At 38.4% G+C, this 57671-nt stretch carries 59 protein-coding genes and 1 tRNA gene (1 of these 60 running past the window's edge); 28 read left to right on the forward strand and 32 right to left on the reverse strand.

The window, feature by feature from the left end:
* Positions 1-8: 8 nt before the first annotated feature.
* The 3 genes from JWQ34_RS19155 to JWQ34_RS13480 all read left to right on the forward strand — a co-directional run bounded on the left by JWQ34_RS19155 (position 9) and on the right by JWQ34_RS13480 (position 2058).
* Positions 9-179 carry a response regulator gene (locus JWQ34_RS19155; protein WP_367278622.1) on the forward strand — a complete coding sequence of 57 codons (171 nt, stop codon included), beginning with the start codon at positions 9-11 and terminating at the stop codon, positions 177-179.
* Between the two features lie 154 nt (positions 180-333).
* The gene (locus JWQ34_RS13475) at positions 334-774 is read left to right on the forward strand and encodes a GNAT family N-acetyltransferase (RefSeq protein ID WP_299357829.1); all 441 of its coding nucleotides are present in this window, start codon (positions 334-336) and stop codon (positions 772-774) included.
* A 153-nt stretch (positions 775-927) separates the two neighbouring features.
* Positions 928-2058 carry an acyltransferase gene (locus JWQ34_RS13480; RefSeq protein ID WP_299357830.1) on the forward strand — a complete coding sequence of 377 codons (1131 nt, stop codon included), beginning with the start codon at positions 928-930 and terminating at the stop codon, positions 2056-2058.
* Between the two features lie 59 nt (positions 2059-2117).
* On the opposite strand, the gene JWQ34_RS13485 is transcribed toward JWQ34_RS13480, so the two are convergent.
* The 13 genes from JWQ34_RS13485 to JWQ34_RS13545 form a co-directional block, all read right to left on the reverse strand.
* A complete protein-coding gene (locus tag JWQ34_RS13485) occupies positions 2118-3713 on the reverse strand; it encodes a glycosyl hydrolase family 28-related protein (RefSeq protein WP_299357831.1) in 1596 nt (531 codons plus the stop codon).
* A gap of 686 nt (positions 3714-4399) precedes the next feature.
* Complete coding sequence (locus tag JWQ34_RS13490) at positions 4400-7687, reverse strand: amino acid adenylation domain-containing protein (protein ID WP_299357832.1); 3288 nt, start codon at positions 7685-7687, stop codon at positions 4400-4402.
* Positions 7688-7748: 61 nt separating this feature from the next.
* The gene (locus tag JWQ34_RS13495; protein ID WP_299357833.1) at positions 7749-8174 is read right to left on the reverse strand and encodes a hypothetical protein; all 426 of its coding nucleotides are present in this window, start codon (positions 8172-8174) and stop codon (positions 7749-7751) included.
* 89 nt (positions 8175-8263) lie between these two features.
* Positions 8264-8746, reverse strand: coding sequence for a glycosyltransferase (locus JWQ34_RS13500; RefSeq protein ID WP_299357834.1), 483 nt, complete (start codon positions 8744-8746; stop codon positions 8264-8266).
* A gap of 29 nt (positions 8747-8775) precedes the next feature.
* Entirely contained in the window at positions 8776-9369 is a 594-nt protein-coding gene (locus JWQ34_RS13505) for an oligosaccharide biosynthesis protein Alg14 (RefSeq protein WP_299357835.1), read from the reverse strand.
* A 551-nt stretch (positions 9370-9920) separates the two neighbouring features.
* Entirely contained in the window at positions 9921-10073 is a 153-nt protein-coding gene (locus JWQ34_RS13510) for a hypothetical protein (RefSeq protein ID WP_299357836.1), read from the reverse strand.
* 157 nt (positions 10074-10230) lie between these two features.
* A complete protein-coding gene (locus JWQ34_RS13515) occupies positions 10231-12561 on the reverse strand; it encodes a polysaccharide biosynthesis tyrosine autokinase (protein WP_299357837.1) in 2331 nt (776 codons plus the stop codon).
* A gap of 11 nt (positions 12562-12572) precedes the next feature.
* A complete protein-coding gene (locus JWQ34_RS13520) occupies positions 12573-13361 on the reverse strand; it encodes a polysaccharide biosynthesis/export family protein (protein WP_299357838.1) in 789 nt (262 codons plus the stop codon).
* Positions 13362-13534: 173 nt separating this feature from the next.
* Positions 13535-15007 carry an oligosaccharide flippase family protein gene (locus tag JWQ34_RS13525; protein WP_299357839.1) on the reverse strand — a complete coding sequence of 491 codons (1473 nt, stop codon included), beginning with the start codon at positions 15005-15007 and terminating at the stop codon, positions 13535-13537.
* 53 nt (positions 15008-15060) lie between these two features.
* A complete protein-coding gene (locus tag JWQ34_RS13530; protein ID WP_299357840.1) occupies positions 15061-16068 on the reverse strand; it encodes a glycosyltransferase family 4 protein in 1008 nt (335 codons plus the stop codon).
* Between the two features lies 1 nt (position 16069).
* Positions 16070-16603 carry a hypothetical protein gene (locus tag JWQ34_RS13535; RefSeq protein ID WP_299357841.1) on the reverse strand — a complete coding sequence of 178 codons (534 nt, stop codon included), beginning with the start codon at positions 16601-16603 and terminating at the stop codon, positions 16070-16072.
* The gene (locus tag JWQ34_RS13540; protein ID WP_299357842.1) at positions 16596-17720 is read right to left on the reverse strand and encodes a glycosyltransferase family 4 protein; all 1125 of its coding nucleotides are present in this window, start codon (positions 17718-17720) and stop codon (positions 16596-16598) included. Before JWQ34_RS13540 ends, JWQ34_RS13535 begins: the two co-directional genes overlap by 8 nt.
* A gap of 107 nt (positions 17721-17827) precedes the next feature.
* Entirely contained in the window at positions 17828-19051 is a 1224-nt protein-coding gene (locus JWQ34_RS13545; protein ID WP_299357843.1) for an O-antigen ligase family protein, read from the reverse strand.
* 263 nt (positions 19052-19314) lie between these two features.
* Here JWQ34_RS13545 and JWQ34_RS13550 point away from each other — a divergent pair, with 263 nt between their 5' ends.
* Entirely contained in the window at positions 19315-20817 is a 1503-nt protein-coding gene (locus tag JWQ34_RS13550; protein ID WP_299357845.1) for a right-handed parallel beta-helix repeat-containing protein, read from the forward strand.
* Positions 20818-20856: 39 nt separating this feature from the next.
* On the opposite strand, the gene JWQ34_RS13555 is transcribed toward JWQ34_RS13550, so the two are convergent.
* From JWQ34_RS13555 to JWQ34_RS13565, 3 genes are all read right to left on the reverse strand, one after another.
* Positions 20857-22254, reverse strand: coding sequence for an undecaprenyl-phosphate glucose phosphotransferase (locus JWQ34_RS13555; protein WP_367278619.1), 1398 nt, complete (start codon positions 22252-22254; stop codon positions 20857-20859).
* A gap of 214 nt (positions 22255-22468) precedes the next feature.
* Positions 22469-23101 carry a hypothetical protein gene (locus JWQ34_RS13560; protein ID WP_299357847.1) on the reverse strand — a complete coding sequence of 211 codons (633 nt, stop codon included), beginning with the start codon at positions 23099-23101 and terminating at the stop codon, positions 22469-22471.
* A 30-nt stretch (positions 23102-23131) separates the two neighbouring features.
* Positions 23132-23509, reverse strand: coding sequence for a hypothetical protein (locus tag JWQ34_RS13565; protein WP_299357850.1), 378 nt, complete (start codon positions 23507-23509; stop codon positions 23132-23134).
* A 569-nt stretch (positions 23510-24078) separates the two neighbouring features.
* Here JWQ34_RS13565 and JWQ34_RS19160 point away from each other — a divergent pair.
* From JWQ34_RS19160 to JWQ34_RS13595, 7 genes are read left to right on the forward strand one after another with little or no spacing between them, the layout of a single operon-like run.
* Positions 24079-24297: an ATP-binding protein gene (locus JWQ34_RS19160; protein ID WP_367278620.1), complete on the forward strand. Its 219-nt coding sequence runs from the start codon at positions 24079-24081 to the stop codon at positions 24295-24297.
* Between the two features lie 22 nt (positions 24298-24319).
* Positions 24320-24604, forward strand: coding sequence for a hypothetical protein (locus tag JWQ34_RS13570; protein WP_299357853.1), 285 nt, complete (start codon positions 24320-24322; stop codon positions 24602-24604).
* Between the two features lie 11 nt (positions 24605-24615).
* Positions 24616-24798 (forward strand): hypothetical protein, encoded by a 183-nt coding sequence (locus tag JWQ34_RS13575; protein ID WP_299357856.1) that lies wholly within the window; start codon positions 24616-24618, stop codon positions 24796-24798.
* A 25-nt stretch (positions 24799-24823) separates the two neighbouring features.
* Complete coding sequence (locus JWQ34_RS13580; protein WP_299357858.1) at positions 24824-25006, forward strand: hypothetical protein; 183 nt, start codon at positions 24824-24826, stop codon at positions 25004-25006.
* Positions 25007-25010: 4 nt separating this feature from the next.
* Positions 25011-26420 carry an MmgE/PrpD family protein gene (locus JWQ34_RS13585; RefSeq protein WP_299357861.1) on the forward strand — a complete coding sequence of 470 codons (1410 nt, stop codon included), beginning with the start codon at positions 25011-25013 and terminating at the stop codon, positions 26418-26420.
* Complete coding sequence (locus JWQ34_RS13590) at positions 26417-26791, forward strand: DUF892 family protein (protein ID WP_299357864.1); 375 nt, start codon at positions 26417-26419, stop codon at positions 26789-26791. The genes JWQ34_RS13585 and JWQ34_RS13590 overlap by 4 nt, the downstream gene beginning before the upstream one ends.
* A gap of 17 nt (positions 26792-26808) precedes the next feature.
* A complete protein-coding gene (locus JWQ34_RS13595) occupies positions 26809-27528 on the forward strand; it encodes a DUF72 domain-containing protein (protein ID WP_299357867.1) in 720 nt (239 codons plus the stop codon).
* 210 nt (positions 27529-27738) lie between these two features.
* On the opposite strand, the gene JWQ34_RS13600 is transcribed toward JWQ34_RS13595, so the two are convergent.
* Positions 27739-27812: transfer RNA gene (locus JWQ34_RS13600), tRNA-Ala, on the reverse strand.
* Positions 27813-28821: 1009 nt separating this feature from the next.
* Between JWQ34_RS13600 and JWQ34_RS13605 the strand changes: the two genes are divergently transcribed.
* The 4 genes from JWQ34_RS13605 (at position 28822) to JWQ34_RS13620 (ending at position 30782) form a co-directional block, all read left to right on the forward strand.
* Entirely contained in the window at positions 28822-30033 is a 1212-nt protein-coding gene (locus JWQ34_RS13605; RefSeq protein WP_299357869.1) for an MFS transporter, read from the forward strand.
* A gap of 204 nt (positions 30034-30237) precedes the next feature.
* The gene (locus JWQ34_RS13610; RefSeq protein ID WP_299357872.1) at positions 30238-30420 is read left to right on the forward strand and encodes a hypothetical protein; all 183 of its coding nucleotides are present in this window, start codon (positions 30238-30240) and stop codon (positions 30418-30420) included.
* A gap of 18 nt (positions 30421-30438) precedes the next feature.
* Entirely contained in the window at positions 30439-30594 is a 156-nt protein-coding gene (locus JWQ34_RS13615; protein ID WP_299357875.1) for a hypothetical protein, read from the forward strand.
* Positions 30595-30629: 35 nt separating this feature from the next.
* Positions 30630-30782 (forward strand): hypothetical protein, encoded by a 153-nt coding sequence (locus tag JWQ34_RS13620; RefSeq protein WP_299357878.1) that lies wholly within the window; start codon positions 30630-30632, stop codon positions 30780-30782.
* Positions 30783-30853: 71 nt separating this feature from the next.
* Here JWQ34_RS13620 and lpxB read toward each other — a convergent pair whose 3' ends face one another.
* The 5 genes from lpxB to acs form a co-directional block, all read right to left on the reverse strand.
* Positions 30854-31966 carry a lipid-A-disaccharide synthase gene (gene lpxB, locus JWQ34_RS13625; protein WP_299357881.1) on the reverse strand — a complete coding sequence of 371 codons (1113 nt, stop codon included), beginning with the start codon at positions 31964-31966 and terminating at the stop codon, positions 30854-30856.
* 102 nt (positions 31967-32068) lie between these two features.
* A complete protein-coding gene (gene surE, locus JWQ34_RS13630) occupies positions 32069-32833 on the reverse strand; it encodes a 5'/3'-nucleotidase SurE (protein WP_299357883.1) in 765 nt (254 codons plus the stop codon).
* A gap of 36 nt (positions 32834-32869) precedes the next feature.
* On the reverse strand, positions 32870-33268 hold the full coding sequence (locus JWQ34_RS13635; protein ID WP_299357886.1) for an HI0074 family nucleotidyltransferase substrate-binding subunit: 399 nt from the start codon (positions 33266-33268) through the stop codon (positions 32870-32872).
* 15 nt (positions 33269-33283) lie between these two features.
* Positions 33284-33667, reverse strand: coding sequence for a hypothetical protein (locus tag JWQ34_RS13640; protein ID WP_299357888.1), 384 nt, complete (start codon positions 33665-33667; stop codon positions 33284-33286).
* A gap of 9 nt (positions 33668-33676) precedes the next feature.
* Positions 33677-35578, reverse strand: coding sequence for an acetate--CoA ligase (acs, locus tag JWQ34_RS13645; protein WP_299357890.1), 1902 nt, complete (start codon positions 35576-35578; stop codon positions 33677-33679).
* A 185-nt stretch (positions 35579-35763) separates the two neighbouring features.
* On the opposite strand from acs, the gene rpmB reads away from it, so the two are divergent.
* From rpmB to JWQ34_RS13685, 8 genes are all read left to right on the forward strand, one after another.
* Complete coding sequence (rpmB, locus tag JWQ34_RS13650; RefSeq protein WP_144247620.1) at positions 35764-35997, forward strand: 50S ribosomal protein L28; 234 nt, start codon at positions 35764-35766, stop codon at positions 35995-35997.
* A gap of 106 nt (positions 35998-36103) precedes the next feature.
* Complete coding sequence (gene rpmG / locus JWQ34_RS13655; RefSeq protein ID WP_175269406.1) at positions 36104-36286, forward strand: 50S ribosomal protein L33; 183 nt, start codon at positions 36104-36106, stop codon at positions 36284-36286.
* A 61-nt stretch (positions 36287-36347) separates the two neighbouring features.
* Complete coding sequence (locus JWQ34_RS13660; RefSeq protein ID WP_299357901.1) at positions 36348-36509, forward strand: DUF4295 domain-containing protein; 162 nt, start codon at positions 36348-36350, stop codon at positions 36507-36509.
* Between the two features lie 153 nt (positions 36510-36662).
* Positions 36663-37628 carry a signal recognition particle-docking protein FtsY gene (gene ftsY / locus JWQ34_RS13665; RefSeq protein WP_299357903.1) on the forward strand — a complete coding sequence of 322 codons (966 nt, stop codon included), beginning with the start codon at positions 36663-36665 and terminating at the stop codon, positions 37626-37628.
* Positions 37629-37647: 19 nt separating this feature from the next.
* Positions 37648-38982, forward strand: coding sequence for a 30S ribosomal protein S12 methylthiotransferase RimO (gene rimO, locus JWQ34_RS13670; RefSeq protein ID WP_299357905.1), 1335 nt, complete (start codon positions 37648-37650; stop codon positions 38980-38982).
* A 105-nt stretch (positions 38983-39087) separates the two neighbouring features.
* Positions 39088-40707, forward strand: a complete 1620-nt coding sequence (gene bshC / locus JWQ34_RS13675; RefSeq protein ID WP_299357907.1) for a bacillithiol biosynthesis cysteine-adding enzyme BshC — start codon at positions 39088-39090, stop codon at positions 40705-40707.
* A gap of 59 nt (positions 40708-40766) precedes the next feature.
* Complete coding sequence (locus JWQ34_RS13680) at positions 40767-42062, forward strand: IPT/TIG domain-containing protein (RefSeq protein ID WP_299357909.1); 1296 nt, start codon at positions 40767-40769, stop codon at positions 42060-42062.
* Between the two features lie 71 nt (positions 42063-42133).
* A complete protein-coding gene (locus JWQ34_RS13685; RefSeq protein WP_299357911.1) occupies positions 42134-43222 on the forward strand; it encodes an Ldh family oxidoreductase in 1089 nt (362 codons plus the stop codon).
* Between the two features lie 142 nt (positions 43223-43364).
* Here the strand turns inward: JWQ34_RS13685 and lepB are convergent, their stop codons facing one another.
* The 5 genes from lepB to JWQ34_RS13710 are packed head-to-tail and all read right to left on the reverse strand — an operon-like array spanning position 43365 to position 47732.
* Positions 43365-44507 (reverse strand): signal peptidase I, encoded by a 1143-nt coding sequence (gene lepB / locus JWQ34_RS13690; protein WP_299357913.1) that lies wholly within the window; start codon positions 44505-44507, stop codon positions 43365-43367.
* Positions 44508-44540: 33 nt separating this feature from the next.
* Positions 44541-45287 carry a 4-hydroxy-tetrahydrodipicolinate reductase gene (gene dapB / locus JWQ34_RS13695; protein ID WP_299357915.1) on the reverse strand — a complete coding sequence of 249 codons (747 nt, stop codon included), beginning with the start codon at positions 45285-45287 and terminating at the stop codon, positions 44541-44543.
* A 37-nt stretch (positions 45288-45324) separates the two neighbouring features.
* Positions 45325-46002 (reverse strand): DUF5683 domain-containing protein, encoded by a 678-nt coding sequence (locus tag JWQ34_RS13700; RefSeq protein WP_299357917.1) that lies wholly within the window; start codon positions 46000-46002, stop codon positions 45325-45327.
* Positions 46003-46006: 4 nt separating this feature from the next.
* Complete coding sequence (locus JWQ34_RS13705) at positions 46007-46927, reverse strand: ParB/RepB/Spo0J family partition protein (protein WP_299357919.1); 921 nt, start codon at positions 46925-46927, stop codon at positions 46007-46009.
* 1 nt (position 46928) lies between these two features.
* Positions 46929-47732: an AAA family ATPase gene (locus tag JWQ34_RS13710; protein WP_299357921.1), complete on the reverse strand. Its 804-nt coding sequence runs from the start codon at positions 47730-47732 to the stop codon at positions 46929-46931.
* 275 nt (positions 47733-48007) lie between these two features.
* Between JWQ34_RS13710 and JWQ34_RS13715 the strand changes: the two genes are divergently transcribed.
* Positions 48008-48529 (forward strand): NAD(P)H-dependent oxidoreductase, encoded by a 522-nt coding sequence (locus JWQ34_RS13715; protein WP_299357923.1) that lies wholly within the window; start codon positions 48008-48010, stop codon positions 48527-48529.
* A gap of 47 nt (positions 48530-48576) precedes the next feature.
* On the opposite strand, the gene JWQ34_RS13720 is transcribed toward JWQ34_RS13715, so the two are convergent.
* Positions 48577-49269 carry a VIT1/CCC1 transporter family protein gene (locus JWQ34_RS13720; protein ID WP_299357925.1) on the reverse strand — a complete coding sequence of 231 codons (693 nt, stop codon included), beginning with the start codon at positions 49267-49269 and terminating at the stop codon, positions 48577-48579.
* Positions 49270-49426: 157 nt separating this feature from the next.
* Between JWQ34_RS13720 and JWQ34_RS13725 the strand changes: the two genes are divergently transcribed.
* Complete coding sequence (locus JWQ34_RS13725; protein WP_299357927.1) at positions 49427-51499, forward strand: TonB-dependent receptor; 2073 nt, start codon at positions 49427-49429, stop codon at positions 51497-51499.
* A 154-nt stretch (positions 51500-51653) separates the two neighbouring features.
* Here JWQ34_RS13725 and JWQ34_RS13730 read toward each other — a convergent pair whose 3' ends face one another.
* A complete protein-coding gene (locus tag JWQ34_RS13730) occupies positions 51654-52121 on the reverse strand; it encodes an ABC transporter substrate-binding protein (protein WP_299357929.1) in 468 nt (155 codons plus the stop codon).
* 153 nt (positions 52122-52274) lie between these two features.
* Here JWQ34_RS13730 and JWQ34_RS13735 point away from each other — a divergent pair, with 153 nt between their 5' ends.
* Complete coding sequence (locus tag JWQ34_RS13735) at positions 52275-52928, forward strand: LysE family transporter (RefSeq protein ID WP_299357931.1); 654 nt, start codon at positions 52275-52277, stop codon at positions 52926-52928.
* Here the strand turns inward: JWQ34_RS13735 and JWQ34_RS13740 are convergent.
* From JWQ34_RS13740 to truB, 3 genes are all read right to left on the reverse strand, one after another.
* Positions 52925-53977, reverse strand: a complete 1053-nt coding sequence (locus tag JWQ34_RS13740) for a DUF2157 domain-containing protein (RefSeq protein ID WP_299357934.1) — start codon at positions 53975-53977, stop codon at positions 52925-52927. The two genes, JWQ34_RS13735 and JWQ34_RS13740, sit on opposite strands and share 4 nt — an antisense overlap.
* 111 nt (positions 53978-54088) lie before the next feature.
* Positions 54089-55018, reverse strand: a complete 930-nt coding sequence (locus tag JWQ34_RS13745; protein WP_299357936.1) for a bifunctional riboflavin kinase/FAD synthetase — start codon at positions 55016-55018, stop codon at positions 54089-54091.
* 57 nt (positions 55019-55075) lie between these two features.
* The gene (gene truB / locus JWQ34_RS13750) at positions 55076-55807 is read right to left on the reverse strand and encodes a tRNA pseudouridine(55) synthase TruB (RefSeq protein ID WP_299357938.1); all 732 of its coding nucleotides are present in this window, start codon (positions 55805-55807) and stop codon (positions 55076-55078) included.
* 109 nt (positions 55808-55916) lie between these two features.
* On the opposite strand from truB, the gene JWQ34_RS13755 reads away from it, so the two are divergent.
* Together JWQ34_RS13755 and JWQ34_RS13760 are read left to right on the forward strand one after the other, a co-directional pair.
* Positions 55917-56513, forward strand: a complete 597-nt coding sequence (locus JWQ34_RS13755; RefSeq protein ID WP_299357940.1) for a TetR/AcrR family transcriptional regulator — start codon at positions 55917-55919, stop codon at positions 56511-56513.
* A 120-nt stretch (positions 56514-56633) separates the two neighbouring features.
* Positions 56634-57671: the 5' portion of a DHA2 family efflux MFS transporter permease subunit gene (locus JWQ34_RS13760; RefSeq protein ID WP_299357942.1), read on the forward strand. Its footprint extends 510 nt past the window's final position; 1038 of the gene's 1548 nt are visible here — the first part of the coding sequence; the start codon lies at positions 56634-56636; its stop codon lies beyond the right edge, outside the window.

Raw genomic sequence — 57671 nt, forward strand, 5'->3', positions numbered from 1 at the left:
CCATACAGATGATCCGGAAGGAACCGAAAAATAAAAACCTGCCGATCATCGCCGTAACGGCCAAAGCCATGATCGGCGACCGGCAAAAATGTATCGCATCAGGTGCCTCCGATTATATTACCAAACCAGTTAAAACCGATCAGCTTTTATCCCTGATGCGGGTATGGCTGATCAAATAAAACACTGTAGCTCATGCCTGTAAAAATATTGTTGGTGGACGATAACGAAAATAACCTGTTATCAATGGAGGTCGCCCTGGAAAAAGCAAAGTAAGTCTATTTAATTTTGTGTATTCACTACTTTTAACTTATTTGAAAACATAAACCAATTTGGATGAATATTATACCAATAACAGAAGCACATATTGACGCTTGTGCCAAAATATTTATTAATACGTATAACCAAGCTCCCTGGAGTTATCAATGGAATTTAGAAGCTGCTATTAAATACCTGGGAGAGTATATATCAGCTGCAAAATTTGTAGGGTTTGCCGTATACCATGAAAATGAAATTGCTGGGGCTATTTTAGCCCATACAAAAACTTGGTGGACAAATGATCAGCTATATATTGATGAACTTTTTATTGCGCCTGAGATGCAAAAAAAAGGATTTGGGAAACAACTTATTTACCATGCTGAGCAGTATGCGCTTGACAATAATTTACAAACACTAGTCTTAATGACCCATAAATTTATGCCCGCCATGAGTTTTTATGAAAACCATGATTTTTTACATGCGCAACCCTTTATATTATTATTCAAAAACGTTTCATAATGAAGTATTTAAACCACATCGGTAACTATCATCTACTTGTTAGTAATTATTCTTGAGGTAATAAACTTTCATCAAACAATTGATATTTTAATTTGTAGTTTTTCTATAAAGAATTTAACACTATCGGGCGTTAAATTCTAAATTTTGAAAAACATGAATACATTTAATACTCAATCCATTTTAAAACAGAAACGGTGGGTTTGGATTGATACTGATAAAGGAATTAGTATACTTTTGGTAGGCTTTGGCCACTGTTTAAATGTACTGCAAAACCACGGGTTGCCATTAGATAATTATCCAATAATAAACTATATAAGTGTTTTTTTATATGGTTTCAGGATGCCCCTTTTTTTTATAATATCCGGAATTTTTATTTCATCAAGTTTAAAAAGAAAAGGGTTAGATGGTTATGTTTCCTATCGCAGCGATACGATATTGTACCCATTGTTCGTTTGGGGCTTTATCGAGATTTCTTTTCAACTATTAACTAACAGATTCACTCATAATGGCATCACTGCCATGAACTATCTTAACCTCTTTTTCGATGCAAGAAAAACGGGGCACTTCTGGTACCTTAATACGCTGTTTTATATTGGGGTAATTTACGCTTTTTTTAAAGCTAAACTTAAAGTTAAGCCATTACAACATTTACTTTTAGGTATTTTGCTGTATATAGTTTCGGCCTACATTCATTTAAACGATTTATGGGCAGGCTCGTTGACTGATATTTGCGAATATTATATCTTTTTTTCAATAGGAGATCTAATTTCAAACACAGCATTAGATGAGAAAAACGTAGCTCGTTTTTCATCATTTAAACTATTCTTTCCGCTACTTGCTGTATTTTTATTTTTACAATATCGCTTTGCTCAATATAATTTGCATGGAGGCAGTGAAGGTATTTTATTTGTTGAACATAAAATGCCGGCGTTTTTTTTGCTTGAGGCTTTGGTTGGCTGCACTATTTCCATTAATTTTTCCTTCTTGCTACAAAAATATAATGCTCTAAATTTTTTAAGAGTGATAGGATTCCACTCATTGTATATTTATTGTATGCAAATAATAGTTATGACCATAGCACGTGTAATTTTAGTTAATGTTTTAAAAATAACCTATGTGCCGGTACTAATTTTGGTTATATGGACAGGGGGAATTTTTATCCCTATAGTATTCTATAATTTTTGTCTTCGGCATAATTTATGGTGGTTTTTTACCTATAAAAAGCCAAAGCAGAAAAAAGCCGAGACTCCGCCAGAAACAGCGATGTTAGTTAACCCCGCTTAAAAAACATAAAAAAACCACCTATAAATAAATAAAGGTGGCTTTTCTCGTTATACAATTAATTAGGAGCCTGTATTAGCCAACAAAGAAGCAAACGCCTGTTGATAGTAATATAGCGAAACTACTCCTCCAACAAGGTTCTTACTATTATTGTATTCAATCCTTGGCGCCACACTACCGTTATTTTGACTTTGAATTGCTACGCCAAAATTAACGGTACGATTGCTGCCAGACCTTGTATCTGTAACGGTGTTATGCGATACAACTAAGGTGCCGTTGGTATTGCCATTAATTACTATACCTGAAGCTTTTTGTGTTGACAGCCCCGCATTTTGAATATTATTTGAATCAAAAAGGCCGGTACTGTTATAAATTGATATACCATCCAAAGGGCTTCCGTTAATAATATTTGAGTTTGCGGTAATATTTTGATAATGATTAAAAGCAATACCATTGCCCATTGCAGAATTGATAGTATTATTGCTAACTACTATGTTAACTAATCCTGATGTGTTAGCCGGATCTGCAACGTTTATGGCAGGTGCACTTACCATATTAACACCAGCAATATTTTCATAACTATTGGTGAATGTGTTACCGGTAATACTAACGTTAGTATGTCCCCAACAATCAATTTGTCCTTGATAAACTGTATTATTATATATTTTATGCCCCCCGCTACGGCTATCTGCTGTACCACCGGTATGCCCATTATAGAAAAAGCCCATTGTTACTGCTCTTCGATATTTTACGATAGGGCCTCCACGCTCAACAGGTCCATAACCATCTGAGAAATTAAATATATTATTGTACACAGAAATATTAGTGACAGTCTCGTTAACGCTATGTCTTTCTATATCAACGCCGCCAACCAAATAACCGGTTCCGTGTACGTTATTATTGTAAAAAGAGCCATTATCGGTACAGCAAAACATAGTTCCTTCTCGATAGATATTTAAAAATTCGCTATCGTGAACGCTTACATTTGATGTCATTCTTAAGTTTACTGACGATAAAAATGTATCGCCAAATAGTAACCCATCTCCTCTAAAGCTTTCAAACTTACAATTGCTAACCTCAATGTTTTGTCCATTATTAATACTTAACGCATGACAGTATTGATAATCAGCACTAAAAGTTTGCCCAAAGCTGGTTCCATCAAAATCAATTCCTTGAATAACTAAGTTGCTTACAGTAGGTTCATTCCACCAGGCCTGGTAAAAAATTGAAGGTGGATTGTACCTGCCCTGCGATAGTTTTATATGACATGTAGCGGGGCTGCTACCTAACAAACCAACGCCATTTTTTAATTCAATAACACCGGATGTATTACCGGCGTCTGCAACAATATAACTGCCATCTGGGAAGTAAACTGCTGTCTTGCCATTTGCTTTGGCGTAAGCAAGCGCACTCCTTATTGCCTTAGTGTCGTCAGTATAATTATCGCCTTTTGCGCCATAATCTTTAACGTTTACCATGCTTGCCGCGTTAAATGTTATACTTAAATTTGTCTTAGCAATTTGTGCAGTTGCGATTTGTGTTGTTGCTGCGCTAGTGGCAAGGTTATTGTTACTAGTTACTGGAGTTACTTGATCAGCTTTCTTGCAGGAAAGCATGAATAACATAGCAATAATGAGAACAGACAGTAGTTGCTTCATAAATTTGTTGTAAAGGGTAATCAAAAAGTGTTAATAAAAAAGGGTGCAATAAAAAATTTGTATTATATAGAGATCAGTACAGTGTATATTAAAATGAACTTTGTATTGAAAATTAAACAGTATATTTTTTAATTTATTGTTGAACGAAATATTTTTAATTAAATTTTAATTTTATTCAATTTAACTATATTTAATTGCGTGCTGGATTTTTTAGTGCTTATTATATTTATGATCAGCATAAACAAAAACCGCTATAAAAAACCATACCAATTTCATCAGCATAGCTGTGCGCTATAAAGAATACGTTTGTATAGTTATAAACCTCCTATATAAAAGTTTAAATATCAACTACTAATAATTAAGCATAATTAATTATCTTGAAGTTAATTTCAATGCTTGTTTAGTTAGTTAATGGATTAAATTATACCAATAATACGTAATTTTTATAAAAATGTTACATTGAGAGAAATATTTATTAATTATTTATTAATAATTCTTTCGATTTCGATAATATAAAAAGGTTTAATGGTAGAATGTCCTTTTTTAAAGGTCAAATTTCTTCAGTAGACTTTTTTATTAATCAATAAGAGATAATTGCATTACGTGCATTAATATGGACGTAATGCTTCGGTTGGGTTACAAAACAAAAAAGGCAGATTATAATCTGTCTTTTTTGTTTTGTATTATTAAGCTGTCCTCAATAAAAGATCCTTTGTATCATTAATGTTTCTCTGTAAAACAGAAGTAAATTCCTCAACATATGGTGGCAAAAGCATGGAAAAATGATCACCAGGAACTTCAACCAAATTAACACCTTGCTTGGCATACTGCTCCCACCCTAGAAATTTGCCGTAGTCTATATAGTGGACACTTATTTTAGCTTTAAGCAGGTAAACCTTATCGTCAAAGGGTTCGATTTTATAGTTCTTAAATGCCTGAATTCGTTTATTTTTTATTGCTTTTTCGGCATATGACACCTCTTCAATTAAAGATTGCTTATCTACAACATTGTTAGAAAAATAGGAAGATATATTTGAAAAGTTATTTTTGATTGTATTTGATGGCTGCAAGAATGATGATTTAAGAAATGTCAATATCTCGGGGTAGTGTCTTTTTATTTTTTTGGGTATAAGTTTATATTTTTGTTTATACTCTGTCATGCCTGCATCGGCATCAATTATTAACAGTTTTACTTGTTTACCTACCGCAGACATTTGTTTGCGCATTTCTACCGCCACATAAGCGCCTGATGAATATCCCGCCAAAAGGTATGGCCCAACAGGATTGTGTTGAACAATTTCTTCAATATAGTGATTAGCGATGTCCGTTAAATTTTCAAACGGGGCGTTAATGCCGTCCAGACCAATGGCCTTTAATCCATATAAGGGTTGTTCTTTATCAATATATTTGATCAGGTTGCTAAAATTAAGGACATTTCCACTATCTCCTTGTATAATATATAAAGGGTCATTGTTTCCTTTAGCTTTAATTGGAACAAGGTATCTGTAGTTGTATTTATTTGAATCATTATCCACATATTTAGCCAAAGCCTTTATGTCTGAATATTGGTATAAGACATCCAGTGGAAAAGTTTTACCGGTTATTTTTTTGTATTGCGATAACATTTGAACTGCCATTAGCGAATGCCCACCTAGTTCAAAAAAACTGTCATTTATACCTGAGACTTTTAAATTAAGATAGTCGCTCCAGATATTGTATAAAATTTGTTCTGTTATTGTACCTGGTTGTTCAAGAGACTTCTGTTTTGCTAATAATGCGTCATCCAAGCTTGATAAAGAATTTCTGTCAATTTTACCATTTGAAGTTAACGGCAATTCTTTTAAATCTATCCATATAGCAGGGATCATATAATCTGGCAATGATTTTTTTAAAAATGAGATAATTTTGTCATGCTCAAATACATTTCCTTTTGATACCAGGTAACATACCAGGCGCTTGTTGCCGTACTGGTCATTTTTTGCCAATACGACGGCATTGGCAATTTGAGGATTACTTTTTAGCGCATTTTCAATCTCACCAAGTTCTATCCTAAATCCATTAATTTTCACCTGGTTATCCTTGCGCCCAATAAACTCCATATTATAATCCGGCATCATGCGGCCCAGATCACCTGTTTTGTACATTATACCGCCAGCTTTTTTATTAAAAGGATCAGGTATAAATGAAGCATTGGTTTTTTGAATGTCATTAGCATAGCCACGTGCAACGCCTACACCCCCGATGTAAAGGTTGCCGGCAACGTTAAGCGGCATAGGCTGCAAGTATTCATTAAGGATATAAAAGAAATTATTATCAATTGGCTTTCCATAAGGGATACTAGTGCCTATTTTTGAATTTTCATCAACAACATAATAATTTGACCATACGGTTCCTTCCGTTGCTCCACCCAAGCTGACAACTTTGGTTTCAGGGAAAAATTTTTTAATTCCAGCCGGTAAATCAACCGGGATCCAATCTCCGCTTAAAAACACTGTTTTAAGACTGGTACAACTATAGTCTATTCGTTCTTTTTCAAGATTTTTAACTAAGTAATCCATGGTAGTAGGTACCGAGTCCCAAAAAGTTATCTGATGTAAGCACAACATATCTTGCAGTGTCTTAACATTTTTAATTTCTCGCTTATCGGCTATTACAAGCGTACCACCCGCAGCTAACATCCCAAAAATATCATATACAGAAAGGTCAAAACACATTGAAGTAACAAACAATAATTTATCATCATGATTTACATCAAATGTTTTATTAACCCACAAAACTAAATTAACTGCGGAGTGATGTTCAATCATAACCCCTTTAGGCTGACCGGTGGAGCCAGATGTATAAATTATATAGGCCAGTTGTTTGCTGCTGATACTTACCAATGGGTTTGACTCGTCCAAGTCACTGTTTATCGTCAAGTCTATCCGAACATAACTGTTCGGATCAATCATATCTTTCACCGGATAATCAGCATCGGCAACAATAATTTTTGCTGAGGAATGGCTATAAATATATTGTTGCCTATCAACAGGATAATCATGGTCAATTGGTACATAAGCACCACCGGCTTTTAAAATCCCAAGCATGCCAACAATCATATCAAAGTTACGGGTTACCAATAAGCCAACATTATCCTGAGGCTGCACTCCAATTTTGATTAGATATCGTGCTAACTTGTTTGCTTTTTTATTTAAATCGTCATAGGTTACATAGTTTATTCCTTTTAAAAGTGCAATTGCCTGGGGATTACGTTCCACCTGTTCCTCAAACAAACTATGTAACGTTTTGTCTTTCGGATAAGCAGTAATAGTGTTATTAAAATCATGAATAATAGAATTAAATTCCGTTGATGTTAGAATATTATAAGATCCAACATGGGCAATAGGATTTGCTATTATCGATTGCAATAAAATAACAAAATGATGTTTAAATGCTGTCAAGTATTTATCATCTGCTACAACAGGATTATATAATATGGCCGCTTCAACAAATGAATCGGTTTGTTTTAAAATTAACCCGATATGAAATAAATTAGGCTGGCTCGAAAGTCTGTTTATGATACTATTTATTTCGGGAGAGTTTTCTAAGGATTGTACTACAAATATCGATTTTAAATAATCGATATTAACTTTATCTCCTGAAAATATTCCGTCCGAGGGGGCGGCTTGCTTTAAACTGTCAGAGACTGTAGCCTCTGACAGCGTGTGTTGTTGAACTTTCAAAAAATCTAAAAAAACACTATTACTTGTCAGTTGAACATTAAAATCTTTTATAGTAATGTTGTCACTGCTATCATGCTTACTATCGTCATCATGCATTAATATATGATCAAAAAAAACACTTTCCTGGCCAGTATATCTTTGCAGAAGAACATTAAATGCTGCAATAAAGAAGTCGGCAACTGTACAATCCTCTCTTTTGCAGAAAAATTTAATTTCATTTGTTAAATCGTCATTTATAGAAATATTAAGCATGTTATTAGTAGTAGTTTATTTTACAATATAAAAGATCAGAATATAAGCGCTAGACTTCTAATTAATCTTTTACCAGGTAATTGAATGTTACTGTAGTGCCTGCTGCATTTACCAACGTTGTCACTGGACCAACTTGTGTCGATTTATATGATGGATAAAGGTTAATTGGTCCCGATGCTCCTTTTGCTACAACCTTTATAGAATCCCCAATCATAGGGGTAAATGGATATTCGAACGTAGTCCCCGCGCCTTGATTACCCTGTTGAATGGAATTATGGGAAGGATGTGCGGCATTGGTTGTAGTTACACTGACATTAAAAGACGAATTTTGGTCAGTAACTATTACGCGAAATATGCTCTTTTTAAGATCGTAATTTGCCGGCGTTAATTCAGAGTCGGCAGTAACAGGGGTTGAGATTGACGATTTTTTGCATCCAAAAGCAAAAATGGCTAAGGCCAGCGTCGAAGAAATAAAAATCTTTTTCATAGTTAGTAGTGTTAAATGATATATAATATATAGGGTTGAGTTAGATGCTTTTTTAAAATGATTATTCTGTACTGTAAAGAGTTTGAAAACTAATATTTAATAAAATCATTAAGCGATGTTATAATTTTTTCTGATGCTACATAGCCAATGCTATTTCGAGGCACCACTTGGTTAGGCCACATTTGTCTAAATTTGTATACCAATTCATATTCGTCATAAGCTACATCAACGTAACCAAGCAAGTCCATTTGTTTGGCAGTACCCAGTTGGTGTTCGTTTCTGTGTTCTTTATATTTTGCCAGTCTGGGCATTACTATTATTGGTTTTTTTTTAACCAATGCTGATATAATGGTGCCCATTCCAGCATGACTAATAATCAAATCACAATCATCAATATATTTGGTAAAATCTGCCGGAGAGATAAAGTCTAAAACATCAATGTTTTTGGCTTTATAATTTGAATACAGTGCCTGAACAACGAAATTGGTGTTGGGAAACTCCGCAGCAATATCATCGATAGTTTTAATTAACCTATCAAATGGAAGTTGAGTACCGGCCGTTACAAATATCATTTTGTGTAGTATTTTATTTGTTAACTGATTTATAATATATTTCCACTATATGTAACCTTCGGACTGGCCAAATGCTCCCATTGCGTATAAACCTTATCCGCCGTCCAAAGAGCTATTAATCCACTCAAAGACAGTTTATCAACGTTTGCGATACTATCAATCCAAATAGTTTTTATACCTAATATCTTCCCGATGAATATGCCTAAGAGGCCAGGTGCGGCACCCGTGGTTATGATTACTTGTGGTCTTAAAAAGAGGATAAGTCCTAATACACTAACAATGCATTTTACTAATTTATAAACGCTGCTACGGCTTGCATCAGGTACTGTATGAAATTTATAATCGCTTACGGTGTTAGCCAGGCTGGCTTTGTTTGATACGAACGTTACATTTTTACCCTTAAACAAGGGCATTATTCTTAGAAGTTCAATCCAATGACCACCCACCGATGCTATGGCCATTATATTAGCCTCGCGTTTTTCGAAATTAAATTTCACCAAAGGCATTATGGCGATACACATTATCCGGCTAAGCACGAATCCCAGGCCCGTAACAACACCATAAGTCAAAGCAAAATTTGCAGGGAATGCGTGGTTTGCACCAATCAGAAAATATACGGCCAAAAGGTGAAATGTTATGGCACGCCAGGTAGCTCTGTAAATATCCTTTACTTTGTAAATTGTGTAGCCACTATACAATCTAAAAATATATGTACTTAAAAGCCAGCTTGACCATGTAAACAATATGGCTTGATATATGCTGTGACTAGTAAAATTGAAACCATATTTAGTGGCGAAGTGATAGCTTGCGTATAAGCATACATTTAATAGTAAAAAATCACTAAGGGCAAGAACGAGGCGGGCAAGAGTTTGTTTAGTTGTAAGCATTTTGCATTCATTTAATTAACTATGACCTGCATTCAAAATCAATGCCAACAGAAACTCATATTTAATCAAAAATTAACAAATAGTCGATTATTTAAACAAATATTGATGTAATTGATAAAAAATGTCGTTATATTACATACAACCATCAGTTATCTGAAAGATATTATCGTAATGAAAAAAACAGCTGTATAAAAAATTATACGATTGAGAAAAATTATGAAGATTTTAGGACAGGCTTAGCGATAAATTTTATGTAAAATATAGGTTCAGGTATATTAAATCGCTCCTTAAAAAACTATACAAATCAAATAAATTATCGAGGCAATAATTAAATTAGCTATAACCACACTGATAACCACAACCGCTACCGAAATTTCCTTTTTCGGCGCAGGGTTCTGCTCAAAATTATCGCTCATAATAAACGATGGATTCTTTTTCATACTTCGTTGAGTAAAAAAATTTAGTGGGCTTATAGTTCGTTGTTTCAATTTTTATAAAAGCATATCAAAAATAAACTATTAATTTAAATTATCAGTAATTTAGAACCAATTATTTTACAAATGAATAAATATATTCGTTTGAAGCTAATTTTTATGATCAGGCTGTTTTAATGGTGTAATATGAATTATCATATCCATAACCATAACCGTATCTTTCATTATTAACACCATTAAAAACAATATGCATATTGGGAACTCCACCTTCCTGGTTTAATTCCTTTATAAACTTTAATTCGGTTTTTTTTGTAACGCCTTGCCTAATCACATACAAAGTAAGCTGCGCCAGGCGTGACAAAATCATTGCATCAGTAACCAAATGTACAGGTGGGCTGTCAATCAAAATAGTGTGATAGGTTTTTCGTAATTCAGTTATCAAGTTTGTTAAACGATCATCCTCCAATAATTCAGAAGGATTATCAGTACTGGATCCGGCACTTACAATATCCAATGACGGTATAACACTTGATGGTCTTATTATGTCGTTAATAGTGGCTTTGTTCAATATATAATCCGTTATACCCGGATGTGTTTTTGACAAGCCAAAAGTTCCAGAGAGCTTTGCCCGTCGCAAATCCAATTCCAGAATAACTACTTTTTTACCTGCAGAAGCCAGCACTACACCCAAGTTGCTACTAATAAAGGTTTTACCTTCTTCAGATATACTTGAGGTGAGTAGAATCACTCTCGACTTTTCTTCAAAGTTGGTAAGATAGTGCAGCTTTGATCTTAATGTTCGAAATTGTTCACTAATCAAACTGTTATTTTTCTCACTAATAACTATTGGCTTACCGCTGTCATTAATATTAATTTCATTTATAACTGGCACGCCTGTTTCTTCTTCAATATCATCTGGGTTTATAATAACGTTATGTAGCCTATCTTTAAAGAAAATAAAAACTATTGCTAAAATCAAACCCAACACAAGAGCAGCGGCATAAACCAGGTTTTTTTTAGGCCATTTTAATGGGCCGTTATAGGCATTATCCAAAACTCTGTAGTTTTTAACCGTTTTAGCGTAATTTAAAGACACCTCTTCACGTTTTTGCAACAAGTATATATATAGATTTTCTTTGATTGATTGCTGTCTTTTAATACTCAGGTATTCTCTCTCCTGCCCCGGGATACTTGTTATCGACGACTCGACATGAGTATTTACCGCCTGCACCTTATTTTGCGCACTCAATAAAGAGGATTTGATGTTGTGAACTGTTTCTTTTATTGATGTTCTGGTTGTTTGAATCTGGCGGTTAACCTGCTCAAAATCCGGGTTTGTCTCTGGCATGGTGGCTAGCATCTCCTGTCTTTTCAATTCCAAGACAGATAATTTTTCAATCAAGCTAACCAACGTAGGATCGGCAATACCTATGGCGGCCGGTGCCCTGCCTTTGTTATCAGGATTGTTAATGTATTTCTCAATTTCATTAACAATACTTAACTGCACATTAAGCTCATTTAATTTTGCATCATTTGTCTGCAAATTATCGAGGTTATATTTAGAGGCTGACTCTATATCAGTTAATTGGTTTGAACTTTTAAAGCTAGCTATATTTTTTTCCGAGTTTGTCAGTTCGCCTGTCAAAGACGCCAATCGTTGATCAATGAATTTTATTGTGCTTTGGGTCTCCTTAGTTTTTTGCTGAACTTCGGCATTGTCATAAACAAATATTAAATGGTTTAAAATGTCTTTCCCCCTTTGTATATTATTGTCGCTTATTGTCAAATCAACTGCAGATGCCAGCTTGTCTTGTAAACTTGCATCAATTGCTTTTTGATAGTTTTGTGTAACTTTTTCCGGATCAAGCAACGACACTTTTATAGTGGCGTTTTTAAAAAAGCCAATATCACTTGTTGGTTGCAGTTTCCAAATACCGATAGGAGATGTAATGTAGGTATTAAACCGGGCTTGGACTTGCTTACCATTTTGGTCATCGTAAAAAAACGAGCTGGTGTCTTTTAATGTGATGTTAAGATCTCTTTTTTCGTCAACAAAATTCGGATTTGGTTTGATCATCAAAAACCTGAACGGAACTGAGTTATATATGTCTTTGTAACCTGGTCCTTTTTTTATTTTATAAACAGTTGCCAAATTTAGGTCTGTTACTACCTGTTGAATTAGGTTTGTTGATTTAAGCTTGGCAATTTCATTTTCAGTAATTTCTGAAGTGCTAGGCAAATCAATTTTATCCAATACTGATTGTTGTTGCTGCGTGTTTTGATTGTTGTCTTGATTAATTAACAACGAGGCTTTTATTTCATAAACCGGGTTTGCAACCAGCAAGTATATAAATGCGATTATTAAAGCTATTGCTATTGATATCAAGAAAACATACCAATGGTGCTTGTAATTATTAATAACACTCTTAATATTTATTGAATGATTTTTTTCTTTCTCTATTGCAAAAGTTGTTAGCTGTGTTGAGGTATCCATCGATAAAATATTTAATATGTACGAGAAACCATGATGGCGATAATTGAAAGGCCTGATAGAATTAAGGTTGCGGCCCTAAAACCAGCATCATTAACAGATGCAAATTTTGATTTACCGGGCTGCACATAAATTTGGTCGTTGTTTTTAAGATAGAAGTACGGCGATTCCATTAGCTTTTTTGAAGTAATATCCAGATGAATATATTTACGCTCACCATTTTCATATCGTACCAATAATATGTTATTACGTATAGCTGTTATATTTAAGTCGCCAGCTAATGTTAACGCCTCTATTATGGAAGTTTGCTCGTTTTGTAAAGTATAAACATTGGGCCGCGCAACATCGCCATATATAGACACTTTGAAGTTTAGTATCCTGATGTTAACAACCGGGTCCTTATAAAACGCCTGCAAGTCAAGGCTAATCTTATCCCGTATTTGCGATGTTGTTAAACCAGCCGCCTTTAAATCGCCAATTAAAGGTAAATGTATTAATCCCTTTTCGTCTACGAGATAACCTATAACAGGATTATCGGGCGATGTGTTATAATTATTACCACTTACTCTACTTAAATTATAGTTAAATACCGCAGATGATTCAGGATTTCTGCTACCAACGTTAATGCCTAATACATCAGCTGGTTGTACAATTAATTGTGTACTGTTATTAATTTTTTCAGATAACGTTTGTGTGCCTTGAATATCTTGAAAATAAGGAATTTTCTTATAGGGCGTACATGAACCAAATAATAGAACAACTAAAAGTGAGATATTTAAAATAGCGGCTTGGGGGATATTCATTGAATGACGCATTGGTAAATTAAATTATACAGTACAAAAAATTGAAAAAATCACATAGTTTATTAAAACATATAATAACTAAATCATAAACAGTTAATAAATTAATAAGCTTGCTTTTTGTTTTATTGAAATGAAATTATTTCTTGCTATAAGAAATAAAGCTTAATCAGCTGTTAGTCAGTGAAACTTTTTTTTAGCTTATATCTTTGATAAATAGTTTTTTGAGGGTTGAAAAAAACAAAAAAAAGCACGCCTATCCATGTTAATAAAAACAACGCATATGCGTTTGCGATTTTACTTAAAGTGATATACGACACAACAAAAATTATGGTAGTTAAATAAAAGGTAACCGCCGATTTAAATGTAGTAATGCCCTTGTTTATAAGTACGATGTCTTGAGCGATATGAAAAACGACAAATGAAGTGAAGATGGAGTAATTTACAACGCTTAGTGATTTGATAAAGTTTAAACCAATAATGCAAATAGCAAAATTTACTATCAAAGCCACAGTATTAAAAACCATGTCCAGTTTCTCTAGATTTATTGTAATTAACATATTAGCCTGTAACAAAGCCGTAGGGAAAACCAAAATTGTTAAAAACATCTGTTGGGTGTAAACAGCGTTACTTAGGTATTTGGCACCGAATACAAGTGGTATAAGCCGCCCCGAAAAAGAGTAAATAAAGGTGTAGGCTGCAAGACCAAACAAAAGGTAATAAACATGTACCTTTTTGTAGAATGTAAGGAACTCAGTCTTATCGTCCTTGCCATATAATTTCACTAATAATGGAAACACTGATGTAGAAATAACCACCGGAAGTGTTTGAGCTATTGAAAACACTTTAAATGATATTTCATAATTGGCAACATCAAAGGATGTTAACATTTTAGAGATGATAATATTTGCCAACCGCCAATTTATTATTGACACACCGCCGATAATTATAAACGCCCAATTTAAAATAACTAACTTTTTAATATCGGCATAATAAACCTTAAATTTAATTAACGATCTGATATTTAAGGTGCCGGGAGTTCCTAAGGTTAAGAAAAGGTTAAGTGTTAGAAAACGTATTGCTAATATTAGCAGTGATAAAGTAATAATACTAAAAGGATATATAAATAAAACGCATGCTGTGGCAAACTTTAACACTGTTTCAATAGTAAGGATAATAAAAATTTTCTTTTGTTCAAGCATAGCAATATTCAAGCTTTTGATAGCATTGATCAAGTTATCAAATACAACGTTTGAGCCTAGTACTATTATTAGCATTCGAGTTACATGATCATCGTAAATCAAGAACGCAAGCAAGATATTAACCACATAAAAGGCAATGCCAAAATAGGCTTGCATTTTTAAAAACTTACTGGTTAACTCGTCCTTGTTTTCCGCACCAATAAACTCACGGATAAACCATTGACTCAAACCCATTGTTGAAACCGCTGTTACCAACTGGTATAACGCCCAAGCTATTATATACTTCGCAAAAATGTCGGTAGGGTATTTTCTGGCCAGAATTACAAAAAACAAGCTTAAAAAAAGAGTTTGGGAAAATTGCGATAGCACACCCCAACTACTGTTTTTAAATAAAGAGTTTTTAAATAAATTAGAAATGTAATTTATGCTTAAATGGTAGATTTTCATTGAATATGTAAAGTTTTATCCTGCTGCTCAGTCACGGCAATTCACATTACCAGTTAATTTGCAGAGATTTGTTCTATTTTATTTTTGTAGCTGTTAATCATTTTATCATAGGTAAACATTTCTTCATATCGTCCCCTGCTGTTGTTAGCCATACGCAAGTATTCTTCTTCCGGAATATCACATAAACCGTTTAACGTATTTGCCAGACTCGCCCAGTCCTCGTTTAATAAAATTCCATTCACCCCTGGTATTCCAATTTCAGCATTACCGCCTACATCGTTTACCAACAGCGGTTTGCCATGGAGCGCGCCTTCAATAAGTGTTATAGGTAATCCTTCTTGCTTTGAATAAAGCATTAAGTAATCTGCTTGAGCAATAGCCTCATTTGTGTCATCTACAAAGCCCAGAGCTTTGAAATTTTTAGTCTTTTGACATCTTTCCTTTAGCTTTTCAAGATCGGGGCCCATACCTGCAAAATGTATCTCAATTTTAGGATTGAGTTTACCGCTTAATTGTCCAACAATTTCCAATTGCCTTTTTACACCATTTACTCTTGCAGCGTACAATATTATTATACTATCTTTTTTATTATTTGATTTAGCCAGTTTATTAGCAGGCGTGGGTTTTATACCATTATATATCAATTGTATATTTTTCTCCTTTACGCCAAAATAATCAGTCAAATTTTCGGTTACTTTTCCGGAGATAGATACAACATCTTTTGGGAAAAAAGAAAAAGCCTTTAAATTATTGTATACATTATGGTGCACATAAATGAATTTTGTATTCAAAAAGAAAATTCTTTTCAATACCATTAAAATGGTCATCACATTTCTACCATGTACAATTACTATTTTATTATTCAAATCCCATGGATTCTTTAAACGCACATACTCTGACTTTGAAATTTTATATTTCGGGTGAATTTTTTCATAACGAACAAAACCAAGCACTTTGGCATTGTAATTAGCTTTTATACCTTCATGCACATCCACTAGTACTTTTTCCTGACCGCCATACAAATGCAAATCCTTAGCTGTCGAAAGTATTTCTACCGCCATTTTATGATCTTAAAACTTTATTATTACCAACAATTACACTACCTGCCGCTACGTTTTTTGTAACTACCGCATTTGCACCTATAACAACGCCTTCCTCAATTACGATGGGGCCTAATACTGCCGAGTTTATACCAATGATTACATTGTCTTTTACAAAGGGTTGTTTTAATAAAATGCCTTCATAAATACTCTCTTTGTCGTTATTGCCACCCAAAGTTGCTCCTTGATAAATTTTAAACAAGCCCTCGGATTTTACGTACCTACCAATTACTATTCCAATTCCGTGGATAATTACAAAACCACCATTTAATTGTGCGCCTGGGTCTATATCAATAGCATAAACAAACCTGTTAATGCCCCAAAATATTTTTGCAATAGGTAATAGTTTGATTTCGAAAAAAAAATGGCTGATCCTGAAAATAACGTTACAGTAATAGTGAATTTTAAGAATCGGTTTAATTTTACTACCAGCTACGCGGGCATAACCGTTATAGTCATTTTTCAATCCTATAAATAAATTCTTAAAACTATTCATGGTTATTTATAGATTTAAAGAATTTAACATATTCCTCTGCAATGTCCTTTATATTGATTTTTTGGGCTATAAAGCTTTTTAAGCTGCCAACCATCTGATTATAGTTGGATTGATTTAGCTCAATTGCTGCAGCCATCTTTAAGGCGAGGTCTTTGACATTATCATTTTCGAATAAATATCCATTTACAGTGTCCTCAACATATTCCTCAAACCATTCCAGCTTAGTTGCAATAACAGGCACATTATAGTTATAAGCAGTTAACAATACACCACTTTGAGTTACATCCCGATAAGGAAGTACTAAAAAATGGGCATTCGCAAATAACTCAGGCACTTTTTCTTTTTCAACATTGCCTATGTGTAGCGTAAATTGTTCCGGGTAACGTATCATGCCATCATATTCATCCCAGTTGTCGCTCTTGCCGGCTATAACAACATGGAAGTTTTTATGCTCTTCGCCCAGCGAGTTCGCAGCCTCTATTAAAATATCCAAACCTTTGTTGGCTCGTATAATTCCAAAAAACAAAAAAACAGTAGTGTCTTTATTTTTCGGAAGTTTAGACTGGACAACAGCGCCGAAATTTTTGAGATAAAGTGGCGTACAAAAAGACCTTTTCCCTTTAAATTTTCCTTTAAAAATACGCAACTGATTTTCAGAAAATATGTGGAAGTTTAAATACGTTTTCATCAAAAATGTATAATAAAATGTACGTACCATTTTATCTTTCATTTTATGATGTTGCACCACATCATGTATGGCAACAACAAACAATTCTTTTTTTAAATACAATGGCCTTAAAAAATGCATATAGGGCACGCCCAGATAACTATCATAAATAATATCTGCATTTAGCTTTTTAAGGATTTTTAAAAGTTTAAATGTAAACAGGATAGTTTTTGGATTTTTGAGCTTTCCAATTTGTTCCAATATCACGCATTGAATGTTATTTTGCTGGCAAAATGCCTGCATCTCGTCCTTTTTAAACCAACCGTACCCTCTAAGTACCACTACCCAAATGAGATGGAAGTCTTTGTTATTAGTTGCATTTATTTCTTTAACAATGGGCAGATCAACATCAAGCATATCTTCTCCTGTTAAAAAGATTAACTTTTTCATGCTTTAATAGTCGTTTGTAAATGTATAATTAGTACCATATAATAGATATCATATCAAATAATGATGGAATAAATCGCCCTTGTTTTATTGCTCTTCAAAACAACATTTCAAAAAACATGCCTGTGAACAATGGTTTTAGAATTAAAGGTTAAACTATATTTTTTACTGAAAAATGTAAACAATAAGAAGATGGGGAAAATAGAATGTGAAAGCGGCGCCCAATCCGTAAAACCATAAATAACCAAGGTGATAATTAACCCAATTTGGGTAAGTGAAAAAATAACATTGTTGTTTACCGCAATATTTTGTTTGGCCTGGGTTACAGAACTACCCAGAAATACTAACCATAAAATAAAACCAATCACCCCGGTTTCGGTTAGAATAATCATATGAGTGTTGTGTATTGGATTGGTGGTTAAAAACTGATTATGAACCACCTTATATAAATGAATGATGTGATTTACAAACTCGACATGCGTGTTTATACCAACACCAATTATCGGCGACAGCTTAAATATTTCCATCCCCATTACCCAGTGATCAAGCCTTGCTTCATACATCTGGTCGGCATCGGTTTTTAAGAATATTGAACTGAGCGGAGATAAAAAAACGATCCAATACACAACTAGCAACGCTGGCAAAATGCCAAATAACACACTGCGGATGGAGAATAATGGTTTTTTAGAGTTCTTGAAAATAAATAACATCAAAAACAAAACAAACACTAACGTTATATAAGATGTTCTGGAGTATGTTAATATAATGGTTATTACATTAACACCTAAAAAAACGAGACTTAGCCTTTTTTTATAGTTGCCCAAATAACATGCAAAGAAAAACCCCGAGGCGATAGTGGTAAACAACCCCAGGTTAGCCGGAGTAACAAATACGCCTATCGCACCTGCGCGCGTCCCTGTTCTTGTTGCCCATTGCACGCCCTCGGCCTGGAAGACTGTGGTTACAAACGATATGTTTAGCAATGGATACATTATTGCCAATATACATTGCAATCCGCACACAAAAATGAAGCTGGCAAACACCCCTTTTACTACCTGGGCAGGCTCAAGGTATTTGTATATCAGTTTAAAAAAAAGAATGTATGATAAAAAAACAAGTACAAAAGCAAACGTGGCCAAAATCGCGTAATTAAAGGGGTTACATATAGAAATAAGCACTAATAACAGCACCCAATATATCCATCTTTCGTTTTTGTAAAACTGGAACACACCTTTATTCCTATTCTTAATCAATAAAAATATGGACACAATTAGCGGAATGGTTAAAAATATTTTGGTTGTAAAGGAACCGGTGCCATCATGCCGTATATACATTGGTATATACAACGGTATGGCCATTTGGAAAGGGATACATGTAACAACAAAACTCAATAATAAATATTTACCATCTCTTTTTTCAAATAGATACCATACAAAATATACAAGAAATAGTACTATAAAAATTAAAGCTTTTTGGATCATATAATTATTGGAATGTCATGCTATTTGCTAAAAACTTTCTATCAGTGCGATTATTTTATTTGCCTTAAACGAAACTTCTTAACGCCAAAAATGTTTTTAACAATTAAAACAAAAAAATGGTCGTATCTATTTTGGTTTATATTTTCCAGCTAACGTCCCCAAAAACTGAGCTTCCCTCTATTTTTTTTACCACAGTTATAGTAAATGTAAAAGACCATGGTGCAAAAGGCGACTATGTACATGATGATACACAGGCTATTATAAATTCAATAAAATTTGCAAAGGCAAATGGTATAAGTACGGTTTATTTGCCAGCCGGTATTTATGCTATCAAACAGCAAGGGATAAAAGCCGGTGTAATCCCCCTGTTAAATGGAGTTAGTTTGCGCGGAGCCGGCGCGAAGAAATGCCATATCAAGCTATCCGGCAATCGTTACAATCCTAGTTCAATCTTCTATCAGGCTTGGTGGGATGAACCAATAGTAAGCAATATAGTTATACAGGGGATTGATTTTGACGGTAATCAAAGCAAGCAACAGTTTGATCCCTTGTATCAATATTGCCATGCGCTGAGCATTAACAACGGAGAAAATATCGAAATTAAGAATTGCAAATTTCAATCGTTTAGAGGCGACGGTGTGTTATTTGGCGACACGTTTCTGCCAACCCCTGATTTGAGATTAGTGAAAAACGTTAAAGTGCACGACAACATATTTTATGATATCTACCGCGAAGGTGCTATGTTTTGCTGCGTAAATCAGGCCGCATTTTATAATAATTACCTGCATGGCAATGGTTTTTTCGTAGGCGGCGTTGATATTGAAAGACACAGTGTAAACGAAACCGTATTAAATGTGTCTGTATATGGCAATACATTTGATTTTAGCGATGGATTTGGCCCAGCAGAGCGCGGAGGGCCAATAGTTAAGTATCGCAGAGCCATAACAATGGGCTTCTTTTATAAAGGCTATAAAAACAAAATTGCTGATGGTCGGTCTGGTGGCCATCATATCTATAATAACAAAATTTTTCAGGGACAGATAGATTGTTGGGGCCACACAAACATCACCATCAATAACAATACCTTCGAAAATACTTATGAAAATATTGACGGGGTAAATTGGTTAACCCCCAGCGCAATAAATGTGTCGGATCCGGCAGCAACAATTGGTTTAAAAACCGTTATCGTCAGCAATAATGTTATCAAATCTAGAATGAAGGGTAACGGAATTCTTTTTTATAATTATTCGAATATTTCCGCAACGGGCAACCTCATCAACGGCACACTGTTAGATGGTATAAATATATATTTCGCAACTGGGGACTTCAGGTACAATTTAATAAAAAACGTTGGTAGCCCATTAAAAAAAGTTGCTGGAATTGTAATAAACGGTAACAGCCCAGGTTTAATATTGTCAAACAATACTATAATAGACACTAATCCTATTGGCAAGCAAGGGATTAATTATGCCATAGCAATACAAAGCAAAAATGATGGATCACCTGCGCCTAAAATATATGACAACACCGGGGTAAATATCATTAACGATGTTGTTAAAGAATTTGGAGGCCAGTTAGGAGATGTGGATCAACATGGCAACAAAAAAACAAACCGGTAAGATAAATATCTAACCGACTTGCCATCGTTAATCTATAACCTAGTATGCATTCTTTTCTCCTTTAATCACATTTATAACGGTCATAAACAAAATCTTAATGTCTAGAGCGATGGACCAGTTTTCCATATACCAAATGTCATGTTCCACTCTTTTTTCCATTTGATAAGTTTCTTTAGTTTCACCTCTAAATCCGTTCACTTGCGCCCAGCCTGTAATACCTGGTTTTAAAAATTGCCTCACCATGTATTTATCTACAATAGCGCGATATTGTTCGGTATGGCTTAGCATGTGCGGGCGTGGCCCCATCACACTCATATTACCCATTAACACGTTAAAAAATTGTGGTAGTTCGTCAAGACTGGTTCTGCGCATAAAAGCACCGATCTTGGTAATCCTGCTATCGCCGCGACTGGCTTGTTTTTTTTCATCGGGATTATTTGCCTGCATACTTCTAAACTTGAAGCACCAAAACGGTTCATTATCGCGTCCACTTCTTAATTGCTTAAACAGCACCGGGCCCGGAGATTGCATTTTTATTATCATAGCCAGGATTGGGTATAGCCAGCTTAATATAAAAACAATTACGAACGAACTAAAAACAATATCAAAAAGGCGTTTTTTAAACCGATTGCTAATATCTTTTAAAGGTTCTTTACGTAAGCTTATTACCGAAAATTGATCCATGTGCTCTATATCAAACGGAGCTGGGGATAGACTAAAATCTGGAACAAACTTTAAACGCACACAGTATTTGTCGGCCTCGTTTAGTAAATATTGTACATCGCCCATCCTGTCTGGAGTTAAGGAGACAAAAACATCTTTTATGCCTGAGTTTGCAGCAGTTTGTAATTGGAGGGATGCAGTTTGTATCAAATTGCCCCGCTCGTCAACATATGAGCTTTCATCGCCCAAAAAACCCTGAAAATTAAAACTTTTTTGTTTTTGCAAATAAGCCGCTAATTTAATACCACCGGTGTTCATGCCCAAAACAGCTACAGATCTTCGGATATTAAAATTTCGTCTTAATATATCTTCGAAGCCCGTACCAATAAACCGACTCATTAAAAAGCCAAAAATGGTTAAACTATAAAAAGCGGTTATAAAATAGCGTGGAAACTCAACCTGATTAGTAAACGATATATATAATAAGAAAAGAAACGCATGCAGTAGTAAACCTTTATAAGTAGCTCTATAAATAGCCACCAGCTTACACACAACTTCTTCGGTATAGAGTCTAAATATACTGGTAGTTAAAAACCAAATCAAGTTCGCGGTAAGTGTATACTGACGTTGTAAATATGTATCTATGAAAGAATGTTTATGCGTTAAAAAAAAAGCACCAGCTAAACATATGTTAAAAAGAAATAAGTCGCTTAGTGCAAGTATAAAACGAAACAAGTAAAGATAACGAGTTTGCATATAGTAAGTATTAATCATATTACTATTATTAATTCAAACCTTATGCCAACTTATTATCATTTTATTAACCAATGAATAATTTATTATCTTTTTTAATAATTTATTTTAAATAAAGTATTTATTAATAATTTAAAATAAAATTAGCATTCTAAAAGTATATATCTGAGGCTTCAATTTAAATAATGTATTCGATTTACTACATTATTTTTAGACAGAGGTTATAGTAGATCTCTCAATTACTAACTTTGCCTGGTACTGATATATTGTCTACTTGCGAATAATTTAAATCATTGTTAGCCAAAGCTTTATTGGCATTTTTTAATTTGTCAGCCAACATCGCTTTGTTTAACTGATTACAAGTAAAAATTGCAACGCCCATGTCGACTTTGGCTTCATACAACAGCGATAGACTAACAGCGCTGGAATCCCAATAATAGATATCGTTATAAGAGGACGGGCGGTAAGTGAAATTTCCGTATGAAACCAAAAAGTCATATAAAATTTTGTAGGAACTGACCCGCGGAAAAAATAAGTATATATTAATTATTTTGTTTTTATAAGTCCTTATACCTATTAGATCAAGAGAAATATCATTGGATATTTTTAACATGCTTGTATCTCTACATTCAAAATTCAAACAACTATCTACATCCAGATTACTGTTCCCGTCCAAAAAAGCGATCTCTTTGCTATTAATTGATCCTAAATCTGCCCCAAGTCTAATTCCGTTAACTCCATTACTATATTTTAAATATTCTATTGTACCAGGTTGTATCACCTGGCAAATGGTGTAAAAAGGGAGAAATAGTAAAACCATTGTCTCGATAAATTTACGACCTATGGAATTAAAAAAAACAGTCTTCATGACTTTGGTGATTAATGACAAATGGCCGAATTACCTTACATAGCTTATATCATAAGTGTTGTAAGTTGTTACGCCATCGGAATTTGTTGTTGTATAGTTAATTGCGAATTGGAACGAATTTTCAGAGAGGTACTTAATAGCAGCTACAGAGACCGATGCAGATTGTTCGTTATTTGCCGGATAGGTAAGCGTTAACACATTTCCGTTTTTAGTATAATTGAAAGTCGACCTACTTCCTCCCTTCAATTGTTCGCCAGTACCATCATTATTAAATACAATATAATCTGTATGATTAAAATAGGTTGTTACAGCATTTGTTGAAGTTGTGCTTGTGTTAGAATTTTTTTCTGTAGTTGAATTGGTAAGGATGGAACTTACTTTGTACCACTTCCCCGTAATAGTTGACATACCTGGCAGCGCAGTACCATCTAACCTACATGACCCAAGAAATACAATTATCGTAAATAGTATAATATTTTTCATAAAATTAATTTTTACCAATATTTTTAATCCAAACAATATTTATACCAAGCAAAAAGAAACTTTGCTTTTTAGGAAAAATCTAATACAGCGTAGGGCTTGACTAAGCTTGACAACCGAGTTCACAAGAAAAGCGAGTCAATAATGTGTTAAATAAAGAAGTGAGTGTACTGTAAAAAGTACTAATAAAATTTTATACCTAAGGTTTGAGGTACTCTATAGCGAGCTTAATTGAGAATGTCCAAATAATTAGCTGATTAGACACTTATAATTTCCGATCAAACTGTTGCTAACATAATAAACTCCTCCGCGTTTAGTTTGAACAATTTTTATGATGCGCGGGTGCATATTGCCTACTCGTTACTGAACAATGCCTGTAAGTACTCGCCGCCGGACAAGCCGGTAACCATCAATCTGACATCCAACCGAAGGGTGAACAGCTAACGGTGAGTGTGCGGGGATGAAGGCATTGGCATACCCAAAAGCGAACAGCAAAATTGTTTAAACGGTTCTGGCGGGCCAGCTCGGCAAAGTCGCGGAATATTGCGGGTATCGGGCTGGGCTTACACGTTTCCAAAGCGATCATCACCCAGCATGGGGGCAAGATCTGGTTAAAGAGCGAAGCAGGAAAGGCTCCGTATTTTACTTTCACTGCCGGTCAGCCGGATTTAATAAATTTCGTTTTAATTAAAACAGGTCATTTTTTCGTTTGTTAAACAGGTATTAATCTAACGGCTGATGAACAACGAAAATCAACAACCATTGAGCACGCAAGGCAGTGCGAATGACCCAGAAGATCAACTGGGCGGAACTACGAACCTATCGCTGGAACAGTTGAAGGAAGAGGACGGCATCGCCAGTCCAACGGATGACAATCCGGACGGCCTGAACGATCAGGACGGCCTGAACGAGATCCGGGCATCAGACGATCTGGATGAACCGGACACCGAAGACTACCAGCCGGATGAGCAGGAAGGTGATCAGCCGGATGAACCCACCAATCCGGCCGAACTCAACTCCTGATCAATTAGCTTATGACCCTACAAGACCCGCGTACAAAATATCCGCAGCCGCCTTACCCGCGGCAACAGCAGGAAACGCCTGCAAGTTTTCAAACCATGCAGCCAAGGCCTGACCATGGCGAAGAAAGTTATCGAGGCAATGGTAAATTGAGCGGCCGTCGTGCCCTGGTCACCGGCGGTATGCCGGCAGTTTAAGTATTCATCACAAATGATATCAGCTATGCAAGAAGAAAATAAACAACCATCAAGAAACCAGGCGGGGCCAAGCTCGGCACCACCGGAAACACAACCCGGACTTCAGGAAACCATTCAAAGCGGTGACAAGATCGTGGAAGGTGCGCGGAATGACGACCAGTTACAGCGCTTAAAAGAAGCGGCACAGGATCAGCCCCCTATACCTTAACCTCATGGAAAAAGAACTCGAAAATTTTAAGCTGGCGCGTTTTGCGCTGAAAGCGACCTACGAAGACGTCGGCGCTGCCAATATCGACCAGTTAAAACGCCATTTACTGGACGCGATCGGCTCGATGATCCACGCCGGCACCAAACCAGCCATTCAAAAAATGGTGCGGCAATTACAGGTTATGGGCGAAGGCGGTAAATGTAAAGTGCCGAAGATCGAAAGTTTACCTTACGACCGTGCGGCACAGCTTTACACGGCCCTGATCCGTTACCCGGATTTCATGGATAATTTTATGGGCAAGGAAGCGACCTGTCACCCCAGCGATAATATAGGGCCGCTATTGGCAGCATCACAGTTCCGGCCGACTTCCGGCAGGGATTTCCTGACGGCGATGGCGGTAGCGTACCAGATCGAGTGCCGGCTGGTATTGGAAATTCCCGTGATGAAGGAAGGCATTGACCATACCTTATTGCTCGGCTACTCCATGACAGCGGGCATCGCACGATTACTCGGATTGAACGAGGAACAAACCGCGCATGCGTTAGGCGTCACCGGTTCTTCGATCAGCCCGATGGTGACCAGCCGGGCAGCTTATACCTACGAATGGAAAGGCTTTGCCTCTTCGATGGACGCACTGGATTGTATGAACATCGCCTTCCTGGCGCGCGAAGGCATGACAGGCCCGATAGCCATTTTTGAAGGGCCGAAAGGCTTTGACGAGGTCTTCGGTATGAAGCTGGATTATGACTGGGATAACGAAACATTTGAACTCATCGCGAAATGCGTACTCAAAAAGTTTAATGTGGAAGTGCATGCCCAGGCCACGCTGGAAGCGATCGATGAATTGAAGAAAGTGAATGACATCCAAGCAGAAGATATTGAAAGCATAGACCTCACGACTTTCCTAACCGCTTACCATATTATCGGCTCGGGCGCTTACGGCGACCGGCAGATCGTAGAAACCAAGGAACAGGCGGATCATAGTCTCTTTTATGCCGCTGCCGTTTTGTTACTGGACGGCGAGATCTACCCGGCGCAATACGAGCCGGAACGGATCACCAGCCGCGATGTGCAGGATTTGCTGCATAAAGTCAAAGTCAGTACGGGCTTCCCACTCCATGAGCCACTGGTGGTCGCGGGCATACTCGACCCTTATACCCTGGCGTATCCCGATAAAATGAAAACCAAAGTCAGGATCGAACTGAAAAACGGGGAAACGCTGACCCGCGAACAGAATGACTATCATGGCTTTTTTACCCGGCCGTTTAGCTGGAAGGACGTCATTGAGAAATTTAGCCGCTTAGGTTCGGGCGTAATTTCCGCGGAAAGCCAAGAGCAATTGATCGCCGTAGTGAGGAATTTGGAGAACGAACCCGATCTGTCAAAATTAATCGACCTGCTGGCGGCTGTATGAAAAAAGAGGATATCCATTTAGGCGACATAACGTGTATCCTGTTTGGCGAAGCGCCGCCGGTATTTTTACTGGAAGTTTTTATCCGGACGCTGATCGGTTTATGTTTTCCTGCTGTATATCCTGCGCTGGCTGGGCAAGAGGATGAGCGGGCAGCTGACCATTATGGTCTCATCTTCGCCGGTCAAAAAGCCGAGCATTACGAGATCGCCTCGTATGGCGGGATGATCAGCCTGGCCAAAACACTTGGCTATTACGAGATCGCCGAGCCCCTGGTGTTAACCATCGATGAAGAAAAAACCGCTGATGCCTTATTGACCCGGATCGCGGAGAACCACGTGAATTATGAGGCCAGTACCGAAACAGCAGATTAAACAGTAAACATCAGGCAATGGAATGGCATATCGGATGTTCCGGATTTCATTATAAGCACTGGAAAGGAACGTTCTATCCGGATGGCCTGTCGCAGAAAAAGTGGTTTAGTTTTTATGCGCAGCACTTTAATACGCTGGAGCTTAATGTCACCTTTTATCGTTTCCCGCGGCTGCCGGTGCTGCGGAACTGGTATGACCAGGCGCCGGACAGTTTCCGGTTTTCGGTCAAAGCGCCAAAAGCGATCACCCATTTTAAACAATTTCACCATACGGTAGACATGATAGGTGATTTTTACGGCACGATACGCACAGGCCTGGAACAAAAACTGGGGCCGGTATTGTTCCAACTGCCGCCACGTTTGCGTTATGAAGCCGAACGCCTGCAACGCATATTGGATCAACTTGATCCGACATTCGATAACGTGCTGGAGTTTCGCCACCCCAGCTGGTGGCAGCCCGCTGTGTATGCACAATTAGCAGCCAGGCGGATCAGTTTTTGCGGCATGAGCCACCCGGAACTGCCGGATAACGTCATTGTTAATTCGCCGGTTGTTTACTATCGTTTTCATGGTGTACCCGATCTGTACCGCTCCTCCTATAGCCGGGAGGAACTGCAGCGGGTCGTGGACAAGATACGGGAGCAGAACGGCCTGGAGCAAGCCTGGTTTTACTTTAATAATGATGCGGCGGTAGCGGCCATACCAAATGCGGAACTTATGATGCAGCTGGCGCAATGAATTTTTAAACCAAAATTATTTTTTAATTGTTACTTATCAATCTATACATTATGAAAAAATAAACTTATTATTTGTGGCTGCCGCGGCAGCCGGGCTGTTACAGGCCTGATTAGGAAGCAAAGCTATCAGCTGAACCGCTTTATGTTTTATCACGGTTTTATCAGAAAGAAAAAAGGCATCTACGAAGATCGTAAATGCCTGATTATCAGGTGGAGAATATCGGAGTCGAACCGATGACCTCTTGCATGCCATGCAAGCGCTCTAGCCAGCTGAGCTAATCCCCCTTTTTGAGTTTGTAGTGGGTTAGCCGTTTGCAGTACTTATCTATGAATATCACTGCCAACTATAGACTGATAACTGCCGACTAACTTGGGACGGCAAATCTAACAAAAAGATGGCAAGTTGAAAATTTAAGTGATGAAAAACTATTGTACAGCTATAAGTGCGCATCGGTTCGCCTAAAATTACAGCAAAATTACCACTAGTCATGTTTTTCTTATTATTGTTATAACTAGACTAATAACAGTGATCGATGTTCTTAGCAGATAATCAACCTTTAACCCGCGAGGATATTTAGCTTTCCCCACAAAAAATCTGCTTGATCCGATACTACTTTCTTTTTATTCCGTTTAGCTAAAATCCATGCTTAGAAGCTTCGCCCCTCCCAATTTTCGGACTGATCCCTGATCTCATAAAACATTGTCATTTAGGAAAAATATAAAAACAAGTAAGGCCCCTGATGGGCAGGGGCCTTTACTAAACCAATTATAAACCTAAATTATGAGAAGACTATTTTAACATGCGTAGAGTTGTTATCTCGTTTGCATGGTGTAAAGGTAACACTAACATTTTAATTATGCAAATATATTTTTGTAATTTTTTTGTAAAAATGACACAGGCGCCTATTAAATTAGCAATTTATTGAATGAAACGTTATCATTATACTAATATTATACAAATAAACTAATTTTACTTTAACTATTAGGTGTTTTCTTATTAAAATATTTTTTTTAAGCAATTTGAAGTTGAATTTTAAGTGTTTTTTGAAAAATATATCAAAAAATATCATAATTTAATAAAAATCATCTATTTCCAGTAGCTTTTTGAAATGGTTTTACTGAAAAAATTAAAAATATCTCTCAAAAATATTTTGTAACATTTTTTTGACACATATTATAATATTAATAATTCATTTTGCTAGTTGCTTGTAAAATAACAGTGTGCGAAAATATTACCTTTATTAAACATGTATGTTAAAATGCTTTTACATTTTTGTAATCATTTATAACATATATGCCCGCAGCTAATACAAAAAAAGCAACTCCACATTTAAGTACAACAACATTATGGGTAATGACTATTACTACCGGGTTGGTTGTTGCCAATTTATATTACAACCAACCTTTATTGGTCGAAATTAGCCGCACTTTTAATGTAACCAGTGCAAAGGCGGGCCAGGTATCGGTACTTACACAAGTTGGTTATGCCTTGGGTATGTTCTTTTTCATTCCGCTGGCTGATATGTTTAAACGCAAAAAATTAATGCTGATTAATTTTGCTTTTGTGGTGTTGTCATTAATATTGGCCGGCATGGCACCCAGTATTAATATATTATTAGTAGCAAGCTTCCTTATAGGCGCTTCATCCATGATACCGCAATTATTGATACCTATGACTGCGCACTTAGCTAACCCAAGCGAGCGCGGAAAGAAAATAGGCTTTGTAATGAGTGGTTTACTTATTGGCATATTACTGTCCCGGACATTTAGTGGTATTGTTGCCGCGCATTTCGGCTGGCGTAGTATGTTTTATATCGCGGCAGGCTTAATGGTAATAATGTGGGCATTGGTATATCTTTTATTACCCGAAGTTGAACCTGATTATAAAGGAAGCTATAAAAACCTAATGCTATCCATGGTCCATTTAATACGCGATGAGCCGAAGTTGCGCTTAGCCACGCTGCGTGGGGCTTTATGCTTTGCCTGTTTCAGCGCGTTTTGGAGCACACTTACTTTCTTACTAAAACAAAATTTCAATCTGGGCAGTGATGTTGCCGGTCTATTTGGGCTTGTCGGCGCTTTTGGCGCTTTGTCTGCTAGCGCAATGGGCCGATTGAGTGATAAAATGGATCCTTATCATTTATCAACCTTTACTTTGGCGTTGGTAATTATATCATTTATTGTGTTCGCTTTTTCGGGCCATAGTATGGCGGGCCTGATAATAGGCGTGATATTAATGGATATGGGTGTGCAGGCAACGCACATATCAAATCAAGCTATCATATTCGCTATTAATCCGGGCGCACGAAACCGCATTAATACTATCTATATGGTTACTTATTTTATTGGCGGTGCATTGGGAACTTTAATAGCTACCCAGCTTTGGTATGGCTATCAATGGAACGGTGTATGTATATTGGGTATAACAATATCAACACTTGCTATGGGAATACACCTGTTTAACCGCAAAAAAATACAGAATAAAGCTACAGTTGTACAGTCCTGAGTACTTCGTTAAAAATTAGTGTTCTGTTTTTCTATACACTTTTTTAAGTTAAGCATGTTTTTTTTCATCACTTCAATTAGCTTATTTTAAGTGTTTTATACGCTATTGCAAAATAAATCAGACTTATTGATGACTTTTTTTCGCCCTATTTCAAATCTTGGCATTTGTTTGGAATAGTATTTATTAACCATCAGGATATCGATTATGATTATCGACCATAAAAAATCGGAAGAGCCAAAGGAAAAGGAATGGGAAAACCCCTCTGACCCAACAAAGTCTACTGATGAGCGCGACAAGGAACAAATGCTACGTCAGTATAAAGAAGCCAAACGCCGACACGACAATTTAAGTGAAACTGACGATAAGGAAACTAAAAAAGAAAATTAAAATATTAAAACATACATTATGAAAACAATCAATCAGAAACCAGCAGTAAGCAAATTAGTGGTACGCTTTGATAACGAATTAAGAGAGATCATAATGAATGATCTGAAAATGCTAAGAGGTGCAAAATATAATTTTTTAAAAGCGATTAAAAACGAGCAATTATCTGTTGCCTAACTAATTAAAACATTCACTTTAAAAGACATCTACCTATGAAAACTTTACAACAAAAACCGGCAACCAGTGAATTACTTATCCGTTACGACAATGAGTTAAAAAAAATGTTAATGGCAGACCTTAAATCTTTTAAGGAAAGAGGTCAGTTCACCAGCAACAACCAGCCAGCTGCACAACGAGCTGCCTGATCAATATATACATCTACCTATAAAAATCTACTTACCTATGAAAACGATAAAGCCCCGCAATTTGCGAGGCTCTATTTTTTTGTAGCATATTTTACAATCAGTTTCGCAGTTTTTGCTGATGCTCCGGGCGAGCCCATTTTTTGATCAAGCTCATCATAGTTAGCCAGCATAGCTCGGCGATACTCTTCGTTATTAATGATCAAGTCTAATTTGGCACCAATAGTAACCGGTGTATAATCGCCCTGGATCAATTCGTTTACTATACCCCGGTTAACTATTAAATTAACCAACGATATAAATTTTATTTTAATCACCATACGCGCAATACCTATAGATATAGGATTGCCTTTATAAACCACTATTTGTGGTACATTAAATAAAGCAGCCTCTAAAGTAGCAGTGCCTGACGCGACTACAGCAGCATGGGCGTTGCTCAAAATATCATAAGTACTGTTAAACAAAACGGGAATCGGCCTGCCGTTTAAATACTGGCTATAATAATCAGTATTAAATGATGGCGCGCCTGCTATTACAAATTGATAATCGGGATATTGATTAGCAACGGCAATCATATCCGGCAGTAAATAATTAATTTCCTGCTTGCGGCTACCGGGTAACAGAGCGATTATCTTTTTACCGGTGAGATTGTTTTTTTGCAGGAAATCAGCATCAGGTTTAAAAGCCGCTACAGCATCTAATAACGGGTTGCCAACATAATCAACCTTCATACCCCAGTCTTTATAAAAATCAACCTCGAACGGTAGGATGCAGAATAAATGATCAACAATCTTCTTGATTTTCAGCACCCGTTTTTGGTTCCAGGCCCAAACTTTTGGGGAGATATAATAATTAACCGGCAGGTTGTTTTCTTTAGCGAAGGCCGCGATCTTTAAATTAAAGCCCGGGAAATCTATCAGTATTAAAACATCGGGATGATAGCTAGCAATATCAAGCTTGCAAAAGGCAAGGTTCTTTAATATGGTGCGCAGGTTTGCGGCTACCTCAAAAAAGCCCATAAAGGCCATGTCAGCAAAATGTTTTACTAAGGTACCGCCTTCGGCTTTCATCAGGTCGCCGCCAAAAAAGCGAAATTCAGCTTCGGGGTCTACCTTTTTTAGCTCTTTCATTAAACTAGCCCCGTGCAGATCGCCCGAAGCCTCGCCGGCTACCAGGTAATATTTCATTTGAAAATAATAAGTGAATGAGTGAATGAGTGAATGAGTGATTTCGATTCACTTATTTGTAAAAGAATTTTCATGACAGCTTCATTCATGGTTTTGATACAGTTAAGCGTTAAACTTCCAGCTATTTAATACGGGGATGGCATGATGCGCTGTCATATCAAACTGGATAGGCACTACCGATACATAATTATTGTCTAAAGCCCATGAGTCCGTATCCTCACCCCGATCATTAAGTTGAAAAACTCCGCTTAGCCAATAATAAGGGCGTTTGTATGGATCAATTCTTTCGTCAAACTCCTCGGCCCATTTCGCGTTTGCCTGGCGGCAAATTTTTATACCTTTTATATGTGCCCCTGCAGGAAAGTTTACATTTAATAAAGTTGCAGTAGGCAATCCGTTTTGTAGAACCTGCAGAGCAATTTCTTTAACATATCTTATACAGTGACTAAAATCAGCACCCAATGTATAATCATCTAAAGAAAAACCAATGGACGGGATACTCTCAATAGCCCCCTCAACCGCCGCCGACATAGTACCCGAGTACAGCACATTGATACCATTATTTAACCCGTGGTTGATACCCGATACACAAAGGTCAGGTTTTTTACCTTTAAATATTTTAGTGACGGCCAACTTCACACAATCAACTGGGGTTCCCGAGCAACTGTACATTTCAATGCCCTCGTAAATGTCAACTTTGTCTAACCGCAGTGGTTTACCTATAGTTATAGCGTGGCCCATGCCAGATTGCGGGCTATCGGGCGCTACAACAACCACGCGGCCTATATCTTTCATGGCGTGCATTAGCACTTTTATACCAGGCGCGGTTATGCCGTCATCGTTTACTACTAGTATGTTGGGTTTCATTAGGGCGAAATTACTGTTTATATATTTCGATAAGAATTAAGACAGATGCTTTAATTTCTTATAAACCTGTTCAATTGCCTTGTAATATCTAGAATTAATAATTTCTACGGCTTTTTGGGCTATAGCCTCGTCATAAGTATAAGCTATTTCACCCCGTTTTTCAAGCATATGAATCCATATGATATCATTATCAATAATTTGATTTTGAAAAGCTTCTTTTATTATTTCTTTGGGATAAATAATAGTCAGTCCTTGTTCTTGGAGTAAGTCTTTAATTGTTTTTAAAGCCAGTAGAAAGGTAGATTCTAACGATCTTACTAAGCCACTAGCTTCAAGTAAGGTGTAAGTTTGTATTTCTACCGCAGCCGTAAAAAACAAAAAAGCTTTTTCAAAACTTTGAAATTGTTTTTTCCAGTGTACATCTTTGTTTTCCATTATCGAAAATACATTTCATTTTACCCTTGTCCAATCAACTTTTTTGTCAAGCTTTACTTTTTTATCTTGCCATTTACCTTTAACTAATTCACCCGAACTAATACAATACAATCCTTTTTCTTTGATGATATATTGCTGCCTAAAGTAGTATGCCTTTCCACCGTCTTCGGAATGAGAATCATCTTTCTCAGTTATAAATAAGGTGTCTTTTATTATTTTATAAGTACAATTTAATGTGTAATTGAGTTCACAATCATATGAAAATGCTTTACCGTTTTCCTTTAATTTCAAAGTATTTACGCATCCTTTTGCGATTTTACGATTCCATTGAGAATTAATCCACTTGCTATTAACCTGTAGTACAATTAAAGTTAAAAGCATCAAACAAAATTTCATCATAATCTAAACCTACAACGCTCCCGCCTTTATCTCCTCAACTACACCCGGGTCAAGTAGCGTAGAAGTATCGCCTAAGTTCGAAGTATCACCCTCGGCTATCTTTCTTAATATACGGCGCATGATCTTGCCCGAACGTGTTTTAGGCAAACCGGTTACAAACTGAATTTTATCGGGCCTGGCAATAGCGCCTATAATACGGGTAACTGTCATCATGATATCCTTGCGGGTTAACTCATCATCGCCATGCTTATTAGGGCATACTACAAATGCGTAAACGCCCTGTCCTTTAATATCATGCGGATAACCTACTACGGCCGATTCAACTACACTGCTATGCATATTTATAGCATTTTCCACCTCGGCAGTACCTATGCGGTGGCCAGATACATTAAGCACATCATCAACACGGCCGGTTATACGGTAATAACCATCTTCATCTCGCATGCATCCATCGCCGGTAAAGTACATATCCGGGTAAGTTGCAAAATAAGTGGTGCGGCAACGCTCATGGTCGCCATAAGTAGTACGCAGCATGCCCGGCCATGGGAACTTGATACATAAGTTACCGTTTACACCATTACCGTCAATTACTTTACCATATTCATCCATTAATACCGGTTGTACACCCGGTAACGGCAAGGTAGCATAGCCGGGTTTTAAGGGGGTGATACCCGCAATCGGGCTTATCATGTGCCCACCGTTTTCGGTTTGCCACCAGGTATCAACGATAGGACAGTTGCCGTGGCCTATCTTTTCATCAAACCAGTGCCAGGCTTCTTCATTAATAGGCTCCCCTACTGATCCTAATTTAGTAAGCGAGCTCAGATCCTTGCCTTTAACCAAGTCATCTCCAAAACTCATTAATGAGCGTATAGCTGTTGGCGCTGTATATAATATGTTTACTTTAAATTTTTCTACTATCTCCCATAAACGGCCCGGACTTGGGTAAGTTGGTATCCCCTCGAACATTAGTGAGGTTGCTCCCTGCGATAGCGGCCCGTATACAATATAAGAGTGACCGGTTATCCAGCCAATGTCTGCGGTGCAGAAATAAATTTCGTTAGGCTGATATTGAAACGTAGTATCAAAAGTAAAACCAGTATAAACCATATAACCGCCGCAAGTATGCACCACACCTTTTGGTTTACCTGTCGAGCCTGATGTATATAAGATAAACAACATATCCTCCGCATCCATTTCTTCGGCAGAGCAATTTAGATTACCTTGTGTTTCTACTTTTTTAACTTCGTCTTCCCACCAAACATCACGGCCTTTTATCATGGCAACTGGTGTGCGGGTACGGGTGAGCACAATAACTTTCTGTACGGTTGGGCAAGTTACCAGCGCATCGTCAATAATTGATTTTAGCGGCACTTCTTTATTACCCCTAAAACTACCGTCAGATGTTATAACAATATTACAGGTTGCATCCTGTATTCGATCTGCTATAGAATTTGCAGAAAATCCTCCAAAAACAACCGAGTGAATAGCACCAATACGAGCACAAGCTAAAATAGCAATAGCCAGCTCGGGCACCATGGGCATATATATACAAATACGATCGCCCTTTTTTGCACCGTTGTTTTTAAGCACGTTGGCAAACTGGCAAACCTTGTCGTGTAGTTGCCGGTAGGTTAATATGCGATGATCTTCTTTAGGATCGTTAGGCTCCCAAATAATAGCGGGCTTATCGCCAATAGTATCCAGGTGACGGTCTAAACAATTTTCGGTGATATTTAGTGTAGCACCCTGGAACCACTTAATTTTTGGTTCTTTAAAGTTCCATTCTAAAACCCTGTCCCACTTTTTTTTCCATAAAAAACTATCGGCTATACCGGCCCAAAATTCTTCTGGTTGATCTATACTGTATTTATAAACTTCTTTGTAATGGTCGAATGAGGTAATTTTCATTGCTTTTAAGTATAAAGTTGGCTTATTAGATGGTTTTTAGCGGATACGCAAATTACAATTTTCCCTATAAAACATTCCAATAAAAAAGATTTTGAAAATATTTAAATACACTATTGCCTATTCCACTTAAAATCCTGATATTTGCAAACTCTTTAATAAAAGGGTGAATTAAAAAAACAATTGTCATGTCAAGAATTTGTGATCTAACAGGAAAGGCGTCAATAGTTGGTAACAACGTTTCTAACTCAAACCGTAAAACCAAACGCAGGTTTCATCCAAACCTAAAGCTTAAAAAGTTTTATATTCCTGAGGAAGATAAATGGATAACCTTAAAGGTATCTACATCAGCTGTTAAAACTATCAGCAAAAACGGAATAACTGCTTGTATCAACAAGTTTGTAAAAAAAGGTTATATATAGTAGTTGTACGTTAGACGTTTTACGTTGTACGTAGAGCCAATAGCGGATAACATCATTTGAAAATAACGTAAAACGTCTAACGTAATACGTACAACATAACAAGAAGATGGCTAAGAAAGGTAATAGAGTTCAGGTAATATTAGAGTGCACAGAGCACAAGGCAACCGGTATGCCGGGTATGTCTCGTTACATTACCACCAAGAACAAAAAGAACACAACCGAAAGACTGGAAATGAAAAAATTTAACCCGGTTTTAAGAAAAGTAACTGTTCATAAAGAGATTAAGTAATTAGTTTGATTGAGCCAAAACTCACTCATTCAATAATTCACTCATTCAATAATTAAAAGAAATGGCAAAGAAAGTAGTTGCAACCCTGAAAGTTGCCGGTAAAGGCAAAGATTATTCAAAAGTTATCACCATGATTAAATCACCTAAAACAGGTGCTTATTCATTCAAAGAGCAAAACGTAGCTAACGAGTTCGTTAAAGACGCGATTGCCGGAAAATTATAATCAGGAATAACCTTATATAATATTAAAGCCATCTTGTTAATTCGAGAGGGCTTTTTTTGTTGATGTGCAAATGAAATTGAATAAAAGTATTTTAATCTGATGTTTATTAATCTGCACATCCGCATATTTGCACATCTGCATAGCTAACCACACATGGGACTATTTGATTTTTTTAAGAAAAAGGAAAGCACACCTCAGGAACAAGAGGCGCTTGATATTGGTTTAGAAAAAACCAAGGATAACTTTTTTTCAAAGATCACCAAAGTAATAGCCGGCAAATCAACCGTTGATGATGATGTGTTGGATGAGTTGGAGGAAGTCCTGGTAACATCAGATGTTGGCGTACAAACCACCCTTAAAATAATCGACCGGATCCAGGCCCGCGTGGCCCGTGATAAATATGTAAGTACCGGCGATCTGCAAGGTTTGCTTCGCGATGAGATACAACAATTACTTGCCGAAAATAACAGTAACGATTTTTCAAGCTTTGAATATGGCACGCATAAGCCCTATGTAATTATGGTGGTTGGTGTAAATGGCGTGGGTAAAACTACTACTATTGGCAAGCTGGCCCATAAATTAAAACAAGCAGGCAACCAGGTAGTGTTAGGCGCAGCTGATACTTTTCGTGCGGCTGCTGTCGAGCAGATAAAACTTTGGGGTGAGCGTGTAGGTGTAAAGGTTGTGGCGCAAGCTATGGGGTCAGACCCTGCATCTGTTGCTTTCGATACGTTAAAATCTGCAGTTGCTGCCGGCGATGATGTGGCCATAATTGATACAGCAGGTCGTTTACATAACAAGGTTGGTTTGATGAACGAGCTAACCAAAATTAAAAACGTAATGCAAAAGGTTGTTCCCGGTGCGCCGCATGAAATACTGTTGGTGCTTGATGCGTCAACCGGTCAAAACGCTATTGAGCAATGCAAGCAATTTACCGAAGCCACGGCCGTTAATGCATTAGCTTTAACCAAACTGGATGGTACGGCAAAAGGTGGTGTTGTAATAGGCATATCAGACCAGTTTAAAATACCGGTAAAATATATAGGAGTTGGCGAAGGGGTGGATCATTTACAGCTATTTGATCGTAAGGCGTTCGTAGACTCTCTTTTTAAGGACTAAGGCGGGATAAGAATAAATAATGAGGACGAAAGAAATAACAAAGCCGATACTAACCAAGAAACCACGTGTAAATGTGGTGACTTTAGGCTGTTCAAAAAACACCTATGATTCTGAAATATTGATGGGTCAGCTTAAAGGCAATATGTTTGATGTGGTGCACGAGTCGGACAAAGTGGGTAAGGATGATATTATTGTTATAAACACCTGCGGCTTTATTGATAATGCCAAGCAGGAATCTATAGATACCATATTACAATACAGCGAGTTAAAAGAACAAGGCAAAGTTGGAAAAGTTATTGTTACCGGTTGCCTGTCTGAACGTTACAAGCCCGAGCTGGAGGCAGAAATCACTAATGTTGATGCATACTTCGGCACCAATGATCTGCAAAACTTATTAACCTCTATTGGCGCTAATTATAAACACGAATTAATTGGCGAACGTTTGTTAACTACGCCGTCACACTTCGCATATTTTAAAATTGCCGAAGGCTGTAACCGCCCCTGCTCTTTTTGTGCTATCCCGCTAATGCGTGGCAAACACTTAAGTACGCCAATGGAGGACTTAGTTAAAGCAGCGGAGAAATTAGCCAAAAACGGAACTAAAGAATTAATATTTATTGCGCAGGACCTTACCTATTACGGCCTTGACCTATACGGCAAACGTACTTTAGATGAATTGCTTCGCCGCATATCTGATGTGAATGGTATTGAGTGGATCAGGTTGCAATACGCTTACCCTTCCGGCTTCCCGATGGAGATTTTGGATGTAATGAACGAACGTGACAATATCTGTAAATATATGGACATGCCATTACAGCACATCAGCGATAATATGTTAAAGTCAATGCGCCGTGGTATCACTAAGCAAAAAACCATTGATATCGTTAACGCGATCCGTGATAAAGTACCGGGCATTGCTATGCGTACCACGCTGATAACCGGTTACCCCGGCGAAACCGAGCGCGACTTTGAAGAAATGCAACGCTGGGTTGAAGATACCAAGTTTGACCGTTTAGGTTGCTTCACCTACTCACACGAAGAAAAAACGCATGCGCACTCATTGATTGATGATGTGCCCGAAGAGGTAAAACAACAACGTGCCGATGCCATCATGGAAATTCAGCAGGAAATATCTTTCGAGAAAAACCAGGAAAAGATAGACCATACTTATAAAGTATTGATTGATAAAAAAGACGGCAATTTCTTTGTTGGCCGTACAGAATATGATTCGCCCGAGGTTGATAACGAGGTTTTAATTGATGCTGCTATTGATTATGCTACCATTGGCAGCTTTGTAAACGTAAAGATTGATACCGCCGAGGATTTTGACCTTTATGGACATATTGTAAAATAAGCACCATTTAACAGGTTGATTGTTTAAATTATAATATTAAAGTCTAAATTCGATTTTAGTTTGTTTCAAATCCGAAATTGAACATCTGAAATTCGAAATCAAAAAATGGACGTTGCCTGTATAAGCTATAAAGAAACGGGATACTTTTCCCCAACAGTAATTGATTACCTGGAAGATAAGCCGGAATTAAAAGAATTTTATAGCCACCGCCCGACCCTCGACGGCTTTGCCGAATTCCTAAAGAACAAAAAAGTAGTTGCCGACCGGGAACTATTGGCTGACACCATAGACGACCAATACCAGCTTATTGAACAATATGCCCGTATCTGGGATCCTGGATTTGCTGTTCCACAACCTGTTCAGCAAAATATCCAGAGTTTAAGATCGCCTAATACTTATACTATCACTACCGGGCACCAGTTGAATATATTTGCCGGTCCCCTATACTTCATTTATAAGATAGTTACCGCCATTAAGCTTACACAGCAATTGAAGGCGCAGTTTCCTGATAAAAATTTTGTGCCGGTTTACTGGATGGCATCAGAAGATCATGACTTTGCCGAGATCAACTACACTACCATCGGCGGTAAAAAAGTGCATTGGTGGCATGAGGCAACAGGCGCTACCGGGCGCATCCACCCAGAAACCATGCGGCAAGCCCTAAACCAATACAAAGGCGTATTGGGCATGGAACATTACGCGCCCGAACTGGCCACAATTGTTGAAACTGCCTATACCCGGTTTGATAGGCTGGCCGATGCTACCCGTTATATGGTAAATGCCTTGTTTGGCAGATATGGCCTGGTTATAATTGACGCTGATAACAAGCGTTTAAAACAACAATTCGCCCCTATTATTGAGCAGGATATTATTGAGCAAAACAGCTTTAAAAATATTACCACCACTAACGAAAAACTACACCAGCTAGGGGTACATATCCAGGTAAACCCACGCGAGATCAATTTCTTTTATATGAAAGGCAGCTTGCGCGAACGTTTGGTTTTTGAGGACAATGTTTATAAAGTTTTAAATACGGAGATCAGTTTTACCGAAGCAAAACTAAAGCAAGCAATAGTATCTAACCCTGAGCGGTTTAGCCCGAATGTTGTTATGCGCCCGCTATACCAGGAATGTATCTTACCCAACATCGCTTACATTGGTGGGGGCGCCGAGGTGGTTTATTGGTTGGAGCTGAAATCGAATTTTGAGCATTATAAAATTGATTTTCCTATCCTCATCCTACGTAACTCGGGTTTAGTAGTACGCAAAGAATCCGCAGCAAAAATTAAGCGAATGGAACTGGCCCCTGCCGATCTGTTTAAACCAACCGACATCCTAAAAAACTACTGGATAAAAAAACATAGTGACCATAACCTTTCACTACAAACCGAGTGGGCCGAGTTAACCGGTATTTTCGATAAACTAAAACATCGCGCAGCTAAAATAGACCCAACCCTGGGTCCATCAACAGAAGCTGTACAAGCCCGATTGAAAAAGGCGCTGGATAACCTGGAAAAAAAACTAGTTAGATCTGAAAAGCAAAATTACCATACCCGCCTGGAGCAGATTGAGCAAATTAAAGCAGAGCTTTTTCCGAAAGATAGCTTGCAAGAACGCAATGAAAACTTCGGCCTTTTATATGTAAAATGGGGTCAATGGTTTATTGATGAACTCATCCGAAACTTCCAGCCGCTTGCCTTTGAGTTCGCGGTGCTGACAGAGTAATACGTTATCAAACAATTTATCGTTTTAATAATTATTATATTTATCAATTATTCCTAACGATGAAAAGAAACTTACCCCATATATTAATTACTATAGTTGCCGCGGTTTCTATACTAATTACCTCTTGCTCAAAAAAAAAATCGGACCCATCATCTGCAACCGCATTAGCCATTACTTCGCTTAGTGTTAGCCAAGGTGTGCTAAATACCCAGGTATTAATTACCGGCACCGGCTTTAGCGATGATAAAACGCTTGATAAAGTAACCTTTAACGGCAAAGCAGCTACTGTATCAGTTGCAAGTACCACCCAACTATTGGTATTGGTACCAACAGCCGCGGGCACCGGCCCTGTAAGCGTATCGGTTAGTGGCGGAGCGGCAGTTAATGGGCCTGTGTTTACCTATATTGTTTCGGGTGTAGTAAGCACGCTGGCAGGCAGAATAACACCGGGCTCGGCTGACGGCACCGGGTCAGCAGCGGGTTTTAATGATCCACGCGGTTTAGTTACAGATGCAACCGGAAACATTTATGTAGCCGATCATGGTAACGGTTCGGTTAGAAAAATTACGCCGGCAGGCGTGGTAACTACACTAGCCACTAATTTAAAGTCGCCTTCGGGTATAGTTGTTGACGCGGCAGGAAATTTATATGTTACTGAACTATCAACACACGTTATTTATAAAATTACTGCTACAGGTACGGTAAGTATCTTTGCAGGCAGCGGCACGCTCGGCTCGGCAGATGGAACAGGTACTGCGGCAAGCTTTTTTGGCCCGCAGGGCATAGCGATAGATGCAGCAGGAAATTTATATGTGGCCGATACAGAAAATTATAAAATACGCAAAATAACACCGGCGGGAGTTGTAACTACAATTGCAGGAGCGGGGCAGGTAAATCTACCTAATGCACCGCTTAACGGCTCAACGTCCGTAGCAACTTTTACTTATCCATTAGGTATAGCGGTTGATGCTACGGGCAATATATACGTATCTGATACCTTTGCTTATATGATCCGCAAAATATCTGGCACTACGGTTAGTACACTTGCAGGAAGTAATGTTGGGGGAGCTGCAAACGGTACAGGCGCGGCCGCATCTTTTAATGACCCAGCCGGTATAGCTATTGATGCTTCGGGAAACATATTTGTAGCAGATGCGGATAATAACCAGATACGGAAAGTAACCGCGGCAGGTGTGGTTACTACCATAGCAGGTAATGGTACTGCAACCTATGTTGAAGGACAAGGCGCTATCGCGGCATTTAACTTCCCTCAAGGTGTAGCTGTTGATGCTGCCGGCAATATTTATGTGGCCGATACATCTAACAATGCCATTCGTAAAATAGTATTTCAATAAGTCTATATTCGGTTTATAAAACGGTCTTACGCCACTAAAAGCGCAAGGCTGTTATTTTAATATATTTGCAAATGATCGTTACCGAATCGGCTTTAAGAACTTTTACTCAAAATATTTTCTTGGCGATGGGTTGCAGTGCAGAACACGCCGCGTTGGCGGCTGATGTTCTGTTGCTGTCTGATCTGCGCGGGATAGATTCACATGGCGTTGCCCGCTTAACGGGCTATATACGTTTGTGGGAGAAACAACGCATTAACCCAACTCCCAATATCCAAATAGTACATGAAACCCCTACCACCGCCACAATTGATGGCGATGCAGGTCTGGGTTTGGTAGTTGCGCCTTTTGCTATGCAGGTTGCTATTAAAAAGGCGGAACTATATGGTTCCGGATGGGTAGCTATACGCAATTCTAATCATTTTGGTATTGCCGGTTATCATGCCTTGATGGCGGTACAGAAAGATATGATAGGTTTTGCCATGACCAATGCCAGCCCGCTGGTTGCACCAACCTTTTCTAACGAGCGGATGCTGGGTACTAATCCGATGTGCTATGCTTTCCCGGCAGGTAAATACCCGCCGGTTGTGGTTGATATGGCTACATCCGCGGCAGCAAATGGCAAACTGGAGATCGCACAACGCGCAGGCAACCAAGTTCCGGAAGGCTGGATACAGGATGCTGCAGGAAATTATACTACCGACCCACATGCTTTAAAAAGTGGCGGTTCACTATTACCATTAGGCAGCGACCGTGAGCATGGCAGCCATAAAGGTTTTGGCCTAAGTGCTACTGTTGATATTTTATCAGCCGTATTATCGGGCGCTAATTACGGGCCATGGGTACCGCCATTTGTATCTTTTTTGGAGCCTCCTTCTGATCCGGTTGGTTCGGGTATAGGTCATTTTTTAGGTGCTATGCAGGTAGATGGTTTCCGCCCTGTTAATGAGTTTAAAGATCATCTGGATAATTGGGTATCGCGCTTTAAATCAGCATCGGTTATTGATCCGGATCAAAAAGTAATCATCCCCGGCGAACCTGAGTACGAAGCAGAACTAGATCGCCGAGTTAATGGCATCCCTCTAGTTGACGCCGTGGTTAAGGATTTAAATGAGTTGGCCGTTAAGTTGAAAGTCGCTCCGCTAACCCCCTCCGCCCCCTGAAGGGGAACTTTTGAAGGGTAAAGTCAATAAAACTATATGTCACGAGACGTATGCTTATACAAAGAGCGCCCTAAAATTTAGGGCGCTCTTTGTATAATAAGACTAACGTTTCAAAAAGCACCCCTTTTAGGGGGCGGAGGGGTTAATGAATAACCCTAAACAACCTGCTCCATCTAATTTTGCTAAAGAAAGAGGCATCGTCATCCATACTTAACCATATAAACAGGGCCTTACCCACAATGTGGTCTTCGGGAACGAAGCCCCAAAAACGCGAATCGTCAGAGTCATGGCGGTTATCGCCCATCATCCAGTAATAGTTCATTTTAAAGGTATAGCTATCTGCTTTTTTACCGTTTATTAAAATATCATTTCCGATAATCTGTATTTTATTGTTCTCATACACACCTATACAACGCATATATATTGGATAGGTTACGCTGTCCAGTTTTACGGTCCATCCTTTTTTAGGGATAATGATAGGGCCATAATTATCTACGTTCCATTTAAAATCATGCGGCTTACCTGGTAACATTAAATTAGGCGGACCAACAGGGTGATTATAGTTTGTAGGATAAACCTGATCTGGCTCTCCGGGTTTTCTTATGTTTGGCGTAATAGATTTAACATTTGAATAGCTTTTTAAGGTATTATAAGCATTAACAGTCATTGTAGGATACGTGGCTTGTTCATACATAGACACATGCAAATCCTGCAACACCTGTGGGTTTAGGTCTGTACCATTTGTAGTAACTGTGTAGTCGATCTGGCCCTCGGGTGGGTTTGGAGCAGCTTTGCCGTTAATAAAAACCTGCGCGTTAACAACACTTAACGTATCGCCGGGGGTACCTTGGCAGCGTTTAATATAGTTCTCGCGTTTATCAACGGGCCTAAACAAGGGGGTATCGGCATCCATAGGGTAATTAAATACCACTACATCTCCTTTTTTAACTTCGCTAAATCCGGGTAAGCGGTGATAGCCTAGCTCCCATCCATCCCAATAAGCCTTGGTATTTATAAGCGGCATAGTATGGTGTGCAAACGGGAACGCGATAGGCGTCATAGGTGTACGTGGGCCGTAGTTTAATTTACTCACAAATAAAAAATCGCCTACCAATAATGATCTTTCCATTGATGGCGTGGGTATGGTGTATGCTTCAATAAAGAAAGTACGTATCAGCGTAGCGGCAATTACTGCAAATACAATGGCATCAACCCACTCGCGCGATTTTGATTTCTTTTTTGCTTTTGTATTTGTTTTGTTTTTGTTCCAGAATTTCCAGTTCATCTTTAAAAATATTGTGTTAAAGTAGTTTATTATTTAGGATAGATCAAACATATCCGCTACCGAAAAGAATCCCTTTTTACCGGGTAACCATTCAGCCGCTAATACAGCGCCCAGGGCAAATCCGTTGCGGTTATGCGCGGTGTGTTTAATTTCGATGGTATCAACTTCTGAGTCGTAAATAACGGTATGTGTACCCGGCACGCTATCAATACGATACGATTCTATCAGTACATCTTCAACCTTAGCGTTATCATCAGCCGGGTTATTAATATCTGTTAAAATATTTACCCATTGTCTTTTAGCATCCAGGTTTTCAATTATGCCTTCGGCGATAGTAATAGCCGTACCGCTGGGCGAATCTAATTTTTGGGTATGATGTATTTCTTCAACCTGCACCTCGTAATACGGGTGCTTGTTCATCAGCTTAGCCAATACCTTATTTAGATGAAAAAATATATTTACGCCCACACTAAAGTTGGTAGCGTAAATAAAAGCATTATCACTTGCTTCGTAACGTTGCTTTATTTCGGTTAGCTGCTCATACCAGCCGGTTGTGCCCACTATAATAGGTACGCCTGCTTTAAAGCAATGGTCAATATTACTCAATACAGTTGCGGGAGTACTAAACTCGATGGCTACATCAGCTTTTTGCAGATTTTCTGTAGTAAGTTCGTGCTGGTTATCGTAATCAATCTTTAATACAATTTCATGCTTACGGTCAAGCGCGATCTTTTCAATGATCTTACCCATTTTACCGTAACCTAATAATGCGATCTTCATTTTTAAATTTTTGTTGCGGGTTTAAATATAATCCTCTTTACCTAAGTGCAAAGGTAATTTTTATACCCGGAATAAATGCGCTGTTAAAACTCTGGTAATTACCCATAGGGTTAAGCAAGGTAGGGCCAATTTTTGCGCTAAAATTATCATCCATAGAGTATGAGTGCATAAACTTGGCATCAACATAAGCATCAATAGTTTGTATGCCCCATGCTGCTACAAAAAGCAATACACTAAGGTCGCGGTAACGGTTGTAACCTCTAACAGCATCAGTAATAGCTGCATCTGATAAACGTGTATACAATGTGTATTCTGCATAATATGGGTCATTTATACCGGGCTTTATTCCCTTTGCACGATACTTGGCAATTGCCAGATCTTGCGTATAATATTTTTCATTAAATTTATACATTACCACCAGCAAAGTTAAACCGGTATAAATAATCGGCACTTTCCAATACTGGCGATTATATACCTGCCCTAAACCGGGTATAAATACCGAACGGTGCCAGGCCTTTGAAGGGCTATGGGTGCTATCGGGATGATAAATTTCAATGGTACTTGTTTTGGGCACAAAGGGTTTTGATTTAAGCGAATCGCGCTTACCCTGCACACTATCAGCCTTAGTCTTTTTTACAGGCATTGCAGGCGTTTGCGCCATTGCCGAAAAAGCTAACCCGGTTAATAAACCAATAATTAATAAGTATCTCTGCATTTTTTTACCAATCCAACATTTCAAGGATGCGGCCAAGATCATCTTCTGATAAAAAAGGAATTTCAATAGTTCCATTACCGCGGCTCCCCAGTTTAAGTTTAACCTGTGTGCTAAACTTTGATGCCAGGTCGTCCTGTATCTTTTGTATTTGAAATGATACCGGCTCGGGCTGTTTACCTTCCTTTTTTGTACGCGATTTTTGAATGTCGCGTACCATCTTCTCCACCTTACGAACGGATAAACCTTGCTGAATGATATGTTGATGTATATATAATTGTTGCGTAGGGTCCTCAACCGTTATTAAAGCCTTTGCGTGGCCCATAGTAATGTCGCCATCACGGATAGACGCTTGTATGGTTGGCGGCAATTTTAATAACCTTAAATAGTTAGTAACGGTTGATCTGTTTTTGCTTACACGTTCGCCCAGCTCCTCTTGTTTCAGGCCTACCTCTTCCAGCATACGCTGAAAGCTTAGGGCGACTTCAATAGCATTAAGGTTTTCGCGCTGTATATTTTCAATCAACGCCATCTCCAGCATTTGCTGGTCATTAGCGGTACGTACGTAAGCCGGGATATGTGTTAGTCCCGCGATTTTTGATGCGCGTAAACGGCGCTCGCCAGATATTAACTGAAACTGGTGCGCGTTAACACGGCGCACCGTAATAGGTTGTATAAGCCCTTGCAGTTTTATGGACGCTGCCAGATCGGCTAATGCCTGCTCATCAAAATCTGTACGGGGCTGAAACGGGTTTACCTCTATCTCTGATAACTTAATATCATTTACAGAGCCCAGGCTATTAACCTCGGCGTTTGAGCCGACGTTATTATTGTTACTATTGGATTTTTTATACGGAAGTACATCATTAGAGTCGTTTAACAGCGCGCTTAATCCTTTGCCTAAAGCATTTCTTTTTTCTGCACTCATGTTAAACCGTTTCTGTTGTAGCTTTTAACTCGTCTTTAACTAAACCATTTTTACGTATAATTTCGCGGGCCAGGTTTAGATAATTAATAGCGCCTTTACAAGTGGCATCATGCATAATTACAGATATGCCAAAGCTTGGTGCCTCACTTAAACGGGTGTTACGTTGTATAATGGTATCAAATACCATGTCTTCAAAATGGGTCCTAACTTCTTCAACCACCTGGTTTGAAAGGCGCAGCCTTACATCGTACATAGTTAATAATATACCTTCTATCTCTAACTGCGGGTTTAAACGGTTTTGTACAATTTTAACGGTGTTTAATAATTTGCCCAGACCTTCTAACGCAAAATACTCACATTGTACAGGGATGATTACCGAGTCTGCAGCGGTTAAAGCATTAATAGTAATTAAGCCTAATGATGGTGAGCAGTCAATAATTATAAAATCATACTCATCTCGTATCTTGTTAAAAACCTCCTGCATTTTATACTCGCGGCTCTCCAGGTTTATCATCTCAATTTCGGCACCAACTAAGTCGATGTGTGCCGGCAACAGATCAAGGTTCGGGGTGTCGGTTTTTATAATAGCATCGTGTGGATCAACCTCATTGATGATACACTCATAAATACTATTTTTTATGTTGCGTGGATCAAAACCAATGCCAGATGTGGCGTTGGCCTGCGGATCGGCATCAACTAATAAGGTTTTATACTCTAATACGGCTAAACTCGCGGCCAGGTTAATGGATGATGTGGTTTTGCCCACACCGCCTTTTTGATTGGCTAAAGCAATAATTTTACTCATTCTGTATCTCCAAAAATTTATAACAGTGTTTATAACAACTAAAAATAGAAATATTAATTTCTACCTTCGGGAAACTTTTTACCAAGCGCTAAGATATATATTTAAATAACGGAGAAATCCACAGTTTTAACCAATTTACAAACAATTTGTGCAGAATGAGTGATTGATGAAATGAGTGAATGAGTGAATGAATAATTTGTGTTCAATTTCACTAATTGCATATCTATTTAACATTCACTCAATCACACATTCACTAATTCACTCATTAATTAAGAATGATAACAATTATATCTGCAACCAACCGACCCGGAAGCTCAACACTTAAAGTAGCACGCTATTATCAAAAAAAGCTGCTTGAAAAGGGTTTAGAATCAGGAATATTATCAATGGTGCAATTGCCATCTAATATAATCGAAACCGATCTGTTTGGTAAGCGTAGTGCCGAATTTCAGCAAATACAAGATATTGTTACCGCTACCGATAAATTTATATTCATCATCCCCGAGTATAATGGCAGTTTCCCCGGTGTGTTAAAAGTATTTATTGATGCCTGTACTTTTCCGGATAGTTTTTATGAAAAAAAGGCTGCGTTGGTGGGTGTATCATCAGGCAAGTATGGTAACATAAGGGGCATAGACCATTTTACCGGAGTATGCCATTATATCCATCTAAATGTAATGTCACTAAAGCTGCATATAGCCAATATTAAAACAGAGTTTAATGAATACAGTGATCTGTTTAAAGAGGATACTATAAAGTTTACTAATGAGCAGATAGATAAATTTATTAAGTTTTGAGTGATGAGTTTTAAGTAAAATGTAAACTCAAAACTGATTACTCAAAACTACTTTCCAGTAATCAGTTTCGCCATTCCAAATGCGGCGGCGGCGGCCAAAGCACCGATAATTAATACTTTAAACGCACCCGATATTGGTGGCTGACCCGTTACCTTGCTTTTAAAATAACCGAAAACAAACAGGCATATCATAGTTATTACGCACGAATACGCCAAAGCTATTTGCGAATTGGACTCGAAAAAATAGGGTGTCAGAGGAATGATCCCGCCAACTATATAAGACAGACCGATTGTTATAGCACTTCGCGATGCGCGGTTAGCCAAGGGTTTCTCCAGTCCAAGCTCATAGCGCATCATAAAATCAACCCATTTATCTTTATCCTTGGCCATTTCATCGGCCACCTGGGTTTGCAGCGCATCTGATAAACCAAAATTGGCAAATACTTCTTTTACTTCGGCTTTTTCTTCTTCGGGTACACGTTCTACCTCATCATATTCGCGTTGTAGTTCGGCGGAATAATGGTCTGCTTCTGTTTTGCCCGCCAGGAACCCGCCCAGCCCCATAGCTATTGATCCGGCAACAATTTCGGCAATGCCAGCTGTAATTACTATACCTGATGAATTGACTGCGCCGCTTAATCCGGCCGCTAATGCAAACGGTACCGTTAATCCATCGGACATGCCAATAACAATATCGCGGATGGTGTCAGAGCTTTTTAGGTGGTGTTCGTCGTGATGCATGATTAAATGTAAGTGCATTAAACCTATAATCAACACAAAAAGTACAATTTATTATTGGTCTGAATAGAGACTCGTTAAGTATCTAATATCTTACAATATAAAATAGCCCTTTTATTAACTAAAGGGCTATTTTTGTTTCGTACCTAACTCAAATACAGTGTTCAAAATTTACTTTACTCTTGTCCTGATTTTTGCAGCGGGCATAGTTGCCAGCGCTCAATCAAAAAAAGCCGATACCGCAAAAAAATTAAATACAGTAACCGTCAGAGGCTACTTATCAGATCAACCTCTGTTAAGTGTGCCGGCTTCGGTAAGTGTAATAACACCGGCACAATTAAAATTACAACCTGGTAATTCGTTAGTCTCTACCATGAATACGATACCGGGCATACGCATGGAAGAACGCTCGCCGGGCAGTTACCGTTTATCTGTCAGGGGGAGTTTATTGCGGTCGCCATTTGGTATACGCGATGTTAAAATTTATTATGATGAGCTGCCCCTTACTGATGCAGGCGGCAATACCTATTTAAATGTTATCGACTTTAACAGTGTACAAGGCATTGAAGTGTTAAAAGGTCCTGATGGTAGCTTATTCGGTGCAAACTCGGGCGGGGTAGTTTTGATTAGCCCTGTTAATAGGTACGATAACACCAATTTTGTAACCGCTGGTTTATCAGGCGGATCTTATGGTATGGTACATGAAAACGTGGGGCTGCAAAATGTCAGCAAAAACAATCAATTCAATTTTAATCAATCATATCAAACCTATCATGGTTACCGGGTGCATAGCGATATGTATCGCAATTATTTCCAGGCCAGTGATAAGATAACTTACGGCGGCAACAATTCAGTAAAAATATTAGGTTTTTACTCGGATCTAAACTATGAAACGCCCGGCGGTTTAACACAGGCTCAAGCGGATGCTGATCCAACTGCAGCAAGGCCGTCTACTTCTTTTGTACCGGGATCTATTGTGCAACACGCCAGCATCACCAACAAAATGACCTATGGTGGCGCGGTAAACGAGTGGCATATAACAGACCATATCCGCAACATATTTGCAGTGTATGGCGCTTATGTAAATTTTACTAATCCGTTTATTACTAATTACGAGCAGCGTTACGAGCGTACTTACGGTATGCGCACCTATTTTGAATTTACCGGCACACCAAAAAATAACTTTAAATGGAAAGCCAATGTGGGCATGGAATGGGAAAAAACCAATGCCGACAACAACGACTATGGCAACCGCGCCGGTGTGCGTGATACAGCTCAAAGTTTAGACAAGGTTAACACCAGCCAGCATTTTATATTTGCCCGCTACGAAGAAACCATTGCTAACCGCCTGCATGTAGAAGCTGCAGCTAGTTTAAATTTTTATGGGTATGATTTTAAAAATGTTTATCCGCGTGCGCAAACGTCATTTACCACGCAAATATTTACGCCACAAATTATGCCGCGTTTGGCGCTGTCATACCAGGTAACTAATAATTTTGTTTGGCGCGCGTCTGCAAGTCGCGGATACTCCACGCCGACATCTGCGGAGATACGGCCATCAAATAACATTATCAATACCTCTTTGGGCGCACAATATGGCTGGAACTACGAAACTGGTTTCCGCCTGCGCAGTAATGACGAGAGTTTGTTGTTGGATGCATCTGCCTTTTACTATCATTTAAACAACGCGATAGTGCGCAGGCTAACCCCTGCATCAACCGAATATTATACCAACTCGGGTGATATTAAACAGCCGGGCATAGAGATTTATCTTACCTACTGGCTCATCAAACAAACTGACCATGGCTTTATACGAGGGCTACAGCTTAACGAATCGTACACCATAAGCAAATTTACTTTTGGCGATTACCATGATGCTACCACCAGTTACCAGGGCAAAGAGCTAACCGGCGTACCACGCGATGTTGAAGTTACCAGCATGCAGGTAAAGTTTCCGCAGGCGTTATACTTATTTGTTCAGCATAATTATACCGCGCAAATTCCGCTTAACGAGGCTAATACTTTTTTTGCACCGCATTATAATTTGGTGCAGGCTAAAATAGGCTGGCAACATACGCTAAGTAACAAAGCCAAGCTTGACATTTATGCCGGAGTTGATAACCTGTTAAATGAAAAATATAGTTTGGGTGATGACCTGGATGCTGTTGGGAATCGTTTTTACAACCCATCGGCGCTACGTAATTATTATGCGGGCTTTAACGTAAGGTTTTAGTGGGATAGCAATAAGAGCGCTCTTTTTAAATCAGAACGCTCTTATTGCTGAGGTGATATTACTGGATGATTAACGTAAGGATTGAGGGCTTATTGTGGGCTGTTAAAAATAAATATTTAATCAAATCGGAGTGCCACCCTGACTCCCGGTATATTTAGATTGTAAACTTGATCCACCCCTCACCTTCATACCCAAAAACAAATTGTTTTGGGTTGATGATCTCGGCTAATAATTCTATGTAATCAACAAGACTGATATCAGAGTTATCAAAATACCGACTACCATCAGCTATATAAAAACGATTGTTTTTAACTGCTTTTAATTCTGTAAAACCCGGCAATTGCAATAGCTGATTAATCTCTTTCATGGATTGTTCAACAGTCAACCCTGCTAGCATCACAATAAAAATATCAGGATTTTGCTGTACCAGTTCTTCCCATTGTATATTCCCTGCAAGTATTGAAGCACCGCCGCCAATGCTAACCAGTTCCGGCATTTGGTCGCCCCAAAGTGTTAGTGGGTCCAACTGTTTAACGCAGACAACAGTTGGCTTTTGCTCAATAAATTTTAATTTATGGCGGATGATATCAACGCGCTCTTGTAATTCTTCTGATAGTTCCATTGATGGTGCAAAGGTGCAGATAATTACAAATATAATTATGTCATTTCGATGAGGAACGAAGAGAGAAATCTATACAAATAAGCTGCAACCTTTCTATGTATAGTTTTCTCTCTTCGTTCGAAATGACATAATTTATAATTTATCTTTGCCGCAATGATTTTTCTAACATTCTTCCTGGGCCTTATAGCCAATTTTATAGGCTACATACCACCCGGAAATATCAACCTCTCTTTAGTACGCATTACCATAAACCGTGGTTTTAAACAGGCCATGCAGTTTATCATCGCGTTTAGCTGTGCAGAGTTCGTCTTTACCTTCATCATTATGCACGCGGCTAAGTGGCTGTCAGAACAGGTGCATTTGGATGTAGTTATAGACTGGGTAATGTTTGCGTTGTTTTTGGTGCTGGGTACCATTAGCTGGCTTAATCGCAAAAAGCCACCCGAAACCAAATACAGCGAACATGCCAGTATTAAATACGGTATCATATTAGGTTTTGCAAACCCTATGCAAGTACCCTTTTGGATGATCTGCGGAACTTATTTAATAACACACGAGTGGATATTGGATGGAAATTTCGCGCTGGTGATATTTAGTATTGGCTCGGCAGGCGGGGCGTTTTTATGCTTGTTTTTATATGCCAGGTTTGCGCAGTATATACAAAGCAAATTCGCATTAAGCACCCGGATCATTAATACAGCAATTGGTATCTTATTTTTCAGCTTAGCCGGATACCATTTGGTGAAACGGATTTATTTGGCGGTAGTACCGAAGCACAAAAAAATAGAGGACACCAGGAGTAATTAAACCTTCGAACTCCTACTCTTCAAATTCCATATCCTCTCGGCCTTACGCCCTATCAGCCAAAACGATGCGGCAAGTATGGCGAAGAAAACCGTTTTGTTAGTATTGTCCCAAAAGTACTCGAAGTATTTGGTGTAGATAAAAATGATCAAAAAAGTTATGCCAAACTCCCGCGATATATCGTCCTTATTTTTTAATCCGAACAATAGGAAAGCGCCGGCTACGAACATGGATATTATCCCCCAATAATATAGGCTAATCTGTTTAATTTGATACCACTTATCTAAATTACCATAATTGCCAAATATACTTAACAACCATAACGACATAAACAGGTACAACAAACCCACCACATAAGTATGCTCCCAAAAATAAGCGAACCATTTACGGTTACGCAACACCGCGCAGGCACTAACCAACACCAAGCCGAACAGCACAAAACGCAACGGGTAATTCATTCCCAAAAAATAATCCGTCCAGTGTGTTTGGAAACCGGTTTCTGTACCGAACCAGCTGCCTAGTGAGATTAAAGCGAATAGCCATATCAGTCTGGAGTTCATCCGCCAGCCTAAAAAACCATATACAAAAACCGATAATAAGAACAGTAACGAATAATGCCCTGATCCTCTATCCAGCGTTTTGCCCAGGTAGGCTATACAACAGGCGGTAAACAATATGCCGGTAAATATTACGGCCTCATTACTGAATATTTTTTCGGGATAAAGCCTTTCCCTGCGCCTACCCCAATAAAACAGGAAGACAGCTAATACAGCCGAACAAATGCTAATGATAATATCAGGCGTATAGTATAAATGCTTGAGCCAGTTAACCACCACATCATTAACTATCAGGAACGCGAATGATGCCCCGCCGCAGATGAGCGCCACCCAAAACGAATATTTAGCCAGCCGCATCCAGTCAAACCCTTTAACCTCGTACGAGTCGCGGAGTTTCCCGGCTTGCTCATTGCTAAGCAAACCTTCCTTTTCCCAATGGGTAATGGTTTCGTTTAGAAATTCGCTTTCGGATTTGTCTATGTTGAGTTTGTTCATTGGCTCACTAGTTCATTAGTTCATTGGGCACTTCTAACGGATACCAAAGCTATCAATTTTAGTTCCACAATTAACGACAGGTACAACGTAATCCACCAATGAACTACTGAACTAATCAACCAATAAACTGATTACCTCTTCCTTATCTTTAGCTATCTGTAGCTTCAATTCGTCCAGTCCGTTAAATTTTACATCGCCCCGCACAAAGTGATGAAACTCCATACGGATCGTTTCGTTGTAAATCTCTTTATCAAAATCAAACAGGTTAACCTCGATATTACGCACCATGCCGTTAATGGTGGGGCGACTGCCAATATAGCCCATGCCGTTATATTCACTGCCGTTATGCTGCACTTTAACAGCGAAGATACCGTCGGCGGGGATAAGCTTATATTTTTCTTCAACCTGGATGTTGGCCGTAGGATATCCAATCTGCCGGCCAATCTGGTCGCCGCGAATTACTTTGCCGGTAATAAAAAATGGATAACCTAGAAATTCATTAGCCAATTTAATATTGTTGCTTAGTAAAGCCTCGCGTATACGGGTTGAGCTTACAGCTACTTCGTTAATATCCTGCTCGGGTATCTCCACAACTTCAAAACCATACACCGGTGCCAGGTGCAGCAGATCATTCAAATCACCACGGCGATCCTTGCCGAAACGATGATCATACCCAATTACAATTTTTTTAGTACCGATCTTATTCACCAATACATCGCGGATATAATCCTCGGGGCTTTGATTAGAAAAATCGCGGGAGAAGGGCGTGATGATTAGATGATCTACACCTAATTGTTCCAGCAATTCGGCTTTTTCATCAATGGTAGTAATCAGTTTTATGCTTTCATCCTCGGGATGTAAGATCATCCTCGGATGCGGAAAAAAAGTTAGTATAACAGTTTCACCACCGGTAGCATCGGCCAGTTCTTTTATGCCCGATATTATTTTGCGATGGCCAAGATGTACCCCGTCAAAAGTACCGATGGTAACCACTGCATTTTTTACAGGTTTAAATTCATCTATATGATGGTATGTTTTCATGTCGGATGTTCAATGTCGGATTTATGATGAAAAAATATTCACTCATTCAAAAATCACTCATTCACTCATTACTTTATTTGCCTTTATTACATCAACAAGTTCCATCACCTCCCAGGCATCTTTTAAATTAAAATTGCCGCTGCGGGTACGGGTTAGTTTTGAAAGATAAGCTCCATTATTGAGCGCCTTACCAAAATCATTAACCAATGAACGTATATAAGTCCCCTTGCTGCATACTACCTTAAAATCGACTTCGGGCAGTTCAATACGGGTTATCTCAAATTCGCTTATGGTTACGCTACGTAAACGCAGTTCTACTTCCTCGCCGCGGCGGGCTTTTTCGTATAGCCGCTCGCCATCAATTTTTATGGCCGAGTGCGCGGGTGGGTATTGCTGTATGTCGCCGGTAAATTGTTTGCAGGCATTACGTATCTGCTCATCGGTTAGGTTGCTTGTGTCAAACGTTTCTTCAACCGCCGTTTCCATATCGTATGATCGTGTTGTAGCGCCCAACACCATGGTACCTGTATATTCTTTTTCTTCGGCTTGGAAGGTATCTATCTGTTTGGTCATTTTGCCGGTGCAGATAATTAACAATCCCGTAGCCAGCGGATCAAGCGTGCCGGCGTGGCCCACCTTTAGTTTTAACGGTTTAAAAGAATTACGCAGCTTACCTACCACATCAAAGCTAGTCCATTGATAAGGCTTGTTAACCAGCAATAGCTCACCGGCGGCAAAATCATATTCTTTACTTTTTGGTAGTGTAGTATCCAAGGTATTTATGTCCATGTAGTGCAAAGGTAACTAAGATTTTTCACCTAGTCTCATCTTAAAAATCATAGTCATTTTATTACAAATAAAAAACACTTTATTAAATACCGATTGGTATATTTGCACTGTGAATAAAGAATTATCAAAAGCAGAACGTACACGTCAGTTCATTATTGAATCTACCGCGGTAGTATTTAATAAGAAAGGTTATGCGGGTACATCTTTGGCTGATCTGACCGAGGCTACCGGCCTTACCAAGGGCAGCATCTATGGTAATTTTGAAAATAAAGAAGATGTGGCCCTGGCGGTATTTGATTACAACGCCTGCCGTACTGCCGATTTGGTAGACCAACACATGGCACAGGCCAATACCTTTTACGATAAACTAATGGTTTATACCAAAGTTTACAGTAGCGAAACTTTAGCAGCACGGGGCGGCTGCGCTATATTGAACACCGCTGTAGAAGCTGATGATACCAACGATCTTTTAAAAAACAAAGCCGCTAAAGCAGTATTAAAGTGGAAAAAGAAAATTATTGACCTGATAGAAGGTGGAATAGCCGCCGGCGAATTTAAAGCTGATGTGAATGTAAGCCAGACAGCTATAAGTATAGTCGCTTTAATTGAAGGTGGCATTATGATAGGCAAAGTTACCGGCAACCCCGCAAATTTAGAACAGGTATTAAAAACGGTCGAGCTATTGATCAACCAATTGAAGGCATAAAAAATTTGACATAAAATATACCAATTGGTATATTTTATAATTTAATATTGTATCGCGAAAGAGAATAAAAAAATAGCAAACACATAATACAAAATATACCGATTGGTATAAAATAGAATAATGAGCCCGCTAAAAAGACAACTACTAATAATAACCGTGATCTGCGCCGCCATAATGGAGCTAATTGATACATCCATTGTAAACGTTGCCCTATCGTATATGAGCGGTAACCTGGGCTCAACGCTGGAAGATACTGCCTGGGTAATTACCTCATACGCCATAGCCAACGTTATCATCATCCCTATGACCAGCTTTTTAAGCAGCAAGCTTGGCCGCCGTAATTATTATATCGGTTCTATTATACTGTTTACCATCTGCTCGTTTATGTGCGGCAATGCATCGGGTATTACAGAACTGGTGTTATTTAGGTTTTTACAAGGCTTGGGGGGCGGGGCATTATTGTCGGTATCAGCCGCTATTGTTTATGAACAGTTCCCTAAAGAAAAAGTTGGCGTTGCCAGCGCTTTGTTTGGTATAGGTGTATTTATTGGCCCAACCATTGGCCCTACCCTGGGCGGTTATATTACCGAAAATTTCTCGTGGCCATGGATCTTTTATATCAACATCCCCATAGGCATTTTGGCAGCTACCTCTTGTTATTTTTTATTAGCCGAGCCAACTATAAAAAGTAAAGCCGGCCGTATAGACTGGACAGGCATTATCCTGCTCATCGCGGGGATAGGCTCATTGCAAACCGTGTTAGAACGTGGCCAAACCGAGGATTGGTTTGCCAAAGGCTACATCCTTGCATTAACCATCATCGCCATGTTAAGCTTAACCGCTTTTGTGATATGGGAGTTGCATACCGATAACCCGGTAGTAGATCTGCGGGTGCTTAAAAGTAAATCATTAAGCGTTGCCGCCATTTTAACTTTTATAACCGGTGTAGGTATGTTTACCTCAATATTTTTAACCCCGGTAATAGCACAAAGATTATTAGGCTTTACCCCAACTGAAACAGGGCTGTTATTATTACCCGGGGCTATCATCGCCGTGTTCGCGTTAATATGTACCGGCAAGATGCTGCAGAGCGGCGTGTCGCCGGTGCTGGTTATTTTGATAGGCTTTATCAGTTTCATCTTTTTTAACTGGTCTATG

This window comes from Mucilaginibacter sp., from assembly GCF_028288185.1.
Classification (GTDB): domain Bacteria; phylum Bacteroidota; class Bacteroidia; order Sphingobacteriales; family Sphingobacteriaceae; genus Mucilaginibacter.

What these genes read in the sequence shown, in the direction of transcription:
- JWQ34_RS19155 (WP_367278622.1), top strand. Translation starts at nt 9, where the DNA reads ATGATCCGGAAGGAACCGAAAAATAAAAACCTGCCGATCATCGCCGTA.
- JWQ34_RS13475 (WP_299357829.1), top strand. Translation starts at nt 334, where the DNA reads ATGAATATTATACCAATAACAGAAGCACATATTGACGCTTGTGCCAAA.
- JWQ34_RS13480 (WP_299357830.1), top strand. Translation starts at nt 928, where the DNA reads ATGAATACATTTAATACTCAATCCATTTTAAAACAGAAACGGTGGGTT.
- JWQ34_RS13485 (WP_299357831.1), bottom strand. Translation starts at nt 3,713, where the DNA reads ATGAAGCAACTACTGTCTGTTCTCATTATTGCTATGTTATTCATGCTT.
- JWQ34_RS13490 (WP_299357832.1), bottom strand. Translation starts at nt 7,687, where the DNA reads ATGCTTAATATTTCTATAAATGACGATTTAACAAATGAAATTAAATTT.
- JWQ34_RS13495 (WP_299357833.1), bottom strand. Translation starts at nt 8,174, where the DNA reads ATGAAAAAGATTTTTATTTCTTCGACGCTGGCCTTAGCCATTTTTGCT.
- JWQ34_RS13500 (WP_299357834.1), bottom strand. Translation starts at nt 8,746, where the DNA reads ATGATATTTGTAACGGCCGGTACTCAACTTCCATTTGATAGGTTAATT.
- JWQ34_RS13510 (WP_299357836.1), bottom strand. Translation starts at nt 10,073, where the DNA reads ATGAAAAAGAATCCATCGTTTATTATGAGCGATAATTTTGAGCAGAAC.
- JWQ34_RS13515 (WP_299357837.1), bottom strand. Translation starts at nt 12,561, where the DNA reads ATGGATACCTCAACACAGCTAACAACTTTTGCAATAGAGAAAGAAAAA.
- JWQ34_RS13520 (WP_299357838.1), bottom strand. Translation starts at nt 13,361, where the DNA reads ATGAATATCCCCCAAGCCGCTATTTTAAATATCTCACTTTTAGTTGTT.
- JWQ34_RS13525 (WP_299357839.1), bottom strand. Translation starts at nt 15,007, where the DNA reads ATGAAAATCTACCATTTAAGCATAAATTACATTTCTAATTTATTTAAA.
- JWQ34_RS13530 (WP_299357840.1), bottom strand. Translation starts at nt 16,068, where the DNA reads ATGGCGGTAGAAATACTTTCGACAGCTAAGGATTTGCATTTGTATGGC.
- JWQ34_RS13535 (WP_299357841.1), bottom strand. Translation starts at nt 16,603, where the DNA reads ATGAATAGTTTTAAGAATTTATTTATAGGATTGAAAAATGACTATAAC.
- JWQ34_RS13540 (WP_299357842.1), bottom strand. Translation starts at nt 17,720, where the DNA reads ATGAAAAAGTTAATCTTTTTAACAGGAGAAGATATGCTTGATGTTGAT.
- JWQ34_RS13545 (WP_299357843.1), bottom strand. Translation starts at nt 19,051, where the DNA reads ATGTATATACGGCATGATGGCACCGGTTCCTTTACAACCAAAATATTT.
- JWQ34_RS13550 (WP_299357845.1), top strand. Translation starts at nt 19,315, where the DNA reads ATGGTCGTATCTATTTTGGTTTATATTTTCCAGCTAACGTCCCCAAAA.
- JWQ34_RS13555 (WP_367278619.1), bottom strand. Translation starts at nt 22,254, where the DNA reads ATGATTAATACTTACTATATGCAAACTCGTTATCTTTACTTGTTTCGT.
- JWQ34_RS13560 (WP_299357847.1), bottom strand. Translation starts at nt 23,101, where the DNA reads ATGAAGACTGTTTTTTTTAATTCCATAGGTCGTAAATTTATCGAGACA.
- JWQ34_RS13565 (WP_299357850.1), bottom strand. Translation starts at nt 23,509, where the DNA reads ATGTCAACTATTACGGGGAAGTGGTACAAAGTAAGTTCCATCCTTACC.
- JWQ34_RS13570 (WP_299357853.1), top strand. Translation starts at nt 24,320, where the DNA reads ATGAACAACGAAAATCAACAACCATTGAGCACGCAAGGCAGTGCGAAT.
- JWQ34_RS13575 (WP_299357856.1), top strand. Translation starts at nt 24,616, where the DNA reads ATGACCCTACAAGACCCGCGTACAAAATATCCGCAGCCGCCTTACCCG.
- JWQ34_RS13580 (WP_299357858.1), top strand. Translation starts at nt 24,824, where the DNA reads ATGCAAGAAGAAAATAAACAACCATCAAGAAACCAGGCGGGGCCAAGC.
- JWQ34_RS13585 (WP_299357861.1), top strand. Translation starts at nt 25,011, where the DNA reads ATGGAAAAAGAACTCGAAAATTTTAAGCTGGCGCGTTTTGCGCTGAAA.
- JWQ34_RS13590 (WP_299357864.1), top strand. Translation starts at nt 26,417, where the DNA reads ATGAAAAAAGAGGATATCCATTTAGGCGACATAACGTGTATCCTGTTT.
- JWQ34_RS13595 (WP_299357867.1), top strand. Translation starts at nt 26,809, where the DNA reads ATGGAATGGCATATCGGATGTTCCGGATTTCATTATAAGCACTGGAAA.
- JWQ34_RS13605 (WP_299357869.1), top strand. Translation starts at nt 28,822, where the DNA reads ATGCCCGCAGCTAATACAAAAAAAGCAACTCCACATTTAAGTACAACA.
- JWQ34_RS13610 (WP_299357872.1), top strand. Translation starts at nt 30,238, where the DNA reads ATGATTATCGACCATAAAAAATCGGAAGAGCCAAAGGAAAAGGAATGG.
- JWQ34_RS13615 (WP_299357875.1), top strand. Translation starts at nt 30,439, where the DNA reads ATGAAAACAATCAATCAGAAACCAGCAGTAAGCAAATTAGTGGTACGC.
- JWQ34_RS13620 (WP_299357878.1), top strand. Translation starts at nt 30,630, where the DNA reads ATGAAAACTTTACAACAAAAACCGGCAACCAGTGAATTACTTATCCGT.
- lpxB (WP_299357881.1), bottom strand. Translation starts at nt 31,966, where the DNA reads ATGAAATATTACCTGGTAGCCGGCGAGGCTTCGGGCGATCTGCACGGG.
- surE (WP_299357883.1), bottom strand. Translation starts at nt 32,833, where the DNA reads ATGAAACCCAACATACTAGTAGTAAACGATGACGGCATAACCGCGCCT.
- JWQ34_RS13635 (WP_299357886.1), bottom strand. Translation starts at nt 33,268, where the DNA reads ATGGAAAACAAAGATGTACACTGGAAAAAACAATTTCAAAGTTTTGAA.
- JWQ34_RS13640 (WP_299357888.1), bottom strand. Translation starts at nt 33,667, where the DNA reads ATGATGAAATTTTGTTTGATGCTTTTAACTTTAATTGTACTACAGGTT.
- acs (WP_299357890.1), bottom strand. Translation starts at nt 35,578, where the DNA reads ATGAAAATTACCTCATTCGACCATTACAAAGAAGTTTATAAATACAGT.
- rpmB (WP_144247620.1), top strand. Translation starts at nt 35,764, where the DNA reads ATGTCAAGAATTTGTGATCTAACAGGAAAGGCGTCAATAGTTGGTAAC.
- rpmG (WP_175269406.1), top strand. Translation starts at nt 36,104, where the DNA reads ATGGCTAAGAAAGGTAATAGAGTTCAGGTAATATTAGAGTGCACAGAG.
- JWQ34_RS13660 (WP_299357901.1), top strand. Translation starts at nt 36,348, where the DNA reads ATGGCAAAGAAAGTAGTTGCAACCCTGAAAGTTGCCGGTAAAGGCAAA.
- ftsY (WP_299357903.1), top strand. Translation starts at nt 36,663, where the DNA reads ATGGGACTATTTGATTTTTTTAAGAAAAAGGAAAGCACACCTCAGGAA.
- rimO (WP_299357905.1), top strand. Translation starts at nt 37,648, where the DNA reads ATGAGGACGAAAGAAATAACAAAGCCGATACTAACCAAGAAACCACGT.
- bshC (WP_299357907.1), top strand. Translation starts at nt 39,088, where the DNA reads ATGGACGTTGCCTGTATAAGCTATAAAGAAACGGGATACTTTTCCCCA.
- JWQ34_RS13680 (WP_299357909.1), top strand. Translation starts at nt 40,767, where the DNA reads ATGAAAAGAAACTTACCCCATATATTAATTACTATAGTTGCCGCGGTT.
- JWQ34_RS13685 (WP_299357911.1), top strand. Translation starts at nt 42,134, where the DNA reads ATGATCGTTACCGAATCGGCTTTAAGAACTTTTACTCAAAATATTTTC.
- lepB (WP_299357913.1), bottom strand. Translation starts at nt 44,507, where the DNA reads ATGAACTGGAAATTCTGGAACAAAAACAAAACAAATACAAAAGCAAAA.
- dapB (WP_299357915.1), bottom strand. Translation starts at nt 45,287, where the DNA reads ATGAAGATCGCATTATTAGGTTACGGTAAAATGGGTAAGATCATTGAA.
- JWQ34_RS13700 (WP_299357917.1), bottom strand. Translation starts at nt 46,002, where the DNA reads ATGCAGAGATACTTATTAATTATTGGTTTATTAACCGGGTTAGCTTTT.
- JWQ34_RS13705 (WP_299357919.1), bottom strand. Translation starts at nt 46,927, where the DNA reads ATGAGTGCAGAAAAAAGAAATGCTTTAGGCAAAGGATTAAGCGCGCTG.
- JWQ34_RS13710 (WP_299357921.1), bottom strand. Translation starts at nt 47,732, where the DNA reads ATGAGTAAAATTATTGCTTTAGCCAATCAAAAAGGCGGTGTGGGCAAA.
- JWQ34_RS13715 (WP_299357923.1), top strand. Translation starts at nt 48,008, where the DNA reads ATGATAACAATTATATCTGCAACCAACCGACCCGGAAGCTCAACACTT.
- JWQ34_RS13720 (WP_299357925.1), bottom strand. Translation starts at nt 49,269, where the DNA reads ATGCATCACGACGAACACCACCTAAAAAGCTCTGACACCATCCGCGAT.
- JWQ34_RS13730 (WP_299357929.1), bottom strand. Translation starts at nt 52,121, where the DNA reads ATGGAACTATCAGAAGAATTACAAGAGCGCGTTGATATCATCCGCCAT.
- JWQ34_RS13735 (WP_299357931.1), top strand. Translation starts at nt 52,275, where the DNA reads ATGATTTTTCTAACATTCTTCCTGGGCCTTATAGCCAATTTTATAGGC.
- JWQ34_RS13740 (WP_299357934.1), bottom strand. Translation starts at nt 53,977, where the DNA reads ATGAACAAACTCAACATAGACAAATCCGAAAGCGAATTTCTAAACGAA.
- JWQ34_RS13745 (WP_299357936.1), bottom strand. Translation starts at nt 55,018, where the DNA reads ATGAAAACATACCATCATATAGATGAATTTAAACCTGTAAAAAATGCA.
- truB (WP_299357938.1), bottom strand. Translation starts at nt 55,807, where the DNA reads ATGGACATAAATACCTTGGATACTACACTACCAAAAAGTAAAGAATAT.